This window comes from Paenibacillus sp. NPDC056722 (assembly GCF_042790635.1).
GTDB classification, from domain to species: Bacteria; Bacillota; Bacilli; order Paenibacillales; family Paenibacillaceae; genus Paenibacillus_AQ; species Paenibacillus_AQ agri.
In genome coordinates, this window is record NZ_JBHTYV010000002.1 from 1 (window position 1) to 57671 (window position 57671).

At 48.5% G+C, this 57671-nt stretch carries 47 protein-coding genes and 1 pseudogene (1 of these 48 running past the window's edge); 12 read left to right on the plus strand and 36 right to left on the minus strand.

The window, feature by feature from the left end:
* Positions 1-120 precede the first annotated feature (120 nt).
* From ACFRAM_RS04575 to ACFRAM_RS04585, 3 genes are all read right to left on the minus strand, one after another.
* A complete protein-coding gene (locus tag ACFRAM_RS04575; protein ID WP_175370420.1) occupies positions 121-393 on the minus strand; it encodes a hypothetical protein in 273 nt (90 codons plus the stop codon).
* A gap of 717 nt (positions 394-1110) precedes the next feature.
* On the minus strand, positions 1111-5457 hold the full coding sequence (locus ACFRAM_RS04580) for an S-layer homology domain-containing protein (protein ID WP_379464758.1): 4347 nt from the start codon (positions 5455-5457) through the stop codon (positions 1111-1113).
* A 235-nt stretch (positions 5458-5692) separates the two neighbouring features.
* Positions 5693-7441: a glycoside hydrolase family 13 protein gene (locus ACFRAM_RS04585; RefSeq protein ID WP_379464759.1), complete on the minus strand. Its 1749-nt coding sequence runs from the start codon at positions 7439-7441 to the stop codon at positions 5693-5695.
* A gap of 279 nt (positions 7442-7720) precedes the next feature.
* Between ACFRAM_RS04585 and ACFRAM_RS04590 the strand changes: the two genes are divergently transcribed.
* Entirely contained in the window at positions 7721-8716 is a 996-nt protein-coding gene (locus tag ACFRAM_RS04590; protein ID WP_379464760.1) for a LacI family DNA-binding transcriptional regulator, read from the plus strand.
* A 43-nt stretch (positions 8717-8759) separates the two neighbouring features.
* Here the strand turns inward: ACFRAM_RS04590 and ACFRAM_RS04595 are convergent, their stop codons facing one another.
* Both ACFRAM_RS04595 and clpP read right to left on the minus strand, forming a co-directional pair.
* Positions 8760-8966: a hypothetical protein gene (locus ACFRAM_RS04595; protein WP_379464761.1), complete on the minus strand. Its 207-nt coding sequence runs from the start codon at positions 8964-8966 to the stop codon at positions 8760-8762.
* A 30-nt stretch (positions 8967-8996) separates the two neighbouring features.
* Positions 8997-9578: an ATP-dependent Clp endopeptidase proteolytic subunit ClpP gene (gene clpP, locus ACFRAM_RS04600; RefSeq protein ID WP_379464762.1), complete on the minus strand. Its 582-nt coding sequence runs from the start codon at positions 9576-9578 to the stop codon at positions 8997-8999.
* A gap of 183 nt (positions 9579-9761) precedes the next feature.
* Between clpP and ACFRAM_RS04605 the strand changes: the two genes are divergently transcribed.
* From ACFRAM_RS04605 to ACFRAM_RS04615, 3 genes are read left to right on the plus strand one after another with little or no spacing between them, the layout of a single operon-like run.
* A complete protein-coding gene (locus ACFRAM_RS04605; protein ID WP_379464763.1) occupies positions 9762-10493 on the plus strand; it encodes an RNA polymerase sigma factor in 732 nt (243 codons plus the stop codon).
* Between the two features lie 33 nt (positions 10494-10526).
* Complete coding sequence (locus ACFRAM_RS04610) at positions 10527-11228, plus strand: NAD-dependent epimerase/dehydratase family protein (RefSeq protein ID WP_379464764.1); 702 nt, start codon at positions 10527-10529, stop codon at positions 11226-11228.
* The gene (locus tag ACFRAM_RS04615; RefSeq protein ID WP_379464765.1) at positions 11221-11412 is read left to right on the plus strand and encodes a hypothetical protein; all 192 of its coding nucleotides are present in this window, start codon (positions 11221-11223) and stop codon (positions 11410-11412) included. Before ACFRAM_RS04610 ends, ACFRAM_RS04615 begins: the two co-directional genes overlap by 8 nt.
* A 59-nt stretch (positions 11413-11471) precedes the next feature.
* On the opposite strand, the gene ACFRAM_RS04620 is transcribed toward ACFRAM_RS04615, so the two are convergent.
* Positions 11472-13313, minus strand: a complete 1842-nt coding sequence (locus ACFRAM_RS04620) for a methyl-accepting chemotaxis protein (RefSeq protein ID WP_379464766.1) — start codon at positions 13311-13313, stop codon at positions 11472-11474.
* A 308-nt stretch (positions 13314-13621) separates the two neighbouring features.
* Between ACFRAM_RS04620 and ACFRAM_RS04625 the strand changes: the two genes are divergently transcribed.
* On the plus strand, positions 13622-14485 hold the full coding sequence (locus ACFRAM_RS04625) for a CPBP family glutamic-type intramembrane protease (RefSeq protein ID WP_379464767.1): 864 nt from the start codon (positions 13622-13624) through the stop codon (positions 14483-14485).
* A 285-nt stretch (positions 14486-14770) separates the two neighbouring features.
* On the opposite strand, the gene ACFRAM_RS04630 is transcribed toward ACFRAM_RS04625, so the two are convergent.
* The 8 genes from ACFRAM_RS04630 to ACFRAM_RS04665 all read right to left on the minus strand — a co-directional run bounded on the left by ACFRAM_RS04630 (position 14771) and on the right by ACFRAM_RS04665 (position 24236).
* Positions 14771-15520, minus strand: a complete 750-nt coding sequence (locus ACFRAM_RS04630; protein WP_379464768.1) for an NADPH-dependent oxidoreductase — start codon at positions 15518-15520, stop codon at positions 14771-14773.
* A gap of 38 nt (positions 15521-15558) precedes the next feature.
* Positions 15559-16275: a trehalose operon repressor gene (treR, locus tag ACFRAM_RS04635; RefSeq protein ID WP_379464769.1), complete on the minus strand. Its 717-nt coding sequence runs from the start codon at positions 16273-16275 to the stop codon at positions 15559-15561.
* Positions 16276-16383: 108 nt separating this feature from the next.
* Positions 16384-18474 carry a PTS system trehalose-specific EIIBC component gene (gene treP, locus ACFRAM_RS04640; RefSeq protein ID WP_379464770.1) on the minus strand — a complete coding sequence of 697 codons (2091 nt, stop codon included), beginning with the start codon at positions 18472-18474 and terminating at the stop codon, positions 16384-16386.
* Between the two features lie 39 nt (positions 18475-18513).
* Positions 18514-20217, minus strand: a complete 1704-nt coding sequence (gene treC / locus ACFRAM_RS04645) for an alpha,alpha-phosphotrehalase (protein WP_379464771.1) — start codon at positions 20215-20217, stop codon at positions 18514-18516.
* A 219-nt stretch (positions 20218-20436) separates the two neighbouring features.
* On the minus strand, positions 20437-21339 hold the full coding sequence (locus ACFRAM_RS04650) for a LysR family transcriptional regulator (protein WP_175371320.1): 903 nt from the start codon (positions 21337-21339) through the stop codon (positions 20437-20439).
* Between the two features lie 86 nt (positions 21340-21425).
* Positions 21426-22217 (minus strand): helix-turn-helix transcriptional regulator, encoded by a 792-nt coding sequence (locus ACFRAM_RS04655; RefSeq protein WP_379465513.1) that lies wholly within the window; start codon positions 22215-22217, stop codon positions 21426-21428.
* 124 nt (positions 22218-22341) lie between these two features.
* Entirely contained in the window at positions 22342-22908 is a 567-nt protein-coding gene (locus ACFRAM_RS04660) for a dihydrofolate reductase family protein (protein ID WP_379464772.1), read from the minus strand.
* A 104-nt stretch (positions 22909-23012) separates the two neighbouring features.
* Positions 23013-24236, minus strand: a complete 1224-nt coding sequence (locus tag ACFRAM_RS04665) for a multidrug effflux MFS transporter (protein ID WP_379464773.1) — start codon at positions 24234-24236, stop codon at positions 23013-23015.
* Between the two features lie 224 nt (positions 24237-24460).
* On the opposite strand from ACFRAM_RS04665, the gene ACFRAM_RS04670 reads away from it, so the two are divergent.
* The 4 genes from ACFRAM_RS04670 (at position 24461) to ACFRAM_RS04685 (ending at position 28752) form a co-directional block, all read left to right on the plus strand.
* Positions 24461-25156 (plus strand): helix-turn-helix transcriptional regulator, encoded by a 696-nt coding sequence (locus ACFRAM_RS04670; RefSeq protein ID WP_379464774.1) that lies wholly within the window; start codon positions 24461-24463, stop codon positions 25154-25156.
* Between the two features lie 116 nt (positions 25157-25272).
* Positions 25273-26619 carry a spore germination protein gene (locus ACFRAM_RS04675; protein WP_379464775.1) on the plus strand — a complete coding sequence of 449 codons (1347 nt, stop codon included), beginning with the start codon at positions 25273-25275 and terminating at the stop codon, positions 26617-26619.
* The gene (locus ACFRAM_RS04680) at positions 26612-27676 is read left to right on the plus strand and encodes a GerAB/ArcD/ProY family transporter (RefSeq protein ID WP_379464776.1); all 1065 of its coding nucleotides are present in this window, start codon (positions 26612-26614) and stop codon (positions 27674-27676) included. The genes ACFRAM_RS04675 and ACFRAM_RS04680 overlap by 8 nt, the downstream gene beginning before the upstream one ends.
* Positions 27673-28752, plus strand: a complete 1080-nt coding sequence (locus ACFRAM_RS04685) for a Ger(x)C family spore germination protein (protein WP_379464777.1) — start codon at positions 27673-27675, stop codon at positions 28750-28752. The genes ACFRAM_RS04680 and ACFRAM_RS04685 overlap by 4 nt, the downstream gene beginning before the upstream one ends.
* Before the next feature lie 103 nt (positions 28753-28855).
* Here ACFRAM_RS04685 and ACFRAM_RS04690 read toward each other — a convergent pair whose 3' ends face one another.
* The 7 genes from ACFRAM_RS04690 to ACFRAM_RS04720 form a co-directional block, all read right to left on the minus strand.
* A complete protein-coding gene (locus ACFRAM_RS04690; protein ID WP_379464778.1) occupies positions 28856-30736 on the minus strand; it encodes an amidase family protein in 1881 nt (626 codons plus the stop codon).
* A 365-nt stretch (positions 30737-31101) separates the two neighbouring features.
* Positions 31102-31998 carry an NAD-dependent epimerase/dehydratase family protein gene (locus ACFRAM_RS04695; protein ID WP_379464779.1) on the minus strand — a complete coding sequence of 299 codons (897 nt, stop codon included), beginning with the start codon at positions 31996-31998 and terminating at the stop codon, positions 31102-31104.
* Positions 31999-32205: 207 nt separating this feature from the next.
* Positions 32206-33075, minus strand: a complete 870-nt coding sequence (locus tag ACFRAM_RS04700; RefSeq protein ID WP_379464780.1) for a LysR family transcriptional regulator — start codon at positions 33073-33075, stop codon at positions 32206-32208.
* Positions 33076-33144: 69 nt separating this feature from the next.
* Complete coding sequence (locus ACFRAM_RS04705) at positions 33145-33558, minus strand: VOC family protein (protein WP_379464781.1); 414 nt, start codon at positions 33556-33558, stop codon at positions 33145-33147.
* Between the two features lie 261 nt (positions 33559-33819).
* Positions 33820-34512 (minus strand): MBL fold metallo-hydrolase, encoded by a 693-nt coding sequence (locus tag ACFRAM_RS04710; protein ID WP_379464782.1) that lies wholly within the window; start codon positions 34510-34512, stop codon positions 33820-33822.
* A 95-nt stretch (positions 34513-34607) separates the two neighbouring features.
* Positions 34608-35045, minus strand: coding sequence for a MarR family winged helix-turn-helix transcriptional regulator (locus ACFRAM_RS04715; RefSeq protein ID WP_175371309.1), 438 nt, complete (start codon positions 35043-35045; stop codon positions 34608-34610).
* Between the two features lie 69 nt (positions 35046-35114).
* On the minus strand, positions 35115-35375 hold the full coding sequence (locus ACFRAM_RS04720; RefSeq protein WP_379464783.1) for a hypothetical protein: 261 nt from the start codon (positions 35373-35375) through the stop codon (positions 35115-35117).
* Positions 35376-35476: 101 nt separating this feature from the next.
* Between ACFRAM_RS04720 and ACFRAM_RS04725 the strand changes: the two genes are divergently transcribed.
* Positions 35477-36358, plus strand: coding sequence for a glycosyltransferase family 2 protein (locus tag ACFRAM_RS04725; RefSeq protein ID WP_379464784.1), 882 nt, complete (start codon positions 35477-35479; stop codon positions 36356-36358).
* 105 nt (positions 36359-36463) lie between these two features.
* On the opposite strand, the gene ACFRAM_RS04730 is transcribed toward ACFRAM_RS04725, so the two are convergent.
* Together ACFRAM_RS04730 and ACFRAM_RS04735 are read right to left on the minus strand one after the other, a co-directional pair.
* Complete coding sequence (locus ACFRAM_RS04730) at positions 36464-38305, minus strand: UbiD family decarboxylase (protein WP_379464785.1); 1842 nt, start codon at positions 38303-38305, stop codon at positions 36464-36466.
* Between the two features lie 153 nt (positions 38306-38458).
* Entirely contained in the window at positions 38459-39085 is a 627-nt protein-coding gene (locus ACFRAM_RS04735) for a serine/threonine-protein kinase (protein ID WP_379464786.1), read from the minus strand.
* A 301-nt stretch (positions 39086-39386) separates the two neighbouring features.
* On the opposite strand from ACFRAM_RS04735, the gene ACFRAM_RS04740 reads away from it, so the two are divergent.
* Positions 39387-40589 (plus strand): MFS transporter, encoded by a 1203-nt coding sequence (locus ACFRAM_RS04740; protein WP_379464787.1) that lies wholly within the window; start codon positions 39387-39389, stop codon positions 40587-40589.
* Between the two features lie 140 nt (positions 40590-40729).
* On the opposite strand, the gene ACFRAM_RS04745 is transcribed toward ACFRAM_RS04740, so the two are convergent.
* From ACFRAM_RS04745 to ACFRAM_RS04770, 6 genes are all read right to left on the minus strand, one after another.
* The gene (locus ACFRAM_RS04745) at positions 40730-41989 is read right to left on the minus strand and encodes an MFS transporter (RefSeq protein ID WP_379464788.1); all 1260 of its coding nucleotides are present in this window, start codon (positions 41987-41989) and stop codon (positions 40730-40732) included.
* A 120-nt stretch (positions 41990-42109) separates the two neighbouring features.
* Positions 42110-42787, minus strand: a complete 678-nt coding sequence (locus ACFRAM_RS04750; RefSeq protein WP_379464789.1) for a response regulator transcription factor — start codon at positions 42785-42787, stop codon at positions 42110-42112.
* Positions 42784-44040 (minus strand): sensor histidine kinase, encoded by a 1257-nt coding sequence (locus ACFRAM_RS04755; RefSeq protein ID WP_379464790.1) that lies wholly within the window; start codon positions 44038-44040, stop codon positions 42784-42786. Before ACFRAM_RS04755 ends, ACFRAM_RS04750 begins: the two co-directional genes overlap by 4 nt.
* Before the next feature lie 49 nt (positions 44041-44089).
* A complete protein-coding gene (locus ACFRAM_RS04760) occupies positions 44090-44545 on the minus strand; it encodes a CcdC protein domain-containing protein (RefSeq protein ID WP_379464791.1) in 456 nt (151 codons plus the stop codon).
* A 250-nt stretch (positions 44546-44795) separates the two neighbouring features.
* Entirely contained in the window at positions 44796-45584 is a 789-nt protein-coding gene (locus ACFRAM_RS04765; RefSeq protein ID WP_379464792.1) for an ABC transporter ATP-binding protein, read from the minus strand.
* A gap of 70 nt (positions 45585-45654) precedes the next feature.
* A complete protein-coding gene (locus ACFRAM_RS04770) occupies positions 45655-46362 on the minus strand; it encodes a FadR/GntR family transcriptional regulator (RefSeq protein ID WP_379464793.1) in 708 nt (235 codons plus the stop codon).
* Between the two features lie 149 nt (positions 46363-46511).
* Between ACFRAM_RS04770 and ACFRAM_RS04775 the strand changes: the two genes are divergently transcribed.
* A complete protein-coding gene (locus ACFRAM_RS04775; protein ID WP_175371297.1) occupies positions 46512-47015 on the plus strand; it encodes a DUF3231 family protein in 504 nt (167 codons plus the stop codon).
* A gap of 86 nt (positions 47016-47101) precedes the next feature.
* Here ACFRAM_RS04775 and ACFRAM_RS04780 read toward each other — a convergent pair whose 3' ends face one another.
* From ACFRAM_RS04780 to ACFRAM_RS04810, 7 genes and pseudogenes are all read right to left on the minus strand, one after another.
* Entirely contained in the window at positions 47102-48031 is a 930-nt protein-coding gene (locus tag ACFRAM_RS04780; RefSeq protein WP_379464794.1) for an alpha/beta hydrolase, read from the minus strand.
* Between the two features lie 64 nt (positions 48032-48095).
* Entirely contained in the window at positions 48096-48503 is a 408-nt protein-coding gene (locus tag ACFRAM_RS04785; RefSeq protein WP_379464795.1) for a MerR family transcriptional regulator, read from the minus strand.
* 126 nt (positions 48504-48629) lie between these two features.
* On the minus strand, positions 48630-50627 hold the full coding sequence (locus ACFRAM_RS04790; protein ID WP_379464796.1) for an ABC transporter substrate-binding protein: 1998 nt from the start codon (positions 50625-50627) through the stop codon (positions 48630-48632).
* 186 nt (positions 50628-50813) lie between these two features.
* Positions 50814-52898: an alpha/beta hydrolase fold domain-containing protein gene (locus tag ACFRAM_RS04795; RefSeq protein ID WP_379464797.1), complete on the minus strand. Its 2085-nt coding sequence runs from the start codon at positions 52896-52898 to the stop codon at positions 50814-50816.
* A gap of 268 nt (positions 52899-53166) precedes the next feature.
* Positions 53167-55946: pseudogene (locus tag ACFRAM_RS04800) on the minus strand (alpha-mannosidase).
* A 24-nt stretch (positions 55947-55970) separates the two neighbouring features.
* Entirely contained in the window at positions 55971-56795 is an 825-nt protein-coding gene (locus tag ACFRAM_RS04805) for a carbohydrate ABC transporter permease (RefSeq protein ID WP_379465514.1), read from the minus strand.
* Between the two features lie 81 nt (positions 56796-56876).
* Positions 56877-57671, minus strand: partial view of an ABC transporter permease gene (locus ACFRAM_RS04810; RefSeq protein ID WP_379464798.1) — the 3' portion only. Its footprint extends 126 nt past the window's final position; the window shows 795 of its 921 coding nt (coding positions 127-921); its start codon lies beyond the right edge, outside the window — the gene reads right to left on this strand; it ends in the stop codon at positions 56877-56879.

Genomic DNA, 57671 nt, shown 5'->3' on the forward strand with positions numbered 1-57671 from the left:
ATATTTTCTTCAGCTGAGCTAAAATAATATAATCTCTATGCGGACACACCCTCAAAAAATAGCCCTCCATTGAATGGAAGACTATTTTCCAGATTTAAATAATTACATTTTCGTAATATTTTACACTCTATTTCTCTTGGCTTTGTTCCAACTGAAAAGGATACGCCCAATACCGATAACTGACGCAATTACAAGTATTGTTGTATTCCAAGTCCAAGCCCCAGCACCATATATTAATGCCTGAGTCACTACCATAACGATAGCTACGCTAAACCCTAAAATTATAACCACATCCGGTGCTTTACTGCCTTCTCTTTGTTTTTTCTTGTAGATGTTAAAAAATAAGCTGAACAAAATAATAAAGATCAGAATCGCAACTAGATAAACATTCATTTAAATCCCCCTCTTATATCAGCCTAACATGTCATATCCAAAATCTGTATGAGTCATTAATTCTAAATTTCCGACTACATTCGACATAACAAGTCGCAAGAAACGAGAAAGAATGAAAGGGGGGAGAATTGTAAGAGAGGGAGAATTGTAAGAGAGGGAGAATTGTAAGAGAGGGAGAACTGTAAGAGAGAAAGCGTTCGCCTGAAAGCTTTCCGCTGGAAAGCTCGCACCCGTAGCCCAGGCTGTCGCCAGATTTCAATCGCTAATATTGAAGTGAAATTAAAATCCAAACTGAAGAGCAGGCGTAAAGACTGGTGAAGTTAGGGGCAGGACGCAAATTCTCCCTCCCCTTCCCCGTCTCAACAGTGAAACAATGCTTCTCCTCCCCAACTAACGGCATTTTTGTACCTTATTTTTCTTCAATATAGATAAATAAGTTAAATAAGAGCATTATTGTATCTTATTTTTCAAAAAAAGAAGTTGAATGGGGTATTCTGGAAGATTTAAGGTACAATATTGCACTTAATCTCCATTAACCCCTACTTACAGAGGATTTAAGGTACAAAAATGCCGTTAATTCCACTTCGGGAATTCTAATAATAATTCATAACGTCATACTCAAGAATAGCCCCGTAAAACCATACCTACGTATTAAAAAAACAAGCTGTCCCTAAGTGTCAGGAACAGCTTGTTAATATCATACTCGTTCAGCGCAGATTACTCCGCTTTTTTATCAAGCAAATTCAGGATGATCGTAACTGCCTCTGCTCGTGTTGCTGTCCGGTTAGGCGCAAATTGGTTCTGGCCAACTCCGCCTACCAGACCTTCACTCGCAGCAGCTGCAATGTAAGGAGCAGCCCATGCCGGTACATCTTTGGCATCTGTAAAGGTTAGTTTAGCTTTAGGATCCACAGTAATTCCCAGAGAGCGTACGATCATGACCGTCAATTCCGCACGAGTCAGCTTCTGTTCTGGACGGAAAGATCCGTCATTGTATCCGCTGATAATCCCTTTAGATACCGCTTGTGCTACATAGGACTTCGCCCATGCCGGAATTTTATCCAAGTCCTTGAAGGTAGCACTATCGCTGTTCTCTGGAAGCTGCAATGCACGGGCCAGCATCGTGATGAACTCGGCACGGTTCACTTCCTTGTTCGGACGGAATGTGTTGTCGTCATAACCATTGACGAATCCGGCAGCAACAGCCTTTTGAATAGCTGCTGCTGCCCAGTGACTGCCAGTATCCGTCAACACAGGCTTCGCAGGCACATCCGTGCTTCCACCATTGGTTGCTGGCGCATTTGTCGGTGCAGGCGTCTGCGTTGGAGCTACCGACGGAGTAGCCGATGGCTTAGCCGAAGGTGAAGGCGTTGGTACAGACGGTGCAGATCCTCCTGTTGTCGGACTAGTAGTCGGTGTTGGCGTCGGTGTCGGAACCACTGGTGTAGGCGTTGGCACTACAGGTGTTGGTGTTGGATTAGTTGGTACTTCGCCGTCATTCTCTTTCTTGATGATACCAAACTGATCAATGATAAATGGTTCTGCATTATTCTTGTTCTGGTCGATCTCATACGTCACGGCAGTCAGCTTGTCACCATCTACAGTGATGCCAACAAAGTTCTGAACCTGACCGCGCTTAGGACGGGTGTTGTCGCTTGGGTCAGGACCGTATGGAGCGGCATGGTTCTCATCTGCCACTTCAAAGAGGTTATAATAAGCCTCTCCCAGGGCAGGCTTTTGATTCTTGTAATAGACCTTTGCTCCCGCTGTTGCCGGAATGAGATAGATTGAACCATCCGGGTTGACTGTATATTCTACAGTTTTTCCAGCGAGCGTTTCTGTAATCTTCTCTGTAGCTGCAGCAGTACCGTCAGCCTTGATCGGCTTGGTACGGGCATAGATATGGTCATGTCCTTGCAGGACAAAGTCAATACCCAGCTCGGCCATAATCGGAGCAATTTTAGTTCTTACGCCATTCGAACTCATAATATCTTTATCCGTTGCGTGATTGGATGTTGTGTATGGACCTTTATGAATATTCACAATAATCCAGCGAGCACCGGCTTTATGAGCCTCTTGTACATCTTTCTTCAACCACTCTACTTGCTCGTTGCTGAAGTTAGCATATGGGTCAGAATTCTCGTTGCTGTTCAGGACCACGAAATGAGCGTTGCTGTAATCATAGGAATAGTAAGCTCCAGTCACAGTCGCTGAACCAGCGGCTTCCTGAATATTGAAATGCTCATAGAAGGCATTTGCTTTATCTTCATGATTACCTGCCGACGGGGCAATGGTTGTGTTAAGCAGACTATCCTGCGAATGGCCAAGCAGCCAATCCCACTGCGTCTCATTGGTTCCTGTGTCCACAATATCTCCGTTGTGAACAACGAATTCGGCATTCGGCACAGTCTTCAGTGCTTTTGCCAGCGTCTCGGCAGATAGAATCGCTTCATCTTCTGATTTTGCTTGAGTATCTGCCAGGTCAACGAAGGTAAATGCCCCCGATTTAGCCGCAGTACGGAAGGTTCCCGCCGCACTCCAAATACCCAATGTCTCATCACCTACACGGAAGTAGTAAGATGTATTATCTTTAAGTCCTGCCGCTTCCACTTTATGCACCATCTCTCCCTTAGCATTCGTGGAGACAGACGATCGGCCAGCAAACTTAGTTGCTAGAGTAAAGTCCGGGGTAGTTCCAGTATTCTCTACTACTTGCAGATCATTTCCCTTAGAAACCAGCGGTGTATACCAAGTAAAGCCTTTCGCGCTGGTAGGGTCACCGTTAAAGGTTACTGTCACTTTGCTCACAGAAGGTTGAGCCGCGATCACGCCCGCGGAGTTGGTTCTGCCGCTTACCGCTTTAATTACAAACTGATAGTTCTTCGATGCATCTTGTGTTTCCACTGTATAGCTGTAAGAGGTTACTCCGTCCTGAGCCGGAACCAGTGTACTCCAGTTAGGGGATACCAGATCATTCTTCTCATAGATACGGTAGCCAGATACCGGTGAACCGGAAGCTGGAGCATTCCATGTCAATGTCGTCTTTCCTTCTTCACCAGCAACCGCTTGGGCTTGCTGTACAGGAGAAACCTTCACATCCGACTTTTGAATGCTGTATTGATCATACAGATCCGTTGTTCCGCCGGTAGTTGTTGTATAAGCTTGGAAAGTCAACTTGTCGCTTGTAATCGTTACACCTGTGAACATTTCCTTGCCAGGCTGTTCGTATTTAGCTGCAAAAGGGAATGGACCCGCCTTCTCGTTAACGTTATATTTCTTGTTACCAGCAGCATTCGTAATCAGATACAGCGTACCGCCTGGATCTTTAACCTCACCGTCCGCATCCGGTACGATATCCGTTAGCGGTTCATTGTTTAGCATTTGATAGCTGCGTGTATAAGTGTGGTCATGCCCGCCAATGACCATATCAATACCCAGTTCGTCGAACACCTTCGTTAATTGAGTCCGGTAGAACAGAACATCAGCGTCTTTCGTGTGGCTGGCTACAGAGTATGGCGATTTGTGCAACAGTACGATTTTCCATTTCTTATCTGTCTTGGCTACTTCATTGCGCAGCCATTCTACTTGCTTGTAGTAGATTTCATTATTGGCAACGTTGGTGCTTGTGCCATAATATTCGGTGTTAATGATCATAAAGTGTGCAGGGCCGTAGTCCAGCGCATACACTGAGCCGTCCGGCTTAGCGCCTGTGTTCGACACATTTGGCAGATTAAAGTGTCCTGCATAGTTGCTGTAGTTCTTGCTCTCATGGTTACCGACGAGTGGAACGAGTGGTGTATTCTTCAAAATGGCCTTTGGCTTATCAAAGAACCATCCCCACTGCTCTTCCAGATCACCGTTATCCACCAAATCGCCGGAGTTCAGAATGAATTCCACACCCGGGAACTTACCAAGGCCCTCTTGCAGCGTATGATTCCAGATATCAAAATCCGCCTCACTAGTACCCTGAGAGTCCGTAGTATAGAGGAATTGGAATGCCTTATTGTCAGCTTTTTCTGTGGTGAATGTTCCGATATCACTCCAGTTTCCAGCTTGTCCATCACCAACACGGTAAGCATAGGCTGTCCCCGGCTGCAAGCCTTCCGCAAGCGCTTTATGGCTGGTGATTACTTTGGTTTTGTTAGCAGTTTTGTCCGCCTTGGACTGAAACACGCTGGCAGGTGTGGATGTTCCCTCGAAGCTCAGGACTCCGGCTTCCGGAAACTGACCATCAACTAATTTCGAGGCTTCTACTACCTCCAGCTTGGTGCCCGTTATCGTCTCCGATGCATACCAGGCAAATCCCATACTAGTCTGCGGATTGCCGTTGAATGTCAGGGCAATCGATTCCGGCTTTCCTGCACCCGGAACCACAGGGTCCACTGGAGGATAAGCAATCAGGCTCATCGCCCAATAAAGATCGGAGCTGGATCCTCTGCCCTGATGCACTTCAGCCGAAAGCTCATTGTTTCCGTCCTGAAGATTCGCCTTAATAATCTCTGTAAGATCGACTTTCGCCGTATTGGGATTACCATTGTTAAGCGTGCTCTTCGTTAAGTAATTGACAGGGCCTGCCGGCATACCTTCACGGTAAATTTCTGTGCCGTTCAAGTACAGGATCATGCCATCGTCGAATCCGAAAGATCCCATGATCCGATTATACGCACCAAGCTGAGCAGTATTTACATTCAGATTAGTACGGAAATAGGACGTCATATATTTATTGGATTTATCTCCGCCGTAACTAATTTCTGTTTTCAGTGGGCCAAATTCGGAGGTGCTGACTCCGCTGCCATCATCTTTGTACCCTAGTGGAGCTTGTCCTGATTTCCAAGTGGAATCATCATAGACAGCCTGCCATACTGTACCTTGATCGGTACCGTTATCGAGATACTTCCATGAAGCATTGCCTTCCAGTAATGTCAGAGGTTGAAGTGCCAACGCCCGCAGGTCTGCACCTTCGTTATTATCCGCTGCATAAACGGTAAATCCGTTCGCTGCAATCCCCAATACCATAATCAGGGCTAGTGTCATCGATACCGCTTTTTTAAACAACTTACTCATTTGGGCCTCCCCTATACGTGGTGTTTTTATTTATGTACCGGTTTATGGTAACAACCCAATGTGTTCACTATGTGAGAAGGAACTCAAGAGAACGTAAAAAAACCCTGCAAAACAGGGCTTCCTTTACACACTATTTGAACAAGCACACCAATAAATGGAATAGCGCATCCTTTTTAACAGAAAAAAAATCCTCCGACACAAGTTAGCGCATGGTCGAAGGATTTTGAAATACCTACTACACAGGTTCAGTTAAGACAGAGGAATCACTTGGCAGCAATGGAGCGTTAGCATCCGTACTCTCCTGATCAGCAGGCACACCCGCCAACAGATAGACACGAGACTCGTAAGGCCGCAGAGCTACCGTCTCGATAGATTCGCCCGAATCTACAGCATAATTATGCAGCATCAGTTGATGAGAATCGAAGTGTAATTCTGCAGGCAAATCGAACAGAGCTTCCTGGGCAGTCAGATTCGACATCACGAGCAGCTTCTCAGCGCCAAGCGTACGGGTATAGGCGTAGATGCATTCATGGTCAGCCAGCAGCAGATCATAGGTACCATAGATCGCCACTGAATGCTGCGCCCGGAGCGCGATAAGCTTTTTATAATGATGATAAATGGAGTCCGGGTCCTGCTGCGCACGTTCGACGTTGATCTCCAAATAGTTAGGATTGATCTTCATCCACGGCTCCCCGCTGGTAAAACCGCCATTCTCGCTGCCGTCCCATTGCATCGGTGTTCTGGAATTGTCACGTCCGTTCTTCCAGATGACCTCCATGATCTCCTCATGGCTACGACCGGCTGCGGTCTCAATGCGATACATATTCTTCATTGCCACATCGTCGTAATCATCCATGGAGTCGAATCTCACATTCGTCATCCCGATTTCCTGCCCCTGATAAATAAACGGAGTTCCCTGCATGAGAAAATACATCGTTGCCAGCGATTTGGCCGATTCCAGCCAGTATTCGCCGTCGTTCCCCCAAGTGGAGACAGAACGCGGCTGATCATGGTTCTCGATAAATAGCGCGTTCCAGCCCCGGCCCTCCAGCCCTTTCTGCCAGCGGGACAAAGCGGATTTTAGCGCAATGATATCAAGCCCGCCGGTAACACTCTTATTCCACAAGGCCAAATGTTCAAATTGGAAAATCATATTGAACTTGCCCTGCTTCTCACCCACCCACTGCTCTGCCTGCTCAACGCTTACTCCACTCGCTTCGCCAACTGTCATGATATCGTAGCGGTCAAAAGTCTCCTGCTTCAGTTCCTGCAGAAACTCGTGAATGCCTTCCCGGTTCATATGACCGTCTGTCGATGGAACATAAGGGAGGTTATTAGGATTCGGAAGATTAGGAAAGCCCGCTACCTTCTTGATATGTGAAATGGCATCCACCCGGAAACCATCGATCCCCTTGTCCAGCCACCAGTTGACCATACCATACAATTCCTGGCGAACCTCCGGATTCTCCCAGTTAAGATCAGGCTGTCTCTTGGAGAAGACATGCATGAAATATTGCCCGCTCATCTCGTCCAGCTCCCACGCAGAGCCGCTGAAAATACTCTCCCAGTTGTTCGGCTCATGGCCATCGACCGGATCGCTCCAAATATAATAATCCCGTTTCGGATTATCCTTGCCTGAACGCGCCTCAACAAACCACGGATGCTCGTCCGAGGTATGGTTAATGACCAGATCCAGAATGAGCTTCATCCCCCGGGCGTGCACCTCACGCAGCAGTTGATCGAAGTCCTCCATGCTGCCGAACTCTTCCATAATGTCCTGATAGTCAGAGATATCATATCCATTGTCATCATTAGGGGATTTATAGATCGGGCAAATCCAGATGACATTAATCCCAAGGTCCTGCAAATAATCCAGTCTGGAAATGATCCCCTGCAAATCGCCGATACCATCTCCGTTGCTGTCCATAAAGCTTCTCGGGTAGATCTGGTAGGCTGCAGCCTCTTTCCACCATGCTCTATTCATGTATACGCTCCTTTAAATAACTACGGTTTAAGTTTAGTCAGGAAAATATTTTCCTGATTTTCATTCAAAACACCCTATAAACTTATTAATCACATCAAAAATACATTATTTTCGGTAAAAAAACATAAAATCAATAGGAAATTATTTTCCCATAGCGATCATTATAGGATTTTTTATTTTCCCGGTCAATACATATCTTTGGATTCTAACGGGATTCCATGATATGCTGGTGTCGCATGAGAACTGGATAACAAGCCTGGAAAGTTATGGTGATCTGAAGTGAAAGTAACCATTAAAGATATCGCCAAAATGGCCGATGTCTCTATCTCCACCGTTTCGAGGGTGGTCAATAACAGCAAGCCCGTCAACGATGAGGTACGCAAGCGGGTGCTCGACGCCATTAAGCAAACCAATTACCGGCCTGATCTCACTGGCGGTAGCGCCGGAGGCAGCAATGACAATCTGATCGGTGTCATTATTCCGCAGAGCAACAATACAGTGCTGGACGATTTCAATCTCGGGATTCGCAATCTGGCGGAGTTATATGGCTATGAAGTGATCGTAGGGTTGACAGATAGCAGTATGGAGAGTGAGCTGCACTATCTGGATTTGTTCAGACGTCTTGGCACCCGGGGAAATATTCTGGTGGGATCGGTACCGCAGCAGGAACACCTGGACCTTATCGCGGCTTCGTCCGTACCTTGTGTTCTGGCCGGACAAGCTTCACAGATCCCCGCCTTACCTTCTGTGCACCTGGACAACATCACTGCTTCTTATGAAGCGGTAACCTATTTGATCCAAAAGGGGCACCGCAGCATCGCCATGATTCGTGCGGCTGGCGAAAGTGCAGTTGGAGGCGATCGTTACCGTGGTTACCGGCAGGCACTTGAAGATGCGGGGATACATATCGATGAGAGCCTGGTTGTGGAAAGCGGGTTCTCGGTGGAAAACGGGCGGCTGGCAATGAAAAACATCCTGAGTAGCGGGCAGCAACCTACAGCCGTATTCTGCTCGACAGACTGGATGGCGGTGGGGGCGATGAATTATCTCATCGACAGCGGCCTGCGCATCCCTGAGGATGTGGCTGTCTTTGGTTTTGACAACAGCTATGTGGCCTCCCTTGTCCGCCCGAAGCTGTCCTCTGTGGAATATTCCGGCACAGAAATAGGGAGAACAGCGACGCGGACCCTGATCAAGCTAATCAAGGGCGAGGCGGTCTCCCCCAGCCATGCCAATGTGGCGCATCATTTGAAGATTCGGGAAAGTACGGGTTAGGGAGGTTAACTTCCCTGATCCGTTTTTTTAGATCCGCTGAAAATTATTGAGCAAAACCTATCCGTGGATGCACATGCTCCTTAATATCAAGCGTAACGGCCTGAATGGATGTGATAGGGATGTACATCTCCTGATATTCTGTTACGTATTTGAGATACTTGTCTCCAGTTTCCTTCAGCACTCCGCCTCTGACACTAGTACCGTCAAGAAAATGTATTGCGACTTCTTTTCCCTCTAAAGCTTCCATCATAATACTTCCTCCTTCTCTTGCAGTATTTTTTTACAGATGGGTAATAATCTTGTCGATAATTCCATATTCCAGCGCTTCCTCAGCGTTCATGAAGAAATCACGGTCCATATCCTTCTCGACCTTTTCCACAGACTGCCCCGTTCTCTCAGCTGTAATCTGAACCACTTTGGACCGCAGTTGCAAAATACGCTTCGCGCTGATGGCGATATCACTGGCTTGCCCCTGCGCGCCGCCACTTGGCTGATGAATCATAATCTCACTGCTCGGAAGCGCACACCGTTTTCCTTTCGCCCCGGATAGCAATAGTAAAGAACCGAAGGACATGGCCATTCCTGTGCAAATGGTGTTCACCTGCGGCTTGATTAACTGCATCGTATCGTAAATACTAAAGCCAGCGGTAGTGACACCACCGGGACTGTTAATGTACATATGGATGTCTTTGTCCGGATCTTCTGCCGCGAGGTAGAGCAGCTGGGCTACGATACTATTAGCCATTCCATCTTCAATCTGCGACCCCACGAATACAATCCGGTCCTTCAGCAACCGGGAATAAATATCATATGATCGTTCTCCCTGGCCGGTCTGTTCGATAACATACGGAACATAACTCATTGTATATTGCCTCCATCTCTCAATTATGTTTTGTGTTCTGACCCGTAAACGTCCCAGGGACCCGAAAGGATACGCCGCCCGCGCCAATTTTTTTTGCCGACTGCGTATCTTCATCTATACTTTATTCGTTTATTATTAAGAAGGAACAGAATTCCACCTTGCTGTAAAAAGGAGATGGCCCACATGATGACCTTTAATGATCAACCTGCCGGCATGATGCCGGATGCCCATACGACCACATTGCTGCAAGCTGCCCTGAAGCGTTATTGTCTCTCATTGACCCAATCACCTTGGGATGCGGAAGATCTCGCACAGGATACCTGGATCAAAGTACTTAGCTATCTGCAAAAAGCAGAGCACAGAAATATCGAGGCACTGCTTCTGCGAACCGCCAGAAATACATGGATAGATACTGTACGACGCAAGATGACCTTCGCCCGAATTCTGGGACTTCAGCCTCCAGCGGCAGAAGGTATGGAAGACAGCGGCACCGCCGGAACTGAAGCTGCTTTCCAGGCTCTGCTGGAGCATTTGTCACCGCTGCAGCGGACGGTCTTTCTGCTCCGCGATGTGCTTGGGCATTCCGCCCTGGAAGCGGCGGAGCTGCTGAACACCACGGAAGGCGCGGTCAAGGCTGCACTGCACCGGGCACGCCAATCCCTGCCAGACGTACGGAAAGAGCTAGCAGATGAAGGGCCGCGCTGGCGGAAAGATTCAGACTACCTGCTTCACCTCCAGCGGCTTGCCGCCGCCTATGAGAAAGGACAGGTTGCAGAATTGATCCGACTGTCGATGCTTGATACGGTGCGGGATATTGTCGTTGCTGTGGCTGTAACATCTGGCCAAACGATCACCGCTGGAGGCTACGGAGCGACTGGCTGGACAGGACAGCCTGAGATGAGAATGATCGCTTAATCTAATTCAAATACTGGGACTGCAAGGAGAGCGATGATGAGACATATATTAGTACTTGGAGGAACACGTTTTTTTGGCAAACGCCTGGTGGAACGCCTCCTGGAGGATAAAGATTGCGAAGTGACAATCGTGACACGCGGGGAAACCGCAGACTCCTTCGGTAACCGTGTCCGCAGAGTTCACGTTAACCGTAGGGATCAAGTCGCTCTGGCTGACGCGGTAGGAGACCGGGAATGGGATGTCGTCTATGACAACATCTGCTTTTCACCTAACGATGCCGCAGCGGCCTGTGCTATTTTTAACGGCAAAGCCAAGCGTTACATCCTGACCTCAAGTCTGTCGGTCTATGATTTCAGTGATCGGATGATCACTGAAGAAGATTTTGATGCGGCGGCGTACCCGCTGCAATATGGTGAAGCAGAGGACTTTAGCTATAAAGAAGGCAAAAGACTGGCCGAGGCCGTTCTGATCCAGCGTGCCTCTTTTCCAGTAGCTGCCGTCCGGATTCCGATTGTGCTTGGCACGGACGACTACACACGCCGGCTGCATTTTCATATTGAACATATCCGCGGGGGTGAACCTATCGCAATTGATCCCCAGCCGCAAATGTCCTTCATCCGTTCCGATGAAGCTACAGATTTTCTGTATTGGCTAGGGGGTTCCAATATCACCGGACCTGTCAATGCCTGCTCGAATGGCGCCCTGCAGATGGGCGAACTGCTCAGCCATGATTGAAACTGTCGTCGGGCAAAAGGCTATGATTGTGGAAGAGGCTCCAACGGAGCATAGCTCTCCATTCTATATCCGCCAGCCGTGGTTTATGGACACAACAAAAGCCAGGTCGGCAGGATACTCCTTCCTCGACCTGGCTACATGGATGCCAGAACTGATCACTTCGTTAAATCGTTCATATGAGTGAAACTGTCAAATTATAGCGAAAAATTGCCCGGGTAATATTTGAAAAAAGCAAGCCCGGCTCTAGGCTGAACTTGCTTTAGGGTAAGGAACAACGGTTTCCGTAGCCGAAGATGCAGCATCACTACTCTCCGCCTTTAACCGTTTCCCTAGCGGAAGTGATTCGGAATGATTGACCGAATCGCTTCCGCTATTTATTTTGAACACATTGATCTCCTGGAACAGCTTCTGTGAGATTTCATGAATATCAACAGCCTGCCGGGCAATGGCGGCGATGGACTGATCCTGCTGAATGCTGGAAGCATTCACTTCCTGTACCCCTGCTGCTGTCTCCTCAGCAATAGCAGCCACGGAGTGCACAGACTCGGCAAGCCGGGTATTCATCCCGCGCGTCTCATCCACCTTGTCATGAATATGGCCGATCTGTTTGCTGATCTCGGCAATCGACTGGTCAATCGCCACAAAAGATGCCAGCGTCTCCTCAACCTTCTCTTCTTGCTCCTCCAGATTCCCGCGTGTCTCCAGCATATCTTTCTGGAAGTCTTCCATCCCTTGTTGAAGTTCAGCGATAATCTCGCGAATATGCCCTGAGGAAACCTTCGTCTGATCGGCCAGTTGTCTAACCTCATCTGCGATCACTGCAAAACCTTTGCCGTGCACCCCGGCTCTAGCAGCTTCAATCGCAGCATTCAGTGACAAAATGTTCGTCTGGCTGGAAATTTCCGTGATGGTCTGGGTAATCCGCGAAATATCCCGCGACTGTTCAGCAAGCCTGTCCAGCGTATGATACACTTTGCCCACTGATTGACGGGACTGCCCCGAAACTTCCCGAAGGGCGGTTATCGCTGCCGAACCACTGCGTGTATTTAGATTGGCCGTTTCACTGGTCGTCAACATGACCTCTGTATACTCCGTGATCTCTTGAATGCCGCGCTCCAATTCCTGAATCAGTCCGGCACTCTGCTCAGACTGCCCGGCCTGTTGATCCGCGCCGGATGATATATCCTGGATTGTTCTGACGATATCCTGGTTCGTATGAGCAGTAATGGCTGACGATTGCTGGAAAGAATTCGAATAATCCGCCAGCGTAGAAGCCACCGTCTGTGTCTGCTGCAGCATTTCTCTAACCCGGCCCACCATATGGTCAAAATGATGACTTAAACGCCCAAGCTCATCGTTATACGGAGAATTGATTTGTTCCCTCAGGTCTCCTTCGGATATTTTGCGTAATGCCGCTTGCAGCTTACGAACAGGATTCAGGAACGAACGAATCAGCACCACAGCAATCACAAAGGTGAAGATCAAGACAAAGATAGCTGCATAGAGCACAACTGCATTGGTATTCTTCAGCAGATCAAAGGACACTCCTTGGGCTTGCTCGGCATTTTCTGCCGCCGCAGCGTACAGCTTCCCATTGCTCTCCAGCATGATGCCGTTTAGCTCCTGTGCCTTCGTATGTAATTCGTCGATTTTATCTAGAACGGTCATCGGATCGAGACTGCTGTCATTCAACGTCTGAACCAACTCGTCGACAACGCCCGTATACTCTTTGGCATGACCCTGCAATTGCTGCAGTTCCTCCTGTGCAGGTGTACCCGATCCAAACTCTACTTTAGCCATTTCCGCATATAATTTCTTCTCCTTCTCCTTGAAAGCATCGGCCCATTCCAGATCACTTGTCCCGGCCAGCGAGGCTTCCACACTCTTCATTTCCTGCAGCAGCTGCGTAAGCGTAGAGACTGTGATTCTATTTTCCATCTCTGTTTTTTGCGTTTCCATGGATTTCTCGATCTGATTGATTTTGTACCCCTGGTAAACAGCCACCCCTAAAAAAATCAGTGCCACAGCGGAAAAGCTCAGGATCAGCTTCCATTTCATCGAAAGATGCATGCGGGTTACCTTCAAAAGAATCATCCCTCCATCAAAAGCCTCATGTGCAAGTAGGTACATTCTACCAACACATATTGATTGTAGGAGCCAGATATTAAATGTTCCGCACAGTTTTGTTCGGCGAACGTAAAGATTGTTTTAACAATGTGTGAAAGTGAAGGGTACAGCTAATACGAGTCCAGAGGGTTCCCTCGACCGAAGGTCCGTTCCTGCTCGACTTTGGTCTGGGGAAAATTCTGGACTTGAGATTGTTCTGGTCAGGACAGGACACTTGCTATACTTCTACGTGGACATACATACTTTTGGTAAAAGGGGATTACATCATGAAATCAAACGTTGGCAGCACGCCTGCCACAAGTACTAACGGGGATATGGAACGTATTCGCTCCGCCAGACGGGGATTACTTGTCTTTTTTGCAATACTTATCCCGCTCTCCATTCTTGGTTATGTGCTATCAATGAAACAAGAGATCTATGTCCTGTTCCTGATGTGGACACCGGGACTGGCCTCCATCTTCACCCGCTTGATACTGCGTGAAGACATATCAGACATCTCCTTGAAAATTGGCGGAAAGCGTACACTGAAGACCTTGCCTTTTATACTACTGTTTCCTGTAGTTATTGGTCTTGTCGGCTACGGAATCGCTTGGATCACAGGCCTGGTACAATTCGACACACCGGATACATTCATCAAAGCCCCACCTGCGGTTATATTCACGGGACTATTACTCGTGCAAATGGTTCTAGGCACAGCTTTAGGCGTGATTAGCAGTGTCGGCGAGGAACTGGGCTGGCGTGGCTATATGCTTACTCGACTGATTGACGCCCGCGTTCCCCAACCGATACTTATCAGTGGACTCATCTGGGGCGTATGGCATCTTCCCTTGATCCTTGCCGGGAACTATTATTCAGGGCCGTATCCTGTGCTCTCCGTTATCCTGTTTATGATTTCGATTACCTCCATGGGATATGTCATTGGGCGCCTGCGGTTAACAACCGGTAGCTTGTGGGCTGCGACGTTCCTGCATGCCTCATGGAATGCTATCATTCAGGAAATCTTCGATGCCTTCTCCAAAGGGGATAACGCACTGCTCTGGACGGGAGAGTCCGGCATTCTGGTGGCTCTTGCCTTGCTGGTAGCGGCAGTAATCATTTCACGGAAACCGCTGTTGGCAAGAAAATTGTAATTATAACTGAACTTAAGATTTTTATATGGTTAAGGTTGTCATTGCGGAAAATGTTTGGACTTGCGGCCGCTGTTGTCTCCAGATTTCTTGGGATTATACCACTATTCGCGGATAAAATCCGGAGACAAAGGCGTCGCTTTCGCTCCTACAGTTCCAAAATTCCCCTCCATTCCGTTACCCATATGTTAAATTCCCCAGTTCAATCTATATAATATAAAAAGAAGCATTCCTGCCAAATACGGCTTTAGAATGCTTCTTTGCGCTAACCTGTACAGCGGACCGATCTTATTCCTCCCGCTCCTTATCATACATAAACCCTTGCTGTTTGAGAGTATTCCGGGCATCGCCGTACACAGGATTATTGGCATAGAAATGGGCGACCCAACTAGTCCAGCTTCGCTCAGGAAGACCTTGCTGCTGCAAGGATTGACGGTGCGTCTCATTGTAAGCTTGTAGTAGCCCAGTCTGATCAGGGTTGTACTGCTCTTCGTGGTAAACAGCTTCCATCGGCAGACGGGATTTCTTCGGGCTCTCCGCGCCGGGATATCCGACACACAGACCTGCGATAGGAAAAACGTACTTCGGCAGCTGCAATAGCTCAATCACAGCCTTCGTATTGCGGCGGACCCCGCCGATCGGAATGGTTCCGAGACCCAGCGATTCTGCGGCCGTGATTGCACCAGCCATAGCAAGACCAACATCAGCCGCCCCAACTAACAGCGCATCCACATCGGAAGCCGCTTCAAAAGGCTGGCCTTCTATCTCGCTTGCCAATCCCGCCCGGTAAAAGTCCATGCAGAACACGAGAAACACCGGTGCCTCGGCCACATGCTTTTGATTCCCGCTCAGTTCTGCGAGCCGCTGTTTCCGCTCCTGATTATGGACCGCGATGATCGTGAACTGTTGACCGTGGACCCAGGAAGGTGCGGCTTGAGCCGAAGCAATAATATTCTGCAAATCCTCCGTACTCACTGCCCGGTCAGAATAGTTCCGGTAAGAGCGGTGGTTCGTTAACGTTCGTATAACCTCATTCACAAAAGTTCATCCTTTCTGTCTTCACTAACTATAAAAACCTAAGGAATCCGCCGGGCAAAATCCACGAATTGGAACTTGTCCAAGCGGTGCCTCGATTCTGTATACTGAAACAAGGTTGTATCTTCCAGAAATACAAAGTTGCGGACAAGCACTACATGGGTCAGTCCGTTCAGATCCAGTAGCGCCCGATCCTCGTCCGTAGCCTCTTCGACAGAAATCTCCTTTTTGGCATAACTGATCACCAGATTCAATGTCTGCTCCAAATATTCATAGATAGAGCCCGCGGCCAGTTCCTCTGTTAGCAGAACGACTTTGTCCGGCCGAAAATAATCTTTGTCCAGGATAATACGCTCGCCTTCAATTTCGCGGACCCGGATTACCTCCCAAACAGGTGCCCCCGGCTCTATCTGCAAATAATCCGCAATAGACGGCGAAGCCCCGGTACAGACGGTCCTTTGTACAAGGGTACGCGTCGGACGGCCGATTTTACCCGACATCTCCTTGAAGCTGGTAAGCCCCGTGACCGGAAAGTTCATGCGCCCGATATCCAGCACATAAGAACCCTTACCTCTAATTTTCTGGATAAACCCGTGCTGTACTAGTAAATTTAGCGCTTTGCGGACGGTTTCCCGCGAGGTAGAGTACGAACTCATTAGTTCATTCTCCGAAGGCAGTTTGGTCCCAGGGGAAATCTTGCCTGACTGAATTCGTTTTGCATACGTATTAAAAATGCTCTGATATATATTTTCCTTCAATTCCATCACCGCTTACCATTTTACCATAATTCTATGTGAAAAAAAGAAACGGGCATTGTCCTTTGCTGGACGATACCCGTTTCTGCTTACACGATGATTGATTTTCTCTTACTCTGCATTCAAGCGAATTTTCAAGCTGACGTTCCGCCCAGCCGCTACTGCACCTGGCGCAGCTTCTTCTACGCCTGCAATGATATCCTGACCGTCCGGAATGATGATCGGTGTAATCAGCGGTAATCCTGCCGCAGAAATCGCCGCCATATCAAATTCCAGCAAGAGCTGCCCAGCCTTGACCTCGTCCCCGATATTGACATGGCTTGTAAAAGCGCTGCCTTTCAGGGACACCGTGTTGATCCCGACATGGATCAGTACCTGTACGCCAGTGCTATGCTCCAGAATAACGGCATGCTTGCTCTTGATGATATGTGCCACTGTACCATCGAAAGGCGCGATCACCCGTCCTTCCTCCGGCTCTATGGCGATGCCTTGCCCCATCTGTCTTTCGGCAAAAGCCGGGTCAGGAACGTTCTCCAGCGGTACCGCTTGACCCGTCAGTGGAGCATAAATATTCAGTACCCGGGTACCATCTTCCTCTGTAACGATGCCGGAAGATGGAATACCGGATTCAGCCGCCACGGAGGTAGCCGACCCTGCATCAACCTTATCGGTAGCGCTACCGGAAGCTTTCACACCTTGTACAGGAGTCTCTGTATGCGTTGCGTGATTCTCGGAAGCTGCTTTAGTTGTTACCGCAGCTGTACCAGCTGATCCTGCAGCAACTGCCCCCTCCCTACGTCCAGCAATTTTGCCATACAATACGGTTAAACCAAATGGCACAACTAGCACGATGCCCATCCCGATGAAGAACACACCCCATTGTTTTGGGAAGATCGATAGGAAGCCGGGAATACCCCCGATCCCAACCGAGGACGCCAACACATGGTTTATGGTTAACAGAACGCCGCCAATAGCCGAGCCGATCATCCCGAAAATGAATGGATATTTATAGCGGAGATTCACTCCGAAGATCGCTGGTTCCGTAATACCAAGGAATGCCGAGATCGAAGAAGTGGCTGCGAGCCCTTTCGCCTTTTGCTCTCTCAGCACAAGCATCATCGCAAGTGCCGCTGCACCTTGAGCAATATTGGAGAGTGCCAACATCGGCCAGAGGAACGTTCCGCCCTCGCTGCCGATCAATTGCACATCGACCGCGAGGAAGGTATGCTGCATCCCCGTAACCACGAGCAAAGCGTATAACCCGCCATAAAGCAATCCCCCGAGTGCTGGTAGCGTATTAAATACATGTACAAGGCCGGAGGTAATGGCATTACCCAGGGCAAAAGTTACCGGACCGATCACCGTAAACGCCAGGAAGCCGGTAATTAACAGTGCGACCGGGGCCACAACAAGTAACTTGATAGAATCTGCCACTCGTTTATTCAGGAAACCCTCAATCTTCGCCAAAATGTAAGCGGAGACCAAAACGGGCAGCACCTGTCCCTGATAACCGATTTTCTCAATATGCCAGCCGAAGAGATTCCAAACCGGTATCGTTCCCTTAGTAGAAGCTTCTGCATAGCCATAGGCACTGAGCAGATCCGGGTGAACCAGAATCAGACCGAGTACAATCCCTAACAGCGGACTGCCGCCGAACCGGTTCACTGCCGACCAACCGATCAGCGCAGGAAGGAAGGTAAAGGCAGTATTGGCAATCAGGTTAATAATAGAGGCGATGCCCGTCCACTCAGGATAGACCTGTACCAATGACTGGCCTTCGAAGAAAATCCCCGGACCGGTCAGAATATTGTTAAGTCCCAGCAGAAGACCTGAAGTTACAATAGCCGGAAGGATCGGAATGAAGATATCCGCCAGCGTTTTAATCGCCCGTTGAAGCGGATTCTGCTTCTTCCCGGCTGAGTTCTTGACATCCTCTTTGGATGAGCGTGGCCCGCCTGTAATTGCGATCATTTCATCATATACTTTATCTACGAGTCCCGGTCCAATGACAACCTGGAACTGGCCTTGAGAGGAGAAATGGCCTTTAACGAGATCGTTACTCTCCAGAAGCGCATGATCCACCTTGTCTTCATCCGCCAATGAAAAGCGAAGCCGGGTGACACAATGGGTAGCCACTTCAATATTGTCTTTGCCGCCGACGGCCCGAATAATCTCTTCTACATTTTTTTTATCAACAGCCATGGGATTCACTCCTTTATCACTGTATTTCCGTATTGATTCTTAGTTAATAACCCACATACACGAGGCATAAGGCGACAGCTTCAGCTCTGTTCCCAGTTCTGGAACCATCTCTGTATTGGCAATGAGCAGTTCATACGACTTGCCCGCCAGCGCTGCTTCTGCAAAAGACTCCGGCAGCGTGAATGTCGCCGGCTGGCCGCTGAAATTGGAGACTACCACCAGCGTTTCCTTGTCAGAGACCCGTGCATAAGCAAATACCTGGGGATGACCTTCATCCAGACGCTCATAACGGCCATCAGTCAGAACTGCCAGCGATTTGCGCAAGCCAATTAGCTTGCGGTAATGATGGAGAATCGAATCCGGGTCGTCTAACTGCTGCTGCACATTGATCTCCTGGTAACGCTCGTCCACCTTAATCCACGGCGTCCCCGTAGTAAATCCGGCCTGTGGACTGTCATTCCACTGCATCGGTGTGCGGGAATTGTCGCGGGAACGCTCCCGGATAATATCCATTGCTTCCTCTGGCGTTTTTCCCCGTTCCAGAAGAATACCGTACATGTTCCGGGACTCAATATCCCGCAGCTCGCTCATGTCTGTCCAATGAGGATTAGGCATACCAATCTCTTCCCCTTGATAGACATAAGGCGTACCTTGCAGACCATGCAGGGTAGTCGCCAGCATCTTAGCGCTTTCTACACGGTAACGTCCGTCATCGGCAAAACGGGACAACGCCCGCGGCTGGTCATGATTGTTGAAGAACAGCGCGTTCCAGCCCCCGCCTTCCTGCATGCCCTGCTGCCAGCGGGACAGAAGGCTTTTCAGAGCCTCAAAATCATACGGCATAAGCTCCCACTTCTGCCCGTTCGGATAATCCACCTTCAGATGATGGAAATTGAACGTCATAGAGAATTCCTTCTCATCCGGATTGGAATAACGGAGACAGTGCTCCAGCGTGGTGGAAGACATCTCTCCTACCGTGATCGCGTTGTAAGGACCAAATACCTGCTCATATAATCCTTTAACGTACTCATGCACCCTTGGACCATCGGTATAGTAGCGTCGTCCATCGCCGGGAAGAATGCTGCCATCATCGTCGGGGAACGCCTGATCCTTGGAGATGAGATTGATCACATCCATTCTGAAACCGCTAACGCCTTTGTCCGCCCAAAATCTCATCAGCTTAACGACCTCTTCGCGCACCGCCGGATTCTCCCAATTGAGATCGGCCTGCGTCTTGTCGAACAGGGTCAAGAAATACTGGCCGGAGGCTTCATCATACTGCCAGGCGGAGCCTCCGAATTTGGACTGCCAGTTATTCGGCGGGCCTCCATCCGGCTTCGGGTCCTTCCAAATATAATAGTCCCGGTACGGATTATCCTTGGAGCTTTTGGACGCTTGGAACCAACGATGCTCTGTTGAAGAATGGTTAACCACGATGTCAAGCATAAGATGCATGCCACGCCTTTGGACACCTTCCATCAGCTCATCAAAATCCGCCATTGTTCCAAACTCCGGGTTGATTTGGCAATAATCCGCCACATCGTATCCGTTATCATTTTGCGGAGACACATAAACCGGCTGAAGCCAGATAATATCAATACCGAGCTGCTGCAAATAGTCGAGCTTGCCTGTTAGACCCCGGATATCACCTTCACCGCTGCCTGTTGAATCCATAAAGCTTTTGGGATATACCTGATAAACTGTAGAACGCCTCCACCAATCCTGCGCTTTTGAAATAATCACAGTTTAGTCCTCCTTGCCAAGCAAATATTTTAATCCTGTATATACAAGTTCATTAGCCTTATCATAGTATTACTTGTATATACATGTTGTCAATCGGAAGAATTTATTCCCTTTCTCCATCTATAAAAAAACGGTTATTGCTTCTAGGAGCAATAACCGTTACTTAACCTATTCCCTATATTCTAAATCAATATTCACACGCACAGAACGATCTGTACATTATTCAGCAATCGCTTGCTGAAGCGCCTCGACATATGCAAGGGCAAGCTTGGACAACGCCGCATTCTTATGACTGATCCAGCCGACATTAATGGTCTCGTCACAATCCAGAGGCACCGGAATGATCTCATTACCGTTCAGGTCCGCGCTCAGCACCCCGGTAGAAATCGTATATCCGTTCAGACCGATCAGCAGATTGAAGAGGGTTGCTCTGTCATTCACCCGAATGCTTTTCTGATGGGACAAGGTACTTAGAATCTCCTCGGAGAAGTGAAAAGAATTGTATTCCCCCTGTTCAAAAGACAGGTAAGGATAATGTTGAAGCTGGTCAACCGTTACGATGGACTGCTTCGCCAGCGGGTTATTAATGCTGATAAAAATATGCGGTTTGGCCAGAAACAGGCTGTGGAATTCCAGGTTCGCCGATTGCAGCAGCTTGTTGATGACCTTGGCGTTAAACTCATTCAGGTACAGGATGCCAATCTCGCTGCGCAGACTTTTGACATCCTCAATAATTTCATGGGTCTTCGTCTCACGCAATGCCAATTCATATTCATCATGACCATATTCACGGACGAGATTCACGAACGCATTGACCGCAAAGGCATAGTGCTGTGTGGACACAGAAAAATGCTGCGGAGACGGCTTCGCATCGAGATACCGGTTCTCCAACAGTTCCGCCTGTTCCACGACTTGCCTGGCGTATCCAAGAAATTCAGCTCCCTCCAGAGAGAGCGATATCCCTTTGTTGGTGCGTTCAAAGATCGTAATCCCCAGTTCTTTCTCAAGCTCTCTGATGGCATTGGACAAGCTCGGCTGGGAAATAAACAAGCGCTTAGCCGCCTCGTTCATAGAGCCACGGCTTGCCACTTCAATGACATATTTCAACTGTTGTAAGGTCAATAGAATAATCCTCTCTATATTTCAATTGCTTAGAGGGGATGTGTCCCCACCTCTCTTCCCTCTATTATATAATACATTTCAAGTTTTTACTTGCTGGCATACATCGTTCTGTTAAGAAAATGATTCATCAAGAGTGGTAAGGAAATCAGGATCGGGGGGTCACCAAATTCAGGAGGATGCAAGATCATTTCCTGAAAAGGTACCGGTGAATACGATGTTACAACCAGCGGCTCCCTCAAACGAGCTCGCAAAGTGGTGTACGGCAGCAAAAAATCAAGGGCCTTCATCCCCCATGAGACGGAGGTAGCCATCAAATAATAGCTGCCTGGCTTTACATTCGTAAAGCGAAAATCGCCCATATTGTGCAATAGCATCCCATACAGCGGCAGGCCTTCAGGAATGGGCTTGGCGAACAATCCGACCAGAGTGACCCCCTGAAATGGCACCTCTGTCCCCACTGTCCCCTCGATTGTACCTATTCGAGTGGCCTCAGACTGCCACTCCTTCCAACCCCCAAGGCTCTGCAGAGACCTCAGATGCTCCTCCGCTTGAAGCCGTGAATGCCTGAATTCAGACGGTGTCACGCCGACCCGTTCGACAAAACGGGTCGTGAAGGTACCCTGGCTTTGCTGACCTATCTCAAGGGAGATATCACGGACACTCTGATTTGTACGCAGCAGCAGATCCTTTGCTTTTTGCAGCCGAAGAGAAGAAACATAATAAAGCGGCGGAATCCCGATTCTTTGTTTAAATATACGTGTAAAGTGAAAAGGACTGTAGCCCGCATAGTTAGCCAGCCGGGACAGTGGAAGGGGTTCATAGAGGTGGCGGTGAATATAGGTAATGACCCCGTCAATTTCTGCATACTGGCTGGACATAGGCATGACAATCCCCCAGGAATATTTTGTGCTGAAAAGAACGTAAGTTCGCCATTATTTTACCATAATTTTCACACATAATAAACCAAAAACCTCCACATCTCTGTGGAGGTCTTATCACTGCTCAATGACGATATTTCAGGCTGCTGGCCGGCTGGTATACATGTAGCACCACCCCAGCATCAAATACTCTCGTGTCTAGTAGCTTAAGCGGCAGTGCTTGATGCATGTCCTTAAAGAGCGGAATGCCTTCTCCCAGCACCACAGGATGGATCATCAGCTGGTATTCATCAACCAACCCCAGCTTCATCAGGGACTGAGCAAAGCCAGCACCCCCATGCGCAAGAATCATCTTGCCCGGCTGCAGCTTCAAGAACGCCAGCTCTTCTTCCAGGTCACTTTGTCCGATCCGTGAATTCTTCCAGTTCGCTTCCATCAGGGTTCTGGAGAACACTACTTTGGGAATTTCATTCATTGGCGCAGCATAGCTATCTGTAGAAGTTAACCAATATTCAGACATCACATCATAGGTTTTCCTGCCCATAATATGGATATCTGCCTGCCAAAGCAGATTTACTATATACTGCTCTAGCCCACTATCAAAGCTCCGGAAGACCCAGTCTAATCCGCCGCTTGGCGTGCTGATATATCCATCCAGAGAGACATTCATTTTCAGTACTACTTTGCGCATGAACTCCCTCCATCACTATCCCGACTGACTTGGCAATTTAACTGAAAGGAATATGCTCAAGTATATCATGGGACAGCATGCAGGATTTCTTATCAATTGCTATTTTACGACCTCTTCCCCGGTCGCCGAATCATAAGCATATAACAGAGAATAGCGCCAACATCAGCCGCCGCGATGACAATCCCCATCGGCAGCGCCGTTCCACTGCCGCCAAGGCCAACCAGAGGCGCTACCAACGCCCCGCCGATCATTGACAGCAGTCCTTGAAGAGCAGATGCGCTGCCCGCAGATTGTCCCTGTTGTTGCATTGCCAGCGAGAAAGCTGCCGTGCTGACAATCCCTACACTGGACACCACCATAAACAGTGGAATCAGAGTAGCCAGTAGCCCGGCTCCTAGCAAGGTCATTGCGAGCAGCAGCAGACCACCGACTGCGGCGTAGATTAGCCCGGCCACCAACAGCTTCGTCTCACCGAATCGTTCAGCCAATTTACCGGTAACCTGTCCAGTGATAATAATCCCGAGGCCATTCACGGCGAAGATCAAGCTGAACATCTGGGGTGTTGCTCCGAACAAATTTTGAATCACAAACGGCGAACCAGCAATATAAGCAAACATGGCGGCAAAGACCAGTCCCTGCGAAAGAGCATATCCCATAAACATCCGGTCACTCAGCAGACGTCCAAAGGTAGCCAGTGTACTCTTCAGCCCTCCCCCCGACCGCTGTGCCTCTGGCAGAGTCTCACGCAGACCGAATAGCACGGAGGCCAGCATGACAAGCCCAATCACACCAAGCACAATGAACACTCCCGGCCACGAAGTGAATCTCAATAATTGACCGCCAGCAATCGGTGCCGCGATAGGAGCCACACCATTGATAAGCATCAACAAGGCAAAAAACCGGGTCAACTCTGTCCCGGAATACATGTCTCTTACCATCGCTCTGGCAACTACAACCCCCGCCGAGCCGCCTAGACCCTGAATGAACCGCAGAACAATGAGCGCTTCAATCGATGTGCTCATGGAGCAGAGAAACGAAGTAATCACATAGAGCGATAGACCAACGATCAGAGGCATCCGCCGGCCGCGCACATCACTAAGCGGCCCGGCGACCAGCTGCCCTACTGCGAGACCCACCAAACATGCCGTCAAGCTAAGTTGGGCCAGTGACGGACTGGAATACAGATCCTTGGCCAGGTCAGGCAGTGAGGGAAGATACATATCAAGGGACAGCGGCCCAAATGCCGTGAGCGCCCCCAGAATCAAAGCAATCCACAAGCGGCCGGCTTTAGCTGGCTGCCTGGTGTTAACTTTAGAGCTAGAAATCATAATTTCTAATTCACAACCTGTCTTTAAGAGATAACGTTGTTATAATTTTATTACAACATTTATAACAAATTTATAAGACATGCCTTGCCCTGTCAATCTTTAATTGAACAATGGTAAATTTATACTTCTATCCTTTCCAATGAATACATAGCACGAATTTCGCCTGCTTCACTGCTATATGTTATAATTTTTTTACAAATCCAATGGAATCAGGAGTCATTCAGATGCAGAATAACATCGATGTTGCTGGACTGTTGAAGAGCATTTCAGTTATGATCGCAGCCCTGATGGGACCATCTACGGAAGTGGTTGTGCATGACATGGAGAAGGCGGAAATCATTCATATCGAAAATGGCCATATTACCGAAAGACAGGTAGGAGATTTGGAGGACGCCAATACCATTAACCTGCTCTCTCAAAGCGCCGAGCAAAATAACACCCTGATCGGGTATTTAAGCACCGCCAAGAGCAACAAGCCACTTAAATCATCCACTCTTTTTATCAAAGATTTGGACGGTAAACTCAAATACACGCTGTGTGTCAATCAAGACATCTCCGCCTTCAAAAGCGCCATGGATCTACTGACCCACCTTACCAGCACATTTACTTATGAGGTGACCGACGTACAGCCCGGCGGCGAAACGATCAAACAAATTACGACGAAGCTCATTATGGAGGAGATTTTCAAGGCCAAGCCATTCTCTATGGACTCCAAGGAAGCCAAGCTGAAGATTATCCAGCAGCTGGACGACAAGGGTGTCTTCGACGTTAAAGACGCGGTCCCTAAAGTCTGTGAGCTGCTCTCTATCTCCCAGGCCACCCTCTATAACTATCAGCGGGAGCTACGAGTGCGCAAGGAAAAAGAGTCCACACGCAAGCAACACCAGCAGCTCCCTTCTTTCAAATCAACTGAATTATAATAAAGACAGGCGCCGCGGACCCCATCTCCCGGCGTCCTTTTTTTGCGCTGACTCCCAGTCCCTGCGAGTGGATAAAAAAATGGAAACCATCACAGAATATGAGCGAGGTGGTTATTATGAGCAACTTGATCGAGCAGGACTGGGAAAAGGATTTGATTCACACTTTCGATTTGAACAGCGATTTCTCCATAAAGACGGTCACGCTGTTCGATCAAACGGTAAAAGTATATTATCTTAGCTCGCTCGTGGACCTTACGAGTACGTTGGTTACATGGGATCAGGTCATTTCAGCGACCGGAGAAGAAGATCACTCCCTGGCGAGAGACCTTCTTCCACTGGAGTTTACAGTAGATGGCTCCTATCAGGAAGTCACCGATTCCCTCCTCAAAGGTAAACTGATCGCTAAGGACCCGGATTCCGGTAAGCCACTCGTACTGGATGCAGATTTGTGGCCGCTAAACCGCTCTATCTCAGCTTCAGAGAACGAGAATCCGCTTCAGTCTTCTATTGATGGATTCACGGAAAAACTGGATACCAATATAGGCCTGATCCGCAGGAGAATCAGCAATAAAGAACTCGTCATCGAATCGTATATCCTGGGAACCAATTCCCACAGGGAGATCGCACTCATCTATATGAAAAATGCATCTAACCCCAAGGTTGTCCAATCTGTCAAAGACCGGCTCAACAGAAACAAGCATAAAGATGTCATCCATGTAAATGGCCTGCTGCAGGTACTGGAGCAGCCTAAGTATTCGCTCGTTCCCACCTATTTGACTTCAGAGCTGCCGGGAGAGGCCGCACAGAACCTGCTGGATGGAAAAGTGGTTATTCTGATGGACTTGTTTCCTAACGCCTACTCTTTTCCAGCCATCGTCAAAGATCTGTGGTCTTTCAAGCTGGACTTAAACTACCCTTACTTGTATCTCCTGTTCTTCCGCTGTATCCGTATTGCAGGGATCGCCTTCGCGATTATTATGCCCGGACTGTATGTTGTGCTTAATTCTGTAAATCCGGAACTTTTACGGATTCAGTTGGCGATTTCTGTCGCGAAAAGCAGGGAAGGCGTTCCCTATCCCTCATTTGTAGAAGTGATGCTGATGCTGCTCCTCATGGAAATGGTGATTGAGGCTACTATCCGGCTACCCAAGAACATCGGCCCCACGATCACGATGGTTGGAGGCATTATCCTCGGGCAAGCGATTGTACAAGCCCGGCTGGTGAGCAATCTGCTGATTATTATTCTGGCCGCAACGACCATCTCCAATTTCACAATGGCTGGTTATCTCAATACGATTGGAATTCGCATCTTCAAATACGTCGTCCTGGTTCTGAGTTCTATTTATGGCATCTTGGGATTACAGGTAGCAATGATCTGGCTGTTCATCTATTTTGCCGCACTCAAGACGTTTTCGGTGCCCTATTTAAGCCTTAGCACGAAAGGAAAGAGTCCGGATGACTAAACCCATGGTTGTCATGCTGTTTATCCAACTGCATCTGACAGCGATGCTGTCCATTTTTACCGTGAGAATTCTGGAAGTCACCTCGCTCGCCCATTGGGAAGCCATTCTGCTTGACTGTGTGCTGGAGATGCTGCTGGTGTGGATCTACCTGAAGGGTTTATCCCGATTCCCGGGAAAAAACATGATCGAAATCATTTCCGAAACAACGGGAACATGGCTGGCCCGGCTGATTCTTCTTCCCTTCGCAGTCTTTCTGTTCTTCCACCTCACCTTGTTAAACCGTTACCAAATTTTTAAAATCAACGTAGTTTTGCTTCAGGATACTCCGCTTTGGGCCATCACTTTGATCTATATGGCTCTCCCCTTGTATGCAGCCTGCAAAGGGTTCTCTGTCATTCTCCGCATCAGTGCGGCGCTATTCATCTTCTACATTCCTTTTGTGCTGTTCTCACTATTCATCAGTGCTCATAATTTTGACTTTCATAACATCTTTCCGATCTGGGACCCGAAAATGACCTTTTTGGCCCAACCCACTTATTATTCCAGCCTCATCTCTTTCTCAGGCTTTCTGTTTCTTGGCATGTTATCCCTCGACAAACCTTTCAAGCCCAGCAGATTAATGTTGGTTATGATTATCCTTGCCTTTTTCTACCTCTCCACCGTTTATGTCCCGTTACTTATTTTCAGCGAGGAGGTCGCTATCACTTTTCAATATCCCAACGTCCTGGCCTCAGACACGATTGATCTGGAATGGGTCGTCTTCGATTGGCTGCCTACATTCTCGGTGGTCTCCTCCACCGGTCTGGGCATTCTGGAAGCAGCTACGACACTCTGGACAGCTACGACTCTAATTAAGAAACTATTTCTGCCTATCAACGAAGTGTGGATCGCCTCAGGTTTGACCTTAGCCATGTTTTTGCTCAGCATGCTGGTTAGAAATAGTTCTGACCTGAATCATTTCTTACTAATGAACAGCATCCCAGGAATTTATAGCATGCTCGTACTCCCGCTCGCTGTGGCTTTGTCCGGCTTATGGAAAAGGAGGGCCTCCGCTTGAAGCGCAGAATCATTCCCCGGCTGCTGCTCGCATTCTGCCTCCCTTGTCTGCTGAGTGGCTGCTGGGATATCAAAGACATCAACAAACGTTATCTCCCTGTGGTGATGGGCATCTGTGACGGAAAAACTGAAACCTACCACGTAACCCTTCAGGTTCCTACTGTTACCGGGACGACCCAAATTCTGGAGCAGGAAGCCAAGTCCATCAGCAAAGCCCTTGATTTGATCCGGACCAAATCCGAAAAGCATGTCGATCTTCTCCATTTGCGGTTGATCCTGATCAGTGAGGAAATGGCCGAAAAAGGAATCGACGACATTATAGACTACGCCATTCGGGCCGATGATATCTCCATCAAAGGCATGGTAGCCATTGTTACCGGAGACTTTCAGAAGGCACTGCACCATCAAGTTGGACCGACGCCAGAGGTGTCCTCCTATGATTATTTCAGTGAAGAAGCCGGCTGGACGCCCAATGTATCGCTTGTCCGGTTGTGGGAGGCTTATAAAGTTAGTCGCTCTTACACACAAGATACAGCTATTCCGCTGGTGGAGGCGGGAACAGACACGTTATATGAATTCAGGGGCTCCGCCATTATGAGGAACTCCAAGATGGTAGGCACATTAACGCCTGATGAGACACTGATCAACAATATTTTCTCTGAAAAATATACCGGCGGAACCATTGAGACTGCTGAAGATGCCAGCATCCTGATTAAGAAGGCCACGGTTCGTCATCGAATAAAATGGGGAGACTCCGGTCCGCAGTTAAACAGCAAACTCCATCTGGATATTGAGGTTTCCGAGAACAAGCAAGGACTTTCCAATCAGGAAATCACCGAGGAGATCAAGACATCCATTGAGAAACGGGGCGCCAATATCATCGACAAGCTGCATACTCTCAAAGCTGACGTACTCGGGATTGGTCAGTTGTTCAAGCCAAAGATGACGGTAGCACAGTTGAAGGAATGGAAGGAGAAATGGTATCCGAAATTGCAATCCAAAATTGAGGTTGAGATCAATATCCGAAATAACATCTATCTTAAGGACAAGCTCAGAGAAAATAATCTCCGGATGTGATGAATTTCATATGATCTGACAATCAGAAAGCAGCGAGCCTCTCATGACAAGAGACTCGCTGCTTTGCTATGACTTTATTAGAGTTGCTTATAGAAGTTATATCTTAAGGTAGAAGTGCTGGTGCTTTGCGATTATGCGTTCCTTGCTCATAAGCATAAGCCAACTTGATCAGGGTAGCCTCGTCAAACGGACGACCCAGGAATTCCATGCCTGCTGGCAGACCTTCCGACGTGAATCCAGCCGGAACCGAGATCGCAGGGAATCCGCTGAAAGGGCTAAGTCGGTTATTGTTACCGGCTTTGGAGGATTCGCCGATCGGTACAGTGGTTTGTACAGTAGATGGATAGATAATGGCATCCAGGTTATTGTCAGCCATCACCTTCAAGAGCGCATCGCGTGTCAGCTTGGTGCGTTTCAGGACGATATCCTTATACTCCTGGGATTCCAGATCACGTGTATCACGCAGCTTATAGGTACTTTCGTTCCCTTTTAGGAATTGTCCGGAGTTGATAATCTCTGTAAGCGTATGGTAAGGCGCATCCGGCTGGTAATTCGCCAGGTATTCATTCAACTGAGATTTGAATTCATATCCACTGAGACTTGGATATTTCATGATTTCCGCCAGATTCGGGATGGTGATCGGGGTTGTAATCGCCCCTAGTTTTTTGATGTCAGCAACAGCGGCATTCATCAGATTAGTAGTCGGCATTTCTTCCGGCTTGGTGCCAAATAACTCAGTAGCCACCCCGATGCGGGCACCTCTAAGACCATTGACATCCAGGTCCTTCGTATAATCAGTCTTGGAGTGACCAACGCCATAGGCTGTTGCAACATCATTAGCGTCATAGCCAGATGAGGTTCCCAGAAGAATCGCTGCATCCGTTACGGTACGGGCTATCGGGCCGCCTACGTCCTGGGTCAGGGCCAGTGGTATGATACCATCACGGCTCGTCAAACCCACCGTTGGACGAATACCAACCAAACTGTTATACGAAGATGGAATGCGAATCGAACCACCGGTATCCGTTCCAAGGCCAGCCAAAGCAAAGTTAGCCGCTATAGATGCGCCGGTGCCTGCGCTGGACCCACCAGGATTGCGGTCAGGAGCATAAGGGTTCAAGGTCTGTCCACCCAGCGAGCTGGCTCCCGTAATACCTGAGGCGAATTCATCCAGATTGGATTTGCCGATCACGATAGCTCCGGCATCCTTGAGCTTCTTAACCATCTCCGCGTCATGTGTCGGAATAGCATCCTTCAGACAAAGACAGCCTGCGGTGGTAGGCAGATCAGCAGTAGCGTAATTATCTTTTAGGATAATTGGAATCCCGTGGAGCGGTCCGCGAATACCTTTGGTCTCTCTTTCTTTATCCATTGCTTCAGCAGTCTTAAGGGCATCGGAATTCACTGTGATTATCGCATTTAACTTTACGCCTTGGTGATCATACTTATTGATCCGATCCAGGTACATTTGGGTCAACTGTTTATAGGTCAGCTTCCCTTGACCGACAGCTTTTTGAATATCAGCAATTGTTGTTTCCAGCAATTCAAAGGGCTTCAGATAATCATAGAGACGGTCAGCCAGCACCTGAGCCTGCTTCTCTGTCAAAAGCGCTTTAGGTTCAAAGCGGGCTGGACTCGTTCCCTGCATAAGCTGTTTCTCATTCAGGGCTCCAATTGCCCCTGCGGAAGCTGAATTATCGGGTACATCGACGAATGGCTCTTTGGCATCTGCCAGCTTCAGCGAAGTCCCCAGCATAACAGCCAACTGTTCGCGGGACACACTCGGGGCCTCTTTCATCTGAAACGAAACGGTACTTCCAGCCCGTGAACTGGCATCGTTCATCAGGGAGACTAATTCCTGTGAAGTAACCGGTTTGATCGAAGTTGCCACTGTTGGTGCTGCAAAAGCAGACAACGGAACGGACAACATCAAGGCTCCTGTTACTAGACCGGAGATGATAGTAAATCTGGATTTTCTGAACATGATGACTCCCCCGCTTTCAAGTTATGTAATCTGGTTGACTAGTAATTCCCCCTCATTATATTTCGTGTTATATTTCCTTACAAACATAAATATTTAAATAAAAAGCGATTTCATAGTTATTTATCTCAAATTATCTGCTATTTTCGGCGTTATACTATCTATTTTGATTTATACTGTTTAATGTTCCTTATAGAAATTGGTTGCACTAAAATGATATAGAGCGTAATTTCAATATTCATATACAGAATATATGTTATATTTTCTAACATTTAATCTATTCGATATTGTTTCATATTTTTCATATGATAGATTTTCGCACACAAAAAAACGGCATTTCTGCCGTTTTTTTAAGAATGAATTCAGGATTATGAGATGCTCTTTATCCAGCTCAGCATGGGTGCTTCCGAAGGCTGCCAGCCTAACAGATTTCTTGCATGTACTGCACGCACACGACTGTTGGAGGCGATGGCAAAGCGAGCCCAGTCGCCTAGTTCTGCAATAGCCTCATCGGCCGGCCAACTCGTTGTTTTGCCTCCAAAGCCCAGTGCTTCACTAACCGCTTTGGCGATATCCTGGAAAGACTCTTCCCCATTTTCAGCGAAGAAGTATGAAGCAGAGGGTGCTTTTTCCAGAGCCAGTCGATACAATTCCGCCAAATCCTTGATATGAACGTTAGACCAACGATTCACTCCTTTACCCACATGAACACCAGCTCCCACGGCCTTCGATTTGCGGATAACCTGTGGCAACTGATCGCTTTGTGCCGGTAAGCCGAGTGAATCACCGTAGATCATGGAAGGCACGATAACCACACTTCTCACCCACTCGTCGATTCCGGCTTGGTGCACCAAATTGTTGATCGCTACCCGGTCAGCGCGGATATCCATCGGAACAAATGGTGTTTCCTCGTCATAAATATGCTCGCTTTTGGAATCGCCCCGTGCATCATCTCCCACCACACTGGAACCCGATGTGTGCAGAAAAGCTTTACCTGTACCACGCAAGGCGGCGATAAAGGTTTCTACTGCCCCTCTGTGGTCCGAGTCGGCGGTATGGATAACCGCATCGCTTAACTTAGCGTACTTGGTTAGCACTTCGTTGTCTTCAAGCGTGCCCAGTACAGGCTCAATGCCTATTTCCTTAAGAGCAGCCACCTTCTTCGGATCACGCACAAGCCCATAGACTACATGTCCAGCATCAATCAGTACCTTAGCCACAGACCCGCCAATATAACCGGTTGCACCTGTCACAAATACTTTCATTGTTTCTCTTCTCCTCCTATATATTTAATATAAATAGCGGATTAGCCTAGTTGTTCAATCACCGCTTTGGTGAGTATTGAATGATTATTGCTCCCCTATTGTAGTTCTCCACAACACATAAAACAAATTATTAATTATATGATTAATCATAAATATATTTATAGTTAGTTATATAAAAAAGACCGCCCAGCTGACACTGGCCGATCTCTATTCTTCTTCACGGATAACCGCCATAATCTCGCGGATCTGCGGCAAATGCTTGTGCTTAAGCTTATAAGCGAAGAACAGTTCGTTTTTCACTTTTAAATCCTCATAAATCTCTTTCGTGTTAATTCTGGCGTCTTCATTAGTCAAATATGTAGTTATAACACTAAGACCTGTGCCGTTACCTATCGCCTTCAAGATCATATGTAAATTCGGAATAACATGAACCGGTCTGATCTGAGGGCGTTTGTTAAAATGCTCTCTCCAGATCCGCCGGATGATCGGCAGCTCCAGTCCATAGCTCATCCATGGCTGCGCAGACAGCCATTGCTCTCTTGCCTCAAGATCATCCGTATCCGGTATCTCATAATGAATTGGCGCCACAATGGCAAATTCCTCGTCCATTAATTTCAGGTACTCAATTCCCGGTGTCTGTACCTTTTGTGAGGTAATAATGATATCCACCTTATCCTCTTTCAGCATCTCCAGCAAATCACTGGCAGTCCCAAAAAGGGTAATCGTGCGAAAATCGTATTGATGGAGCCGCGGAAGTATTTTTTCCACATAGAACTCATGCGCTGTCCCTATCTTAATCACTGTAATTGTCGGCAGCGAAGCCGCTCTGAAATTCATCGTCGCCTCCTCCAGCGACTCGATTAGCGGGGCCAGCTGAGAGTACAGCTCCTTCCCCCGTTCGGTGGGCAACATCTTCCGTGCCGTTCTGATAAAAAGCGCTTCCCCTACCTCGGCCTCCAGAGAGGCCAGATGCTGACTCATCGCCGGCTGTGTCATCATTCGGGTCTTTGCAGCTTCAGACACCGAGTTATGCTTATAGATATTGCAGAAGCTTCTGTACCATTCAAAGTCTGCCATGCTGCCTCCTGTCTCTTTCTTTTACTAATGTCAAGACTTGTCTATTATTTAAACCTCTCAGGATAAATCTCATCCCTGCGGCATTTGACTCATGTCCATGTATAACACATTCCAGCGGTGACCGTCCGGATCAGCAAATCCGGCACCGTACATCCAGCCCTCGCCTCCGGGCTTTTTGTAGACCGTGCCGCCAGCCGCCAGCACCTTGCTTACCAGCTCATCAACGTCTTCCCGGCTCTCTGCATCAATGGACAATAAGACCTCTGTCCCCTGCTGTGTATCTGCAAGTTCATGACCTGTGAAGCTCTTAAAGGTGTCCTCAGGGAACAGCATCACCATCACTTGCTTGTCTCCAATGATCAGCCCCGCAGCCTCATCACTGTTCTCATGCCGTAGATGAAACGAAAAACCAAGCTTGCCGAAGAACTCCCGTGACCTCTGAAGGTTTTTCACCGGCAGGTTAATCCACAATTCTTTTGTCAACGCGATCGCTCCTTTTGGAGTTAAAATATGTCCATAGCTCCCATATTAACACGTCTGAGTCGGACATGATTGCTTATGGATTGCGGTTTGGTTCTTGATCATAACCATCCATTTGAAAAATAGAAATTTTGTTTAAAGTATGTCCATGGGATGGATTTTTAAGCAATGGATGTTGGGCCTTATCCGGTTATAATATATGCACAGCAGCCTCTCCGCTCGATGGGCTGCTGTGCATTAACTAGCTGGGTTCTATCGTAGCGATTACCGTAGCATACGCTGAAACCGGCGTGAAGCTTCCCGCATGATGGGTCTGCCATGACCGAAGCAGGCGATTCCGAAATCGTATTGACCCAATTTTTGAATACTATGCTTCCCAACTCCTATGTCCTCATACCCCATACTGAAACCGAGTCCCGTCATGTTGGTTGCCACATCTGCTACGAACATAACTCCACCATGCCCGGAATGCAAGAAACCAAGCTGACCCAGACAGTGACCCGGAAGATGAACAGCCATTAAGTCATCAGAAAAATCAGGATGCTCACCATCTGCCAATCTAACATCAACTTGAACAGGTTCGACGGGAGTCCCCTTGCCAAAGAGACGGAACAACAGTTTGTTCAGCAGACCCGGAGCCGGAGTCATCGGCCGCATCTGCAACCCATTCTCTATAATGTCGGCATCCATGGCATTTGCATAGATTTTAACATGTGGAAGCATCCGTTTCAGTGCTGCTGCGCTTCCGGCATGATCGGTATGGCAATGCGTAAGCAGAATAGACTTCAACTCCTCACGCTTGTGACCCAGCGATTCAATGGCTGTTATAATTTCATACTCACTCCCGGGTAATCCCGTATCTATTAGTACAAGCCCATGCTCCATTTCCAGCAGGTAGGCATTTACATTTTTCAGAGGTAATAAATAGATTCCATCAACTACTGGTTTGATCTTCATCAATCTCTTCCTTTCTAAATCAGAATGGGCTTACCAGAAATATATTTAGCTAGGCTAAATATATTCTCAAAAAAAACCTCCTCTCTATTGTTTTTTTATTCCTCATTGGAAACATTGTTATGATTTTTCTGCATCCACACCAGCATCAGGGAGATCTCTTCCGGGGACATTCCCTGCCGGACCACGTTTTCCAGTTCCGTGATAATCTCCATACAGACCTTGCTCTGAGCCAGTCCTGCTTCCGTCAGATAAATCCGTTTGGACCGCGCATCCTGCGGATCGGACTTCCGAACCACCCAACCGCCTTCTACAAGAGCATTAAGCAGATTCGTAAGTGATGCCGGACGAATGCCAAGCCGCTCGTGTAATTCCTTCTGCGTCATGCCATCTCCAAGGGTCCACAATTGCTCCAATACATTCACCTGTCCTGAAGTAAGACCGTAGGGTGCCAACTTCCTGTCATACATAACGTTAAGATCGCGGTAAATCCGTTTATTCCAATACACGATATATCCACTGAATGGATGACCCACTTATTTAGCCTCCCTAAATAAATTATTAATCTTTTTTTCTTTGCTGTCAAGCAGTGTGTTCCTCTCAGCTTATCGCATACACCAATACTCAGTCCTCTGCCACCCGCTTCGTGCCGGTAATATCCGCAATCTCTCATAGGTAGGGGCACTCCGGTTGAACATGGCGCTTGGGGCAATTTTGGACATGGCTTCATTGGTCATTGCGTCTTCCGCATCCCCATAGTCAGATTGCAGAATCAGATTGGGGTCCATACCCAGGGCCAGCAGATTTCCCGGGTTGTCTCCTAGTAAAATAATCTTCTGGAGATGCACCGGAATAGATGCAGGCATTTACTACCTGAGAATATGCCTTTTTTCATTCCTCTTGTTGCGCATTAGTGTGTCTCATCATAATTTGTTAATGAGAGACAAGTATTTAGGAGGAATGCCTGGTGCCCAGAATATCTGTAATTATGCCCGTCTACAATAACGCAATCTATTTGCAGGAAGCAGTTAACTCAATCTTATTGCAAACGTTAAGCGACCTAGAATTGATAATAATTGATGACGGATCAACCGACGGATCAGCGGGAATCATACATGAAATAAAAGACACTAGAGTAAAAAAGATATTTCATGCTGAGAATATGGGTATTGTCACTTCACTGAATCAAGGACTCGATCTGGCCCAAGGTGAGTACATCGCCCGTATAGACAGCGATGACATTGCAGCACTAAACCGCTTGGAAGTGCAAGCTTATTTTATGGACCAGAATCCCAGCATAGATATTTGCGGAACAGGATATACAACGAACTATCTCGGACCCGTCAAGCTAAATCCTATGTATCATGAAGAAATTAAGGTCTGGCTGTTATTTAATTGTTGTATTCTACATCCTTCCGTCATGATGCGCAGTCGTTCAATAGATCGTCTCGGGATTCGTTATGATCATAATTACCCTCATGCGGAGGATTATGAACTGTGGAACAGGCTATCCTCAAGCGCGCAATTGGCCAATATCCCTCATAATTTAATGTATTATCGGCCTCATGCAGGACAAATCTCCAATACACAGCGAGCAATACAAGATATTACTGCACGAAGAATCCGTGAAAGACAGCTTTCTCAACTAGGCATTCAATTATCGGATGAGGAATACGCAATAATGACTAGATTAGCTGAGTTTAGGGTTAATTCTGAAGATTTTGAGGACTATCGAACAGCAACAGGTTTTGCGAATTGGCTACTTGATCAAAATCGACAATTCCATGTATTCGATCAGAATATTTTAGCAATGGCTCTATCCAGATGTATATCAAGAGTTCCATACTAATACAAGCAACAAACGTCCAATCGCTGATGCATTGAGTAAAGGACGTGAAGACGACAACGACAATCCCGTCAGGCGCTATTTGCGCCCGGCGGGTATAAAAAAATCTTATTTCCCAGTCCGGATACCGTCCAGACTTGCACCTTTCACGAACACTCTTTCAATATTCTTCTGTACCACAGGATCCTCGATCAACGGCGGAGCCTGGTGTGGCTTGGTGCGGGCATCAATAATTACATTATCACAGGCCCAATGCTTGTGCTCATACCCGCTGTTCACACCATAGATGTCATGCGACGGATTACTGCGCGTAAATGTAGCCCACAGGAAATTATCCAGCGTTGCACTCATGAACTCACTGTCATCACAGAGAATGATCATTGGGCAGGAAGTAAGTGCTCCTCTTTGCTCAATAGACTTACATAACTCCCCAATCTCCCGCTGTGCCTCGTCGTAGCTCCCAAACGGGGATGTCTGAAGCGCCACAATACCTGGCATGATCAGCCTAGCTTCTCCAGCTCCCGGGAGACCCTTCAGAATGCCCGGTACTTCACGGCACAGCTCTCTTTTGACATCTCCAACCGCCGCGAAGACCACCTTACTGCCGGTGTTCAACCCCGTCCCTGAATAATCAAGAGTATCTATCGTCGTATTGGTCTGAAAATGAATATCCCGGCGCAGATTAATCCGCTCCAGAATATAGGTCAGGAAATTCTCAACATCATGTGTACTGACCTTCTTATCCTCTTGCGCTGTAATAAACAGGAATTTCGCCAGACTGAGCTGCCCTGTGCCCAAAATCCGGTTGGCAATGGTCAGAATCTCCGCAGGCTGTTTGATCTTCTGATACGGCGTGTATCGCTCACTTCCTATCGCAAACAACAGCGGATGCACACCCGCAGCGTCGATCGCGTGAACCTCTTTTACCCCGGGAACTTCCTGCCTTATCGCCCCTCCGGTCAATTCATGAATCAGCGCACCAAAGGCGGTGTCTTCCTGCGGAGGTCTGCCTACAACTGTGAACGGATAGATGGCATTCTGTCTGGCATATACCTTATGCACTCTCATCACTGGAAAAGGGTGAATCAGGCTGTAATATCCCAAGTGGTCGCCAAAAGGCCCCTCCGGCTTCGTCTCACCCGGATAGATCTCACCTGTGATCACGAAATCCGCATCATTGCTGATGCAGTATCCATCTACATAGCTGTAGCGGAAATGACGCCCGGACAGCAGCCCTGCAAAGGTCAGCTCGCTCATCCCTTCCGGTAATGGCATAACTGCCGATAGCGTATGTGCCGGAGGACCGCCGATAAAGATGCTTACCTTAAGCGGCTTGTCTTGCTTGTTAGCCTTGTCCTGATGGATGCCGATACCGCGGTGGATCTGATAATGAATACCAACCTCTTTGTTCAGCTCATATTCATTCCCGGTGAGTTGGACACGGTACATTCCCAGATTAGAGTTCATAATGCCCGGCTTGTCCGGGTCCTCCGAATACACCTGAGGCAATGTGACAAAAGCTCCGCCATCCCCCTGCCAGTGCTTAACCAGCGGAAGATCGGAGATCTGAATTTCCTGGAAACCGGACGGCTGGCTGCCGGATTTCTTCAGAGGCAGCGCTCTTCTTGCTGCAAGTCCGGTGCCGATATATTTGAACGGATTCTTCAGTGCTTTCACTGGATCATTGCGCAAAGCAATGACATTCTGTGTGGAATCCCACGTATCGCGAAAAATAAATTTGCTGCGCTCCACTGTTCCGAACAGGTTAGACACCGCACGGAATTTCGAGCCCTTCACCTTTTCGAACAGCAATGCCGGCCCACCGGCTTCAAACACCTTCATATGAATGGCCGCCATCTCCAGATGCGGATCCACTTCTTCGGTAATACGAACTAAATGTCCGTTTTTCTCCAGATCAATGATGCATTCTTCCAAATTACGATAGCTCATGTAATTGCTCCAATCTATTGATATCCTCTTCTATTATTCATGAGCCCAAGTCCCAGGTCAACGGCATAAGATTCAGTTTTGTCGATCTGGGACAGCTCCTCCGGAAATGTCACGTTTCATAAACTATCATTGCAGAGATAACCACAAAGCCACTCACTTCTTCCAGCACCGCCACCGCTGATAGCCTTTGCGCATTAGCTCCAGTACCATGCGGGGAACAGGAAACACCTTTCGGGAAGCTACAGGCCGATACAGGCGGTAATATATTTTTTTAAAATCAGCCCACATGCTGCAATCTTCCTGCTTTAAAAAATCAGACACATCCACAATGAGTCCGCGCCCTTGCCGGACCATAACATTCTTGCCATGCACATCATGAGGATGAAGCCCTCTGGAGCGTGCATATTCCAGACCATCATCTATGTCCCGAATAGCCTGGTCAGTGATAGGAATGCCGCGGCGGATACAATCATAGATGGTGACTCCATCAAGCCGCTTCAAGATCAGAAATCCGTGGCCTTCGTAATAACATTCCGAATAAGATGGATGACGGCCCAGACGCCGGTATACCTCCGCTTCTTCCCTCAAGCCGGGTCTGCCGGGAGCGTACACCTTCACCGCATAATGGCCATAGTCAGGGTGACTGAATACTGCCGCATAGTTGCCCGCTCCCAATAACCGCCAAGGCTCGGGATATCGGTGAACCTGTACCGGCTCCCTGGGATTGACACTTTCAAGCGACAACTCACCCAACAAGCGTGCAATAGACGACTCTAACAATCTCTCTATTCCCTCTTCTGCCAGGTGTTGAATTCTACATCTCCCTCAATTCCGTTAAGATCGGTATAGCTATAGTTTACGATATAATATCCAAAAACACATCATTACAGGGAAACCCCATCAACAATTACGATCATACACATGCTGTAACCCCCTCGGAGTCCATTAGTTACTTTTAAGTACCTATATTACTAATAAGTACGTACTTACCAATCCAAAACATAGGGCTATATAATTGCTCTCGTTAGCAGGGAAGCAGATTTCCTGCAGTTCGAACCACATTAACATTAGGAGGATTTATATGAGTCAGTCGGTTTCACAGTCTCAACCAAAGGTCGAGGCCAAGACAGGAAGATGGGCGCTTTTCGCTCTTGCGATCAGTGCATTTGGTATCGGTACTACTGAATTTGTGCCTGTTGGTTTGATTACTACCATCGCAAATGATTTAAATATTGCCGTCACCCTGGCTGGTCTCCTCATCTCCGGCTATGCGCTTGGGGTCGCCATTGGAGCACCGATTCTTACCGCTCTTACTAACCGCATGAGCCGCAAATCCTTGCTCATGTCTCTGATGATTGTGTTCATCATCGGCAACATAGTTGCTGCGATTGCACCTAATTTCGAATTACTGCTAATCGCACGTTTTATAACAGCATTCTCGCATGGTGTGTTCTTCTCCATTGGTGCAACCATTGCGGTCCAACTGGTATCGCCTGAGAAAAAAGCCAGCGCGATCGCACTGATGTTTACCGGCCTGACAATTGCCATAGTCACCGGGGTTCCTCTCGGAACCTATATCGGACAGGCCTTTGGCTGGAGAGCAACTTTCTGGGGCGTTGCCTTGCTTGGTGTGATAGCCATTGTGTCCAGCGCTATTCTCATTCCAAAGAACCTGAAGCAGTCACCACCGACCAAATTCTCCGATATGTTCCGTCTGCTTACTAATAGCCGTCTATTGCTCGGATTTTTGATCACCGCGCTTGGTTATGGCGGAACGTTCGTTGCCTTCACTTATTTGACTCCGCTTTTGCATGATGTGACTGGTATTAGCCAAGGAATGATTAACATTATTCTGATCGTGTATGGTGTTGCTGTTGCCTTCGGGAACTCCTTTGGCGGGAAGCTAGCCAACAAAAACCCGATTCGGGCATTGTTCTGGATGTTCATTATTCAAGCCGCTGTCCTGATCCTGCTGACATTCCTGGCTCCCTTTAAAACGGGTGGTATCATCGGCGTCATTTTGATGGGCCTGTTCGCCTTCATGAACGTACCTGGTCTACAATTGTACGTTGTCCAGCTCGCAGAAAAGTATGTCCCTGGTGCAGTTGATGTCGCATCGGCCATTAATATTGCTGCATTCAACGTAGGGATCGCTATTGGGTCGGTAGTTGGTGGTGTTGTGGTTGAGCATATGGGCTATGTGCATACCCCATGGATCGGTGCCATCATGGTGTTCTTCGCCATCATTCTGACAGGCATCTCAGCCAAGCTCGAAAAAAATTAAGACGTTCTTCTTTCAGCTAATGGGTGGGAGGCTTACATTAGGCTCACCTGTCTAATCAGAACAGGCCGCTTCAATCCCATTTCCCCCTTCATTCAAATAAGGGGGCAGGGACTGAGCGGCCTACTATTGTTGAAAACTGCCTACTGCTGCGGCACAGCCTGCAAGTTCTCTGGTGCTCTCTGTTTCAGGATCGGGATCATCAGCAGTGCGCCAAGCAGGAACAGAACGCCGGCTCCCGCATAAATTGATACCAGCGGATAGGCGTACTTCAATGTGCCGGCCAGAGACATGGAGATCACCATCATCCCTGTGAACATTGGCATCAGCACCCCGTTCACCCGGCCCACGATGGATTCATGCGACCATTTTAAGATCATTGTGCTGATCCCGATCTGGATGCTTGGGAAGGCTAGACCGTTCACAAACTGCGCGAGCAATGTGATGCTTACACTTGTCGAGAGCCCAATAACGACCGTACACAAGGCACTAACCAGCATACCAAAGCCCAGCAGAGCCTGCGGAGGCACACGTTTCGAGAAAGCAGCAATAACCCCGCCGCCAATTAGCATAGCTGCCCCATTCACGATCAGCATGTATTGCAGAAAATCCTCCGGCTTACCCAGCCGCTCCGTTACGATAAACAAGCTTAAGGCCTGGGCTACACCAACGGCCAGACCGGCAAGAATAAAAGCCGCGCCAAGCATGCGCAGAACCGGGCTCTGCCATACATAACGGAAGCCCTCACTCAATTCCTTACGGAACTGTCCCTTAGTATTAGCCGCCCGTGGCTCGATTTTATCCTTCGGCAACCTGAACAGTACGAGTGCAGAGAGCAGGAACACTACTCCCATGACCGCTATTGAATACTCCAAGCCCAGATTGCTGTACGCAAAGGTACCCAGCATTGGTCCAAGTACCATGAAGATCGCCATCAGCGACTGAAATAGTGCCATCCCCTGCTGCAGTTGCTCCTCAGGCACATGCTGCTTGAAGAGGCGCATCCCCGAAGGCTGCGAGAATTGAGACAGGATCGCCGAGATGAAAGTCACAAAGTACACAGAGTGCCAGCTGCCAAAATGAATGGTCAGGAGAACAGCAAACACAGATACCGCTGACAGCAAATCACACCAGATCATGGTCCGCTTGGGCCGCCAACGGTCTGCAAATGTTCCGCCAATGAAGGAGAACACAAAGATCGGCGCAAATTCGGCCAGACTGATCAATGAGATCGCATACGGATCCTTGTTTGTCTTCTCCGCAACGTACAGCAAAATGGCAAAATTGCGGACCCAGATTCCGATCTGCAGCAGTACATTAGAAAATATGATCGTCTGGATGAAGCGGTTGCTGAGAAGACTTGGTGATTTCGTTGCATTAGGCACTGCACTCAACGTTTTCAACTCTCCTTTATTAGGGGATCTCTCTATAAATATTGAAATATATGGATGAGTATAATCAGTGCGCGGATATTTGTAAATGAGTTCTTGTTAAAAAAAGACCCTCCTTTTGTAAAAGAAGGGTTACTTAACGATTCTATTGCGAATAGCAAATACAACAGCTTGTGTACGGTCGTCTGCGCTGAACTTTTGCAAGATACGGTGGACATGAGTTTTCACCGTACTCTCACCGATATAGAGCGTAGCCGCGATCTCTTCATTGCGCAGCCCGTATGCCATTTGCTGGAGAACCTCCAGCTCCCGTTCAGTCAGTGAATCGAAGGCTGGTAAGCGGTCCGGCACATGGTCCTCCGGAAGGATCGGCGCCCTGGAGCTCATAGCCTTCCCAATCACCTTGGAGGCCACTGCCGTCCGGAAAATGGCCTCGCCACGGAATGCCGCTCGCACCGCATCCACCATATCTTCCGGAGCGGCATCCTTAAGCAAATAGCCAGCTGCACCGGAACGGATGCCATCATAGACGTAGTCTTCCTGGTCAAAGGTGGTAAGGATGACGACTTTGCAATCCGGATTATGCTCCAGAATGGCAGGTGTTGCTGCAATTCCGCTGCCACCGGGCATCTGAACATCCATCAGCACTACGTCAGGTCCAACCTGCCGGACAAGCTCCACAGCCTCCGGTCCGCTTTCTGCTTCCCCAACCACCTCCATATCGTCCTGCGCATTAATGATGTAGCGCAAACCGTGACGAACAAGCTGCTGATCATCCACCAGTATGACACGGATCATGGATCCCTTCATGCTCTCTCCTCCTGTCTCTCTTCCCCGTCACCCAATGGCAAAGTAACCACCAGTCTCATGCCGTGCGGCTGGACTCCTTGTATCGTCAAGGTGCCACCCGCTCGCTCACAACGGGCTTCCATACTGGTCAGGCCGAACCCGGGCTGCAGTGTAGTCGCAGCCTGCCAGATTCCGTTGTCCGCAACCGTCAGCGTCAACCCCCTGTCATCGCTGATAATGCCCACTTCAACATGGGAAGCCCCCGCATGCCTAATCACATTCGTGAGTGCCTCCTGCAGCACCCGGTACAACAGCTCGGAAATCTCTGTTCCCCATTCATGATCGTCCCCGTCAGCGGACAATTCGATCGTAAGCCCGGCTTGCTCCTGCACCTGCTTGACAAGACTTTGCAAAGCCACAAAGCCAAGCCTTGCCTCATCCGTTGCCATCTGCCGGACGACAGAGCGAACATCCTGTAGACAGTGACGGGCGACGTCAAGCACGGTCCGCAGCGACCGTTCGCCTTCGGCGGCATCACTTTTCATCATAAAAGGCAATGCTTGAAGCTGTACGATGACGGAAGTCAGGCCATGGCCGATGCTATCGTGAAGATCGCGGGAAATACGGGTCCGTTCCTCCAGAACAGCATAACGAAGCAGTTGTACTGTAGCCTCTTCCAGTTCATTGTGAGTATGCTGCAATTGATGATGTGCTTGCTCTAGTTCCGTATGAACCGCCTGCAATTGCTCATAATGGAGCATCCTAGACTGGGTAGCTTCCCTGCGGACCCGCACTCCCCAAAATATAATGTACGTACCCATGTGGAGAACAGAAGCGACTAAAATATCATTCTTCTGCAACCCGGACAGAAAGAAAATGAGCGCATCACCTGATATCATCATTACGCCCAGCAGAACCGAAAAAAACAACGGAAGCCGAAGCGTAGCATAGCCGATAAGATAGAAAACAAAGACAATCAGCGGTACTGAAGTACTGGACATCTGGCAATAGAGTAGTGTCAGCATCCAGCTGAGCAGAATCATAGTTCCACGCCAGTAGGCCTTGACGATCGACGCTGGCAACCACAAGAGGACCAAATAAATCAGCACCGCCAGTATTCCCACTGCCGGGCCTGCTGCAGGGAACCTGGACGAATGCACTATAATTTGGGGAACAACATTTAGAGTATATAGAAGTATAAGACTAAGAACGATCTTGCGCTGATGAGTCAGCAGGAAACCTGCCAGAGGACCAAGCCTTTGTTTAATTTTCATAGTAGGATCCTTTGGTTTAAAATGATATCTCATTATAACATCGTTGTCTCTATCTGCCGGAATATCCTGCCAACTGTTTGTATTTAAGATATACAAAATAGCGGCGAGCGAAGACGTTGGCAAGCGAAACAAACAGCAACCCGGTGCTTATAGCCACCACAGCATGATGAGCTCCCCAGTACTCCGCAAGATGGCGAATCAGCATTACGGCCAGGAAAATCACAATGCCCGCCACCGAGCCCTGCGAAGTAATTTTGCCCGTATCAGGATTCACCCGCACCTTCTGAAGCTTGCCTCTCCAGGCGCCCAGTGCAAGACCTAAGACGATGCAGACCAGGTAGATCAGCAAGCTGCCAGGAGTAAGGTCGATTGTGGTTACGTTGGACAACATCAAGTATGCAAAGAGAACCGGGGTAATCCATAAACGGGATGGTCTAATTTCTTTTTCCCGCAGATTTAAAATTACAACAAGGATCACCACAATCACATAGTTGGTCATACTCATTTGAATTCCTCATTTCTGTGACAATTTGAAAGGCATGACATGATTGTACCGAAACATCGGTTCCAAGGAGTCCACCCACAGGTTGATGCTCACACTCCACCCGGAGATGGACCTTGGGAAAAGTATCTGAAATGCCTGATGCAGGCATTTTTCCCTCCCAGCCATGCAATAATACGTAGAGTATCCCTCGCCTTATGGGACAAAGAAAAAAGACACAGCCTATTCAGGCTATGTCTTCGTTGAAGCTATCTTAGTTATTTTCCGGAATGGACAGCCAGGCCCGTTGATTTTGCCAACTCACCTGAATCGGAGTTTCAAAGAAGGCCGTCAGGTTAGCGCTGGTCAGAACCTCTTGCGATTGACCTTTGGAGTAGACCTCGCCCCGCCGAATCAGCAAGGTCTGATTGAATACGGGCAGAATCTCTTCGATATGATGGGTAACGAATAATAGCGTTGGGGCATCCGGCTCCTGGGCCAACTCACTGATGCTCGTCAGCAGCGCTTCTCTGGACAGGAAATCAAGTCCGTTCGTTGCTTCATCCAGAATAAGCAGTCTAGGCGAAGCCATTAGCGCCCGGGCAATCAGAATCTTCTGCTTCTCGCCTTGCGAACAGGATTGATACGCACGATCCAGCAAATGAAGGCAGGACAGACGCTCCATCAGCTTCCGGGCCTGTTCATAATCTTCCTCACTCGGCTCGGTGTATAACCCGATGGAGGCATGTTTTCCGCTGATCACTACATTCTGTGTCTTATCATTGGCATGCAATCTCTCTTGTAATGAGGAGCTGACCCAGCCGATGGACTTGCGCAGCTCCCGAAGGTCCACATCCCCGAATCTGTGCCCGAGCACAGACACCTGCCCCTTGGTCGGCCAGATATAACCGTTGATGACGTTTAACAGCGTCGTTTTACCCGAGCCATTAAGTCCGAGGATCGCCCAATGCTCCCCTTTGGTCACGGTCCAGTCAATTTGCTCCAGGATCGTCTTGTTCTCCCGGTACCAGCTTACATCGTTCACTTCGATCACATTCGTCATCTGCATAATCACTCCTTGAAGGAAAATGGAAGGCATTCAGCATATCATCTGATGTTTAAAACCAAAAAATCTAATCTTGATTCAGGAACCTCTTAAGCTGTCCTACCGTCCCGTTCAAATTCTGCAACGTCCAGTGCTCGGCCGCAGGCACATCCTTGTCCCGGATCGCCAGATACAGATTCTCGTGAAAAAGGTGATGGTGTTCATGCACATTCTGATCTTTTGCCAGCATATGAAGCGCATCCAGCAGCACAGACGAAAACGTCCTGTACAGATCGGCAGCGATACTGTTCTGGCTAGCCACCGCCACTGCCAAGTGAAAAGCAATATCGGCGTTCAGGTAAGCAGCCGTATCGTCGTTGTCCAGTGCCTGCAACCTCTGATCCAGTGCGATCCGCATGTGCTCCAGGTCCTTCTCGCTCCGCCGCTCGGCAGCCAGCCGGGAAATATCCAGCTCCAGCATCTTCCTTACTTCGTATACCTCCAGCAATTCAGCTCTCCGCAGCCGGTGAACCAGTGGTTCGTGAATAATAGGATCAGCTGTCAAAAACGTGCCAAAGCCCTGCCGCTTCTCCAATAGACCTGCGTGCACCAGCACCCTGACCGCCTCGCGGATCGTCGAACGCCCAACGCCGAACTGCTCCATCAGCTCTGGTTCCGTAGGGATTTTATCACCGTGCTTGAGCTCCCCGTCGGAAATTTTCTTTTGCAGTTGATTGACCACATCATCCACCAGTTTGGGGCGATTTAATGTCTTGAATGAAACTTTAGAATTCATCAGATCATCTCCTGTTATTGGATAATATCACGCTACGATTATGGGAGCAACCCTATTTTTTCTAATTCTCATTTGCTACTAAAGAATACAAACTTCATCGGATTCCCATACTAATCCAGTACGATTCAATTATTGAGAGGGGTTTGAGTATGGCTGGTATTTTAGGCGGTAATCCGAAAGATGAGCCCATGCATTATGGAGAGATTTTCAATGTATGGATGACATCAACGGCGGCAAAAGGGCTAGTATCACTCTATCGGGCATTTCAATCCCATGCTGGCGATGATGATCTAAAAAAAGTACTCGGAGATTTAATTAACCAGTCTGAACTGGAAAGCAGTGAGTGTGATGCTCTCCTTGGGACAGCCGGTATTGCTTCAGTGCCGACGCTCCCTGACCGTCCGGAGGTAAAGGTGGAGGATATTCCCGCTGGTGCCCGGTTCACCGATATGGAAATCGCCTCCAAAATCGCTGCAGATAATGCTGCTGGGTTGGTAGGCTGTAGTACCATTATGGGAATGTCCATACGCGAAGACATCGGCGCCTTGTTCGCCAAGTATCATCTCACTAAAGCAGCGATCGGTATAAAAATCCTGCACATGAACAAGAAAAAAGGCTGGCTGATCCCTCCCCCGCTACATATTAAAAGCTGAGCGCCACCACTTTCAGACATTTATTGTTTAGCCGAAACAGCCCGCGGGTATTTTTCGCGGGCTGTTCGGCTGCCGGTTCTCCAGTTTTAATTGCTGAAAGAACGCTGACCCAGCCGGTCCCGGATGAACCCACCAATATGATCTATCGCCTGTTGTGCTTCAGGCAGCATGTGGGCCAAGAATTGAAACACGCTCCACATATTCTCCCAGACTTCCAGTTCAACCTTAACGCCCGCCGCTTTGGCCCGTTCTTGCAATCGGATTGAATCGCTTAACAGCACCTCATGATCTCCAACCTGTATCCATAAATGAGGCAAGCCCTCCAGATCCATCCTTAGCGGAGATAATGAAGGGTGCTCTTTTCCTACGTTACCTACATAGTCCTCCAGTATCCTCTGATTGGCGAACCGGCTCCCTGTTGGATCAAGTGCTGCACGACTGCTATACGATTCCCCGTCCAGGTGAACGAGATCCGTATGCGGGGACAGCAAAAAAGCTCCGGCTGGCAGCTCCTCGCCTTGGTCCCGCAATGATAATAGTGTCATAAGGACAAGCGTCCCTCCTACAGAATCGCCTCCCAGTATAATATGACCAGCAGCATAGCCCTGATTCCGCAGCCAGCAGTACGTGTTAAGGCAATCCTCATTAGCGGCTGGGTAAGGATGCTCTGGGGCCAGGCGATACTCCACAGTGAGTACCTTGCTCCCGCTGGACTTTGCGATTCTAGTACAAAGATCCCGGTAAAAATCGCAAGTTCCGGCAACAAAGCCCCCTCCGTGAAAATACAGAATCGTCTTGTTCTCCATATCAGGAGCCAGGTTGCCAGGAATGGCCCATTCGCCATGCAGCGGTCCGATACTCTCTGGTCGGTACGTCATATCATCATGGCTTGGCATCCCCGCTGCCGGGTTCGCCATACTCTGCCTTATACCTGCCACCGTCTGACTCTCATAGTTATTGTTGTGCCGCAAATATTCTTTAATGGCCTCAAGCTGCTCTATACTCGTTCTTAACATAGTAACGCCCTCCTACTGGTCTTGTTACGACTACTTTAAGACCTGTAGTTAGGTACAGGGTCAACTAGGAATCCATATTGAGGATTTGCAGTGTCGCTTGCACGCCCGGATGCATATCCGTGGACTGCAAGTTGCTTTTCAACTGATTCAGCACCAGGAGCATTTCTTCTTTTTTCGAGATCTCGGATCTGATCTTCTCCTGCTTTCGGTCTATAGTCATTAGAAAATCATCTATGTTGATTTCACTATTTCTGGATTTTGTTAGAGCCTTTCTAATTTCCTTCAGCGTGAATCCGCAGGATTTAGCGTTATGAATAAACGTCAGCCGGTCCAGCACCTCTTCCGGATAGAGACGGTATCCAGATTCTGACCGCTGCAGCGGGGGCAGCAGCCCTTGCTTCTCGTAATATCTCAACGTTTCCATATTTACATTGGCTAATTTCGCTACCTGTCCGCGCAAGTATCCCGTCACCTTCTTGACTCCTCCCATCATCCATCTCTTCTTATTCTAGCAAAAAAATTCCAAGATCTGAATATCAGACCTTGGAATCATGCTAATCTATCTATTTTGCTACATAACGAAAAGACGAACGAATGACTATTGATTCTTTTTGGCTAACAGAAGCTTAACAATCGAGTCTAGCTGCATTTCCAGAGAGTAGGGGTCCTCCATAACAAATTCATCGCCTTTTTCATCAAATGAACCGTACATGTAGACCTGACCCTTTTGAACAGCGGGCAGACCCTTCCATAATTCACTATCCAGCACATCACTCGCTCCTTCGTCTTTCGCACCGTATACAAAGATATGATCACCCGTATATTCAGGCAGAAGCTCAAGTGAAATATTCTCAAATCCCTCTTTCATATTCAGTGCCTTCTCCGTAGGCGGAAGCTTAAGCATTTGATAGATTGTGGAACTGCCATAGTTGCCGCCTTCTGCCGCCAGAACATACAATGACTTATTAGCTACCTGTACAATGGAGACCGTCTCGCCTTCTTTGATGATCCCTTCAATGCTCTTTCGAGCCTCCACGACTTTACCCTCATACTCTGCTATCCATTGCTCCGCGACCTCTTGCTTGCCAAATATCTCACTGATTCTGCGGAATTTATCCAGCGGTCCTGCGGTAGATAAGCCTTCCCAATATGGAAGGAATACCGTTGTACCGATCTTTTTGTAATCCTCGATATTCTTCTCTATCGAACCTATGATTAGATCAGGCTCCAAATAAGTTAATTTCTCCAGATTCATAGGGAACCCTCCGAGGTCCTCAATACCGGCCAGGATCTCCTTGGATATCCCCGACTGGTCGAGCCAGGCCTCGTTCAGCATGAAGGTTCGGACGCCTACCGGAATAATCCCTAATTTCAAAAGATGGCCCATATACTGATCGGACACTACCCGCTGCGGATCTGCCGGCACTTCGACATCCCCCATTAGCGTAGATACCGTTCTTGTTTTGGATTGTACAGCCTCCGGCTGCCCGTTGTCCTTAGGCTGATTATTTCCGGTCTCAGCTACCGTCTTAGCAGGCTCCGCCTTCGTCCCACCACCAGCTGCTGGCGAATTTGCGCAGGCTCCCAGCAACAACGATAGACACAACAGCATCGTCATTGCGGTAATTTTGATTCTACCGTGCATGAATAAATCCCCTTCCACATTGTTCTGATATTGATAATCAGTATCAGTATAATGGGCGGATGGGCTCTGCTGAAGTGCATATTTTGCCATTGATAAGGGCAAATCCTGATATCTCGCATGATGCTGACGTTCTTTTTTGAAGTGTACAGGGGACAAGCCCTTATATTTTTTGAAGCTGCGGCTTAAAGAATGAGCATCCGGGTAGCCCACATTCTCCGCAATTTCCTGTAAGGTCGCGTCCGTCTGCATTAGCAGCTCCATCGCCCGGTCGGCACGTACCTGACCCAAGTAATGAATGGGGCTAGTATGCATTTTGTGCTTGAACAGCCTGGACAGATGTCCTGCGCTGCACTCCAATTCTTCAGCAATCGACTCCAGTGTTAGAGGCTTGCTGAAGTGTTCACGAATATACTCCGCAGCCTGCAATACCGGATCAGGCTTCAACGGACGTATGCCTTGACGGTGCATCTGCCCTAACAGGTCGTACACAAACTGATGGAATATTGCCCTCACATGCAGTTTGCCAAGTCCCGTCATTTGGCGCCATTCCTGCTCCAGCAGTTCTACTTTATTATGCAGGGACAAGGGATTGTGCGGTGGAAAGGCATATTGATCTTGGAAAGGATTCTCCCTTTCCAGCAGCTGAACAATTTCCTTGCGGGCCGGAAGGGCAAGAATGGCTTTATATAAAATCATATAGTATTCAAGCTCATCCTCTGCAGCAATGTTCAATGACATGCCCTTCCCGCCATGCAGGATATGGAACCGCTCCACGCTATGTATCCTCTGATCCAGCCATACCCGGGCGCTGCCACGCACAGTATATAAGAAGGCGCTCGAAGGCAGACGGTAGTCCCGCAGTTCCCCATCCTTTTCCATTCTTTTGTGACGGACATCCATCACTTTTATAAAAACATGATTCCACAGCTTGATGTGATCATTCAATTTCATGAACGCTGTTCAACCTCCGATTCAAACCTAACATTCTCTCTTTTCCCGCTTCTTGGACGTAACTCTATTATAGTTGATAATCATTCTCATTGACAATGAATGCTTAATCAATACAAAAAAAAGCCCGGATAAAGCTCATCCAGGCTTCTTCTCACAATATTTGAACCCACTTCCATTTAATCTATATCAATCCACCAGATACAGGTCGCCGAAGGCGTCAATATCCTTGGAGGTCCCTATGCCACTATTGTATTCGACCCAGCCTTTACGCCCTTCTCCGTCATTGTCATTGACCAGGATTGAGAATTTCAGCTTCAGGCCATCTTTCACCAATGTGGTCTCATGGCCTAACTCTTCCCACGGAATCGCCAGCTCGTAGGTGGTTTTTAAGCCCTCCCGTTTGATGGCGTATTTAAGGTCTACAGCATCGCCCACTGGGAAGCCGCTTGGCGCGATCCAGCGCCACTTGTACAATGTCCCGTTGTCTCCCCTTGCGGCACCTAGTTCATGATATTCTGACGGAACTGTGCCATCTGAGTTGGCTATGCCTATCCCGATCTGGATGCTGTCCCCGCTCCAGATGGCATCCCCCGATGCCGGCTGAACATGCTTGTCGTCAGTGACCTCTACCCCGAGATACAGGTTGTGATCATCCCAGGAGAGCTGGCCGGTGGCGCTAAGATCCTGCTCTCCTTTCCAGTCGTTGACCCTGACATCCTTCACAGCAAATCTAGCAGAATTATTCCACTCCGACAGATCGCCCTCGATCTTCAAAGGCTTGCTGAGCTTTGGGATTAGAAGAGCATTGAAGGTATCCAACGCTGTCTGCAGCAGTGTACCCTGATCGTTAGAAGCTTTCAGTGTGCGGTGGCCCCTTGCCAATTCGGGAAGATCAACACGTACCTTCTCGCCTGGTTGCAATGCCTCCACTGCTGTTGTAAAAGTACCAGGGGTAGATTGTGCTGTCTCATAATCCACTTGCAATAAACCGCTGAATTTGTTCTTGGACCGGTTAACAACGTCCATATGAGTTCTTACCGCTTGCCGTGATTGATCGTAGAAAGTCATATAATGTACCTCCAGCGGATCAATGACATTCACATTGACGGTAAAGCCCTGGGCGGTCTCGCGCCCTTGGCCCTGCCACACATCAACGGATAGATTTCCTCGCTTAACGCCCTCTGGAGTCTGGATCTGCAGTGTGTGGTTCTCTTGTCCTATGAGCTCCCATCCATTTGGCAAAGAAACATTAAGCTGCTCCCCGGTAGTTCCTCTGTAAGCTTCGGGAAGTTTGATTTCAAAAATATCACCAGACGCAACAGAGAGACCGGAATTCTCCGGTAACCGGTCAAGGCCTCGGCTGTTCCGAACATTCCATAAAAAATGCGAGGTTGTCTCCACGATCTCGTCGATATACTTCGTGTTCTTGTAGTCGTGGCCTACGCCCTCCATCGTAAGCAGATTATGATAAACTCCCTGCTCCTTCAATTGGTTGCCCAAATCCACACTTAGCTGGTATGGAACAAGCTTGTCTATGGTCCCATGGATAATAAGAAACGGAGGAAGCTTGCTATCCGGAAGCCTTGTCAGATCCCCGCCATAAATATCCACAATGGCAAAGACAGACTGTACAAGGGCCGGATCACTGGACAAAGAAAGATTGACAAAATTTATAGAAAGATGGCCTCCAGCAGAATCCCCTCCGATCACAATGTGTCCGGCATCCAGTCCGTAAGTCGCTGCATTATCGTTAATCCAATGGATCACGTCCCGTATATCCTCGCAAGCATCGGTAAGCGTGCGGCTGAAGTTAATAAACGGGTCTGTTTTCAAGCGGTAATCCACGGACAGGACCACATATCCCCGTTTAGCCATCGCCGTTGCAAAATCGGCAGCATCTTCCTTGCCTCCTCCTGAATAACCGCCTCCATGGATGAAAACGAAGACCGGTCTCAGCTTGTTGTTGTCGCCAGTGGGCTGGTACAGGTCAAGCTTCAACGCTTCCTCCGCTTCTGTCTCATTCTTCTTCTTGGCATACAAAATATCACGTTTCACCTCAACCTCATAAGCCGGGGTCAAGTACTGCACCGGTTCTTGCTCATAAATCGCCTTAACGTTGGACTGTGCTCCACTGTTATTGACAGGAGCGACGGCTACCACCTCCTTCTCTTGATTATCAGAAACTTTGTTATCCTCGCGGTTATACAAAAATAGCCAGGCACCCAGAACAATAAGCAGAATCGGAATCACATAAAAAAGCCTTTGCTTCACTGTGATAACCTCCTAGAATGATTTTATTTGCATACTCTACACCCGAATCCAATGCCTTAGGATATATAATTATAACGGTCTGTTTACATTCTAGGTTTCTGGAAAGCATTTAACAATTATGTATTCCTTCGAAAATAGAGTGTATTATTACGTATTTCTATCATTATTTGTGAATTCAGAGACATATCATTATTAGGACATAATAAAAAATCGCCTATCACCATAGATATGGTGATAGGCGATTATATTTCCCATATGGATCTGACAGCTATCCGTTCTCTGTATTGAACATAGCGCCCAGCGTTACAATCTCCGCTGGGCCAACGCTGACCTTCGCGCTTCCTGCTGAAGCAGGCAGCGGCTCGCTCCGCTCCTCCAGCACCGTGCTCCGGTAGAGCATAGTGGCAGGTCTAGTCACTGTCACACTCAATTCAGTCTCTTCCCCTGTCATATTGTACCACCTTAGCACAAGATCATTACTGTGCTCACTGACCTTCACAGCTGTGAGCGCTAGCCCTTCACCTGCCCACTCGGCAAAGGTATGCTCCACAGGCAGCGTTCCGCTCTGCATAGGAGCCTGCACAACCGTTATGGGTGACTGGTTCTGGTAGGCCAACGCAAAAGATTCTTCTCTGGCACTGCCAGCTCCATGTGGAATCACCGCATATTTGAAGCTATGGTTACCAAGGCATTGAGCTTCTGGTGTAGGGAATACCCCCCAATCACCCAATTCCCCGACTGCACGAAGCAGGGTAACGGCAATGGTTCCCTGACCATCACGCAGTACCTCGTACTCGTTCAGGCCTAGGTTTCCAATGGTCAATCCGACGTCAGGGCTGCTTACATTAACAAAGGCCTGCTGATGCTGGCAATGGCTAGGATTGATCCATTCCGCAGCAGGTACGGTATCGCGCAACGCCACCTCGAACACAGAATCCACCCGGTGTACCGGAGATTCTATGCCTGTGGGGAACAGCACCCGCAGGCGGTGATCCTGAACCTGATTGTCTATAAGCGTCTCCACATGAAGCTGCGGATCGCCTTGAATCAATGTGAGGGTGGTCGTGATCCGAAACGGAACGCTTTGCGGGCTTCGGGCCGCTGTCCGCTCCAGAAACGGAACGAACCCCTCCCGCTCCGAAACCAGCCGCTCGTCCGACCCTTTAGGCAAGGACCAATCATGTATGATTTCCACACTCTTACGGAACGAACCAGATGGAAGCTTCACAATACTGGCCCGCAGCCCTTCTGTGGTCAGCGGCTGATCACCTTCCGGAGCCTTGAAAATATACTCATTCCCAATATCCCCGATATTCTCATATACGCCCAGACCCGGGAAGACACCGCCGCTTATCTTATCTGTTACAGTATAGGAGCCATTCTCCTGCACGGAAACATGCAGAAAATCGTTCTCCAGAATGTACTCCTGTTGCTGCTGTTCCTCTTGCTCCTTCTCAATGTTACCGGCATTCAACAGGTCAAGCTTCTCTGAAGATGCTGTGTGGCTAATCCCCGATACCGGGACAAAAGCATAGGTCCGGTATCCAAGTGCAAGCACCCGTTCAGCCAATAATGTTATCCGTATCATTCTCGCCATATAGGGCTGGCGGAAACGATCCTCCGGCAAATCGTAGCCGAACCGTACGCCCAAATCCGTGATCTCTGCGGGTATAATCTTCCCAGAAGCATCTTGAACCTGGCCAGTTACAGATTTCGCGGTAAGCTCGTGAATAATATCAGCCCTCTTCCGACCCTTCATGTAGATACGCTCTGTCTCAAGCTCTACAGTGATGGCTGATGTTCTGACCCAGCCAGAGGTGTTCAGCGCAACGAATGGCACCGCGCCTTCAAGCTGTCTGAAGGCACTTGCGTTGTCAATACTGCTAGTGATAACAGCCGCGCTCTCTGCAATGATCTCCTCCGCTATGGCATCTGCCTTCGCGAAGCGGGTCATCATCTCGCGGTGCACCTCATCCACACTGCATCCGCAAATGCTGTCATGGGGATGATTCTGCATCAGCGTCTTCCATGCAAAGCGCAACAGATGATGCGGGTACGGCTTTCCAAGCAGGCGGCGAAGGCAGCGAGCGGCTCTGCCATTCGCTCCAGCAGTGCCTGCGAATGCTGGTTGGCCTGCTTGATATATACGCGTGCGGAAGCCGTATTTACTAGCGTCCACCAGCCGTCTGTCCGCTGGCTGCGCAGCTCTCCCCGTACCGTGGATAACGTCTGCGGCAAGGAGGCCTGGACTTGACGCACATATTGACCAAAATCGGAGTGCACAAATTGAACATCCGGGAACAGACTCCGCGCCGTATCCAGAGCGGCACTCAGGTCACTCTGTACCGGTTGATGATCGCATCCATTCATAAACAGCAGATGAGGTGTGGAAGCATAGGCTCCTGCATCCTGCAGACGCTTGTTCCAGTATTGCTGTGCTTCAGCAGCATCGACCGGAATCTCCATCCCATTGTTATACCAGTTGGCGAATAGGATGCCCAGCACCTGCGAACCGTCAGGCGATTCCCAGTTCAGCTCAGAATACGCCGACTCATAATCACCCTTGAGCTCATTATTGAAGCCAACAGGCTTCACCCCCCGGCCAAAGACCGCTACGTCTATACCTGCTTGCCGTAGGAGCTGGGGAGCTTGCCCCATGTTGCCAAAGGAATCCGGGAAATAGCCGATTTTGGACACCGCTCCATATTCCGCAGCATCTCTATGCCCGATTTGCAGGTTACGGATATTGGCTTCCCCGCTGGTCAGAAATTCATCTTGCAGGATGTACCAGGGACCGATAACCAGCCTCCCCTCTTGTACCAGCTGCTTCAGAATGTCCTTATTCTCCGGCCGAACCTGCAGGTAATCCTCCAATACAATCGTTTGGCCGTCCAGATGAAAGCTGTGAAACTGCGGATCACGATCCAGTAAGTCAATCAGAGTATCCATCAGTTGGATTAACCGCACGTGATGCTTCTCGTAAGGCAGATACCATTCCCTATCCCAATGGGAATGAGCGATAATATGGGCAACTTTTTTTGTAGTCATCTGATCAGTTCCTTCCGAACATTGTTATTCTTTGATTGAGCCTAGCATAACGCCTTTGACAAAATACCGCTGGAGGAATGGATAGAGCAGCAAGATCGGTACTGTCGCAACAATGATCGTTGCATATTTGATCGTCTCCTGAATCAGACCTTTGTCGACATCCGCCACGGTACTCATCATGGAGTCTGTGCTGTTCGTAATCAGAATTCCCTGCAGAACGAGCTGCAGCGGGTATAAATCCTTGTCGCGCAGGTAAATCAGCGCATCCATATAGGCATTCCAATGCCCTACACCGTAGAAGAGAGTCATTACAGCCATAATTGGCAATGAGACCGGGATAAAGATTTGGAACAGAATACGAAAATCATTGGCCCCGTCTATCCGCGCTGATTCTTCCAGCGCTGCGGGGATACCTGCAAAGGAGGTACGCATGACCAGCAGGTTCCAGGTGCTGATCGCAGACGGCAGAATCATCGCCCACCGCGTATCGAGCAGCCCCAGATGCTTCATATTGAGATAGGTAGGAATCAGACCCCCGGAGAAGAACATCGTGAATACGATGGCAAACATAATGGGTCCGACGAATCGAACACCCTTACGAGACAGCGCATAGGCAGCGAAGCTGGTCAGCGTCAGATTCAGCGTCGTACCGACGACAACGTAAATCATAGTATTGAAATAACCGATAGAAATCATTGGATTCTCGAATACCAGCTTATAAGATTCAAGACTGAAGCCGGTCGGCATCAACAGCAGCCCCTGATGCTGAATCAGATCGGAAGGGTTACTGAAGGAAGCAAACAGCACATACAGAAACGGATACAGGGTAACAGCCATCAGCACCACCATAAATACGTTGATGCAGATATCAAATAGCCGTTCTCCCCAGGAAATATGAGACTTCAAGGATCATTCACCCCCTGGAATGGACTACCACAGACTTGTTTCATTGATCTTCCGGCTGATCTTGTTGGCCGAGACGAGCAACAGGAAGTTAATCACATTGTTGAACAGGCCGATTGCTGCCGAAAAACCATAATCCATCTGAAGCAATCCTCGCCGGTATACGAAGGTGGAGATCACGTCCGCCGTTTCATAGGTTGTTGAGTTGTACAACAAAAGAATCTTTTCCAGACTGCCCCCAGCCATCAGTGTACCGAATCGCAAGATCAGCATAATGATGATCGTCGGCATAATCCCCGGGAGGGTGACATGCAGAATTTGCTTGAATCGTCCTGCACCATCAGTCTTGGCAGCTTCGTAAAGACTGGGGTCAATACCCGCAATCGCCGCCAGATAAATAATCGAGCCCCAGCCTACTCCTTGCCAGATTCCGGAAGAAACATAAATGGTCCGGAACCATTCAGGTACAATAAGGAAAGAAACCGAAGGAATACCGAAAAAGCCAGTCAACTGATTGATCAGACCGTTCCCGGAGAGAAAGTCGACCAGCATTCCCGAGACTACGACTATTGAGATAAAGTGCGGGAGATACGTAATGGACTGCACCACATTTTTAAATACACGGCTTCGAATTTCATTAAGCAGCAGGGCCAGAATGATAGGAGCCGGAAAGCCGAAAACCAATTCATACAAGCTAATCAACAGTGTATTGCGAATCAAGCGCCAGAAATAATAACTGTCATAAAATGATATGAAATGCTTGAACCCGACCCATTCGCTGCCCAAAATTCCTTTGACAGGTGAGAAATCTTTAAAAGCAAT

Bases quoted from the DNA above. Each gene is read 5' to 3' on its own strand.
- ACFRAM_RS04575 (WP_175370420.1), bottom strand. From the start codon at position 393: ATGAATGTTTATCTAGTTGCGATTCTGATCTTTATTATTTTGTTCAGC.
- ACFRAM_RS04580 (WP_379464758.1), bottom strand. From the start codon at position 5,457: ATGAGTAAGTTGTTTAAAAAAGCGGTATCGATGACACTAGCCCTGATT.
- ACFRAM_RS04585 (WP_379464759.1), bottom strand. From the start codon at position 7,441: ATGAATAGAGCATGGTGGAAAGAGGCTGCAGCCTACCAGATCTACCCG.
- ACFRAM_RS04595 (WP_379464761.1), bottom strand. From the start codon at position 8,966: ATGATGGAAGCTTTAGAGGGAAAAGAAGTCGCAATACATTTTCTTGAC.
- clpP (WP_379464762.1), bottom strand. From the start codon at position 9,578: ATGAGTTATGTTCCGTATGTTATCGAACAGACCGGCCAGGGAGAACGA.
- ACFRAM_RS04605 (WP_379464763.1), top strand. From the start codon at position 9,762: ATGATGACCTTTAATGATCAACCTGCCGGCATGATGCCGGATGCCCAT.
- ACFRAM_RS04610 (WP_379464764.1), top strand. From the start codon at position 10,527: ATGATGAGACATATATTAGTACTTGGAGGAACACGTTTTTTTGGCAAA.
- ACFRAM_RS04615 (WP_379464765.1), top strand. From the start codon at position 11,221: ATGATTGAAACTGTCGTCGGGCAAAAGGCTATGATTGTGGAAGAGGCT.
- ACFRAM_RS04625 (WP_379464767.1), top strand. From the start codon at position 13,622: ATGAAATCAAACGTTGGCAGCACGCCTGCCACAAGTACTAACGGGGAT.
- treP (WP_379464770.1), bottom strand. From the start codon at position 18,474: ATGGCTGTTGATAAAAAAAATGTAGAAGAGATTATTCGGGCCGTCGGC.
- ACFRAM_RS04655 (WP_379465513.1), bottom strand. From the start codon at position 22,217: ATGTCCAGCCAGTATGCAGAAATTGACGGGGTCATTACCTATATTCAC.
- ACFRAM_RS04660 (WP_379464772.1), bottom strand. From the start codon at position 22,908: ATGCGCAAAGTAGTACTGAAAATGAATGTCTCTCTGGATGGATATATC.
- ACFRAM_RS04665 (WP_379464773.1), bottom strand. From the start codon at position 24,236: ATGATTTCTAGCTCTAAAGTTAACACCAGGCAGCCAGCTAAAGCCGGC.
- ACFRAM_RS04670 (WP_379464774.1), top strand. From the start codon at position 24,461: ATGCAGAATAACATCGATGTTGCTGGACTGTTGAAGAGCATTTCAGTT.
- ACFRAM_RS04675 (WP_379464775.1), top strand. From the start codon at position 25,273: ATGAGCAACTTGATCGAGCAGGACTGGGAAAAGGATTTGATTCACACT.
- ACFRAM_RS04680 (WP_379464776.1), top strand. From the start codon at position 26,612: ATGACTAAACCCATGGTTGTCATGCTGTTTATCCAACTGCATCTGACA.
- ACFRAM_RS04690 (WP_379464778.1), bottom strand. From the start codon at position 30,736: ATGTTCAGAAAATCCAGATTTACTATCATCTCCGGTCTAGTAACAGGA.
- ACFRAM_RS04695 (WP_379464779.1), bottom strand. From the start codon at position 31,998: ATGAAAGTATTTGTGACAGGTGCAACCGGTTATATTGGCGGGTCTGTG.
- ACFRAM_RS04700 (WP_379464780.1), bottom strand. From the start codon at position 33,075: ATGGCAGACTTTGAATGGTACAGAAGCTTCTGCAATATCTATAAGCAT.
- ACFRAM_RS04710 (WP_379464782.1), bottom strand. From the start codon at position 34,512: ATGAAGATCAAACCAGTAGTTGATGGAATCTATTTATTACCTCTGAAA.
- ACFRAM_RS04720 (WP_379464783.1), bottom strand. From the start codon at position 35,375: ATGCCTGCATCTATTCCGGTGCATCTCCAGAAGATTATTTTACTAGGA.
- ACFRAM_RS04730 (WP_379464785.1), bottom strand. From the start codon at position 38,305: ATGAGCTATCGTAATTTGGAAGAATGCATCATTGATCTGGAGAAAAAC.
- ACFRAM_RS04740 (WP_379464787.1), top strand. From the start codon at position 39,387: ATGAGTCAGTCGGTTTCACAGTCTCAACCAAAGGTCGAGGCCAAGACA.
- ACFRAM_RS04750 (WP_379464789.1), bottom strand. From the start codon at position 42,787: ATGAAGGGATCCATGATCCGTGTCATACTGGTGGATGATCAGCAGCTT.
- ACFRAM_RS04755 (WP_379464790.1), bottom strand. From the start codon at position 44,040: ATGAAAATTAAACAAAGGCTTGGTCCTCTGGCAGGTTTCCTGCTGACT.
- ACFRAM_RS04760 (WP_379464791.1), bottom strand. From the start codon at position 44,545: ATGAGTATGACCAACTATGTGATTGTGGTGATCCTTGTTGTAATTTTA.
- ACFRAM_RS04765 (WP_379464792.1), bottom strand. From the start codon at position 45,584: ATGACGAATGTGATCGAAGTGAACGATGTAAGCTGGTACCGGGAGAAC.
- ACFRAM_RS04770 (WP_379464793.1), bottom strand. From the start codon at position 46,362: ATGAATTCTAAAGTTTCATTCAAGACATTAAATCGCCCCAAACTGGTG.
- ACFRAM_RS04775 (WP_175371297.1), top strand. From the start codon at position 46,512: ATGGCTGGTATTTTAGGCGGTAATCCGAAAGATGAGCCCATGCATTAT.
- ACFRAM_RS04780 (WP_379464794.1), bottom strand. From the start codon at position 48,031: ATGTTAAGAACGAGTATAGAGCAGCTTGAGGCCATTAAAGAATATTTG.
- ACFRAM_RS04790 (WP_379464796.1), bottom strand. From the start codon at position 50,627: ATGAAATTGAATGATCACATCAAGCTGTGGAATCATGTTTTTATAAAA.
- ACFRAM_RS04805 (WP_379465514.1), bottom strand. From the start codon at position 56,795: ATGGTGGTGCTGATGGCTGTTACCCTGTATCCGTTTCTGTATGTGCTG.